The organism is Streptomyces sp. NPDC018029, assembly GCF_044327655.1.
Classification (GTDB): domain Bacteria; phylum Actinomycetota; class Actinomycetes; order Streptomycetales; family Streptomycetaceae; genus Streptomyces.
On the sequence record NZ_JBIRFV010000018.1, the window covers coordinates 1 to 56570 of the forward strand.

The following is a 56570-nucleotide window of genomic DNA, read 5'->3' on the forward strand; positions in this document are numbered from 1 at the left end:
GGCAATACGGAGTGGCCCAAGTGGGAGCAGGTCATGTCGGCCGATCCGGTGGATCCGGCGGAGCTGGCCGAGCTGGCGCGCAATGCGCCGCTGACGCGGCCTCGGCCCGGCCACGCCGACCTCGCGGGGATGCAGAAGTACGGCTTCGATGAGGCGCGGCCCATCCTGGAGCGTGCTTCGGCACGTGAGACGGCGGCCCGGGTCGCCCTCGGCGCGGTGGCGCGTTCGTATTTGAAGGAGACGGCGGGGATCGAGATCGTCTCGCACGTCACGGAGCTGGCGGCGGCGAAGGCGCCCTACGGCGTCTACCCGACGCCGGCTGATGTGGAGAAGCTGGACGCGGATCCGGTGCGGTGTCTGGATGCGGATGCGTCGAAGGCGATGGTCGCGGAGATCGATCAGGCGCACAAGGACGGTGACACCCTGGGGGGTGTGGTTGAGGTGCTTGCGTATGGGGTGCCGGTGGGTCTGGGCTCGCATGTGCACTGGGACCGGCGCCTCGATGCCCGTCTCGCGGCGGCGCTGATGGGTATTCAGGCGATCAAGGGTGTCGAGGTCGGGGACGGGTTCGATCTGGCGCGGGTGCCGGGATCCAAGGCGCACGACGAGATCGTCACCACGGACGAGGGCATCAAGCGCACCTCGGGCCGCTCCGGTGGCACCGAGGGTGGTCTGACCACAGGTGAGCTGCTGCGCGTACGTGCCGCGATGAAGCCCATCGCGACCGTGCCGCGGGCGTTGGCGACGATTGATGTGGCCACGGGTGAGGCGGCGAAGGCGCATCATCAGCGTTCGGATGTGTGTGCGGTGCCGGCTGCCGGGATCGTGGCGGAGGCGATGGTGGCGCTGGTCTTGGCGGACGCGGTGGCGGAGAAGTTCGGTGGCGACAGCGTGCCCGAGACGCGGCGCAATGTGGAGTCGTACCTCGACCACCTCCAGATCCGGTGAGCGGTCCGCAGATCGTCCTCGTCGGTCCGATGGGTGTCGGCAAGACGACGGTCGGTGAGCTGCTGGCCGAGCGGCTGGGTGTCACCTTCCGGGACACCGACGCCGACATCGTCGCCGCCCAGGGGCGGGAGATCTCCGACATCTTCGTCGACGAGGGCGAGCCGTACTTCCGTGGCCTGGAGAAGGCCGCCGTGGCGCGTGCCCTCACGGAACACGACGGCGTCCTCGCCCTCGGCGGCGGCGCGATCCTCGACGAGACGACGCGGGCGCTGCTCGGCGCCCACCCCGTCGTCTATCTCTCGATGGACGTCGAGGAGGCCGTCAAGCGCACCGGCCTCAACCAGGCGCGCCCGCTGCTGGCCGTCAACCCGCGCAAGCAGTGGCGCGAGCTGATGGACGCCCGCCGCCACCTGTACGCCGAAGTCGCCCGCGCGGTCGTCGCCACCGACGGCCGCACCCCCGATGAGGTCGCCCAGGCGGTCCTCGACGCACTGGAGTTGAAGGAAGCATGACGACGGAGCAGACCCCCACCCGTATCCAGGTCGGTGGCACCGCCGGCACGGATCCGTACGAGGTCCTGGTCGGTCGGCAGCTCCTCGGCGAGCTGCCCGGCCTCATCGGTGACCAGGCCAAGCGGGTCGCCGTGATCCACCCCGAAGCCCTCGCCGAGACCGGCGACGCGCTCCGGCAGGACCTCGCCGACCAGGGCTACGAGGCCGTGGCCATCCAGATCCCGAACGCCGAGGAGGCCAAGACGGCTGAGGTCGCGGCGTACTGCTGGAAGGCCCTCGGCCAGTCCGGCTTCACGCGCAGCGACGTCATCGTCGGCGTCGGCGGCGGCGCCTCCACCGACCTCGCCGGGTTCGTGGCCGCGACCTGGCTGCGCGGGGTGCGGTGGATCGCCGTACCGACCACGGTGCTCGGCATGGTGGACGCGGCGGTCGGCGGCAAGACCGGCATCAACACCGCCGAGGGCAAGAACCTGGTGGGCGCCTTCCACCCGCCGGCCGGGGTCCTCTGCGACCTGGCGGCGCTGGACTCGCTCCCCGTGAACGACTACGTCTCCGGGCTCGCGGAGATCATCAAGGCCGGTTTCATCGCCGACCCGGTGATCCTGGAGCTCATCGAGGCGGACCCGCAGGCGGCCCGTACGCCCGCGGGACCGCACACCGCCGAGCTCATCGAGCGCTCCATCAGGGTCAAGGCCGAGGTCGTCTCGGGCGACCTCAAGGAGGCGGGCCTCCGCGAGATCCTCAACTACGGCCACACCCTCGCGCACGCCATCGAGAAGAACGAGCGCTACAAGTGGCGGCACGGCGCCGCGGTCTCCGTCGGCATGCACTTCGCGGCCGAACTCGGCCGTCTGGCGGGCCGTCTGGACGACGCGACGGCTGACCGGCACCGCACGGTCCTCGAATCGGTCGGTCTGCCGCTGACCTACCGTTACGACCAGTGGCCCAAGCTCCTGGAGACCATGAAGGTCGACAAGAAGTCCCGCGGTGACCTGCTGCGCTTCATTGTCCTCGACGGCCTCGGCAAGCCGACCGTCCTGGAGGGCCCCGACCCGGCCGTCCTCCTCGCCGCGTACGGCGAAGTCGGCCAGTAACCGGCTTCCTCCGTGGCCGCCGGAGCTGCCGGATCCGGCCACGGGCACCTCTCGGCCTCCCCGGCCGTTCACACAACGGCGGCCGGGGACGGTACCGTTCGGTAACGGGCGGCCCGGCCGCCGCCCGACCAGCGTCAGTCGCACGAGACGGAGTGGCACCGGATGCAGCACGCAGTGGGATCTCCGCTGCCGCCGCCCCATCAGCCGGGGCACGGACCGGCCACCGGCTGGACGCCGGCCGCACACCACCCGAGCGCTCCGCCCCCCGGAGCGGCGCCGCACAGAGCGGTGCCACCCGCGCCCGGTTTCACGGGCGGCCCCGTCCCGCCGTCCGCCCCGCACTCGCAGGTTGCGCACGCGCCGGGGCAGGCGCCGATGCCGCACGCTCCGGCGGCCCCGCACGCGGCACCCCAGCCCCAGCCCCCGCAGCACGGGCCAGGCCCCGTGCCCCCGCCGCCGGACACCTCGGGGCAGACGGGGCACATACAACTGCCGCCGGGCGGCCCCGTGGCCATGCCGAGCCCTCCGCCGGGCACGGCACAGACCGACACCGGCGGCACGACACTCGCCGTGCTGCTCATCGGGCCCGCGGGCGCGGGTAAGACGAGCGTCGCGAAGTACTGGGCCGAGCACCGCCGTGTGCCCACCGCCCACATCAGCCTCGACGACGTGCGCGAATGGGTGCGCTCGGGCTTCGCCGACCCCCAGTCCGGGTGGAACGACCACTCCGAGGCGCAGTACCGCCTGGCCCGCCGCACCTGCGGCTTCGCCGCGCGGAACTTCCTGGCCAACGGCATCTCCTGCATCCTCGACGACGCGGTCTTCCCCGACCGCCCCGTCGTCGGCCTCGGTGGCTGGAAGCGGCACGTGGGTCCCGGCCTGCTGCCGGTCGTCCTCCTCCCCGGCCTGGAGATCGTCCTGGAGCGGAACGCGGAGCGCAGCGGCAACCGCCGCCTCTCCGACGAGGAAGTGGCCCGCATCCACGGCCGCATGGCGGGTTGGTACGGCTCGGGCCTCCCGATCATCGACAACTCCCAGCTGGACGTCCCCGCCACGGCCCGCGTCCTGGACGACGTCCTGGCCCGCGCGATCACCAGCCCTCCGAAGTGGTAGTCCGGTAGTCCGAACCATCGGTCACAGTTGAGCCACCGAGTCTCCGAACCACCTTCACACGTTCGTCACCGGTACTACGGTCATGCCTCCGCAATGAGCGCGAGGGATATGACATGACCCTTCCGTACGGCACACCGCCCACCCCGCCGCCCGCCTCCCGGCCCGCCCCGAAGTGGGCCCGGAAGCGCTATCTCCTGCCCGCCCTCGCCGTCGCTCTGTTCCTCGGCGTCGGCATAGGCGCGGCCGAGGGTGACACGACCGGTGAGAAGAAGACCGGCGCCGCCTCGGCCGCCACCAGTACGGCGACGGTCACTGCGACCGCGACCGTGACGCCGAAGGCAGCCGCCGAACCCACTCCGACTGTCACCGTCCGGTCCACCAAGACGGTCAGGTCGACCGCGACGGTCACGGCGACCCCGGCAGCCGGCTCGGGAGACGGGCGTTCGGGCGACGGCGGCTCGGGCGACGGCGGCTCCGGGTCCGGTGGAGGCGGCTCCGTGTCCTATGCGAACTGCTCCGAGGCCCGTGCGGCCGGTGCCGCCCCCGTCCGTCGGGGCGAACCCGGCTACGGCAGCCACCTGGACCGGGATGGTGACGGGGTCGGCTGCGACAGCTGAGTGGGCGAGGGGCCCGGGGCGGGGGCGCCGCCCGGTCGGACGCGTCTGCCGGGCCGTGTGGTGGCGGCGCTCATAGGCTCGCCCCATGTCAGAGGTGTACGCGGTCCGCAGGGAGCGGGTTCGGGAGCGGTGTGCCGCCGGTGGCGGCGCGGCGGCGTTGGTCTCGCGGCCCGCCAATGTCCGCTATCTCGCAGGTGCGGCGCCCCACGGCGCCGTCCTCCTCGTCGGCAGGGACGAGGACGTACTGCTGTGCGGGCGTCCGCCCGGTGAGCAGCAGGGCGAGGGGCGGCCCGACGAAGCACTGAAGGTGCAGGTGCTGCCCGCGCCGGGTGCCGACCCGGCTGTCGCCGGAGCCGGTCTCGCGGCCGCCGCGGGCGTCGGGGCGCTGGCCGTCGAGGAGCACCACCTGACCGTCGCCCGGCACCGGGCACTCGGTTCGGTCGCGCCGCGGCTGCGCCTGACGGATCTCGGCACGGCGGTCGAACAGCTGCGCCTGGTCAAGGACGCCGACGAACTCTCCTGCCTGCGGATCGCCGCCGAGATCGCCGACCAGGCGCTGGGGGAGCTCCTTGAGTCCATTCTCGTGGGGCGCACGGAACGCCATCTGGCGCTGGAGCTGGAGCGGCGGCTCGTCGACCACGGCGCTGACGGCCCCGCGTTCCCGACGTCCGTGGCCACCGGCCCGAATTCCGGGAAGGGCGGCCACCGGCCCTCGGACCGGCGGGTGGAGGAGGGCGACTTCCTCTCCGTCTGCCTGGGGGCGAGCTACCGCGGCTACTGCTGCGAGATCGGGCGTACGTTCGTCATCGGTACGTCGCCCGCCGACTGGCAGATCGAGTTGTACGACCTGGTCTTCGCCGCGCAGCGGGCCGGCCGCGAGGCCCTCGTACCCGGTGCCGCCTGCCGTGATGTGGACCGCGCGGCACGCCACGTACTGGACTCCGCGGGCTATGCGGAGGCCCTTGCTCCGCTGACTGGGCATGGTGTGGGGCTCGAAATCGACGAGGACCCTCAATTGGCGCCCGCGGCCATGGGTAAACTGGACGCTTGCGTGCCGGTCACCGTCGAACCGGGGGTTCACCTCCCTGGCCGGGGTGGTGTCCGGATCGATGACACGCTCGTCGTGCGCCCCGAGGCGGACGGCGGACCCGAGCTACTCACCATCACGACCAAGGAACTGCTCGCGCTCTAGCGCGCGTGCCCGACCGGGGTCGTCCACCAGTCAGTCAGTGCAGGAGATTCCGCAACCGTGGCTTCCACGAACGACCTCAAGAACGGCATGGTGCTCAAGCTCGAAGGCGGCCAGCTCTGGTCCGTCGTCGAGTTCCAGCACGTCAAGCCCGGCAAGGGCCCGGCCTTCGTGCGCACCAAGCTCAAGAACGTGCTCTCCGGCAAGGTCGTCGACAAGACGTTCAACGCCGGCGTCAAGGTCGAGACGGCCACTGTCGACAAGCGCGACATGCAGTTCTCCTACATGGACGGCGAGTACTTCGTCTTCATGGACATGGAGACCTACGACCAGCTGCACATCGACAAGAAGGCCGTCGGTGACGCCGCCAACTTCCTGATCGAGGGCTTCACCGCCACGGTCGCGCAGCACGAGGGCGAGGTGCTCTTCGTCGAGCTGCCGGCCGCCGTCGAGCTCGTCATCCAGGAGACCGAGCCGGGCGTCCAGGGCGACCGCTCCACGGGCGGCACCAAGCCCGCGATCCTGGAGACCGGCCACCAGATCAACGTGCCGCTCTTCATCACCACCGGCGAGAAGATCAAGGTCGACACCCGTACCAGCGACTACCTCGGCCGGGTGAACAGCTAACCGTGGCTGCTCGTAACACGGCCCGCAAGCGCGCCTTCCAGATCCTCTTCGAGGCGGACCAGCGCGGTACGGACGTCCTGACGGTCCTCGCGGACTGGGTACGCCACTCGCGGTCCGACACCCGGCAGCCGCCGGTGAGCGAGTACACGATGGAGCTCGTCGAGGGGTACGCGACGCAGCAGCGCCGCATCGACGAACTCATCTCGCAGTACGCCGTCGGATGGACCCTGGACCGCATGCCGGTCGTCGACCGGAACATCGTGCGGCTCGGTGCCTACGAACTCGTATGGGTCGACGGGACGCCGGACGCCGTGGTGATCGACGAGGCGGTCGAGCTCGCCAAGGAGTTCTCCACGGACGAGTCGCCGTCGTTCATCAACGGTCTGCTGGGACGCTTCAAGGACCTGAAGCCGTCCCTGCGCCGCGACGAGTCGTAAGGCGTCGTCGTACGCCAACCGGAGGGCCCGCAGCAATCCGCTGCGGGCCCTCCGGTTTTCTCTGTGAAAACGCTTCGCGAAAACGCGCCAGGAAAACGCTCCGGGGAAAAGCGCTCCGGAGAAAGCGCTCCGGCGGAACAGAAAACCGCCGGGGTGGCCGCGGCCTTTCGGCTGCGGCCACCCCGGCGGCACGTTTCTGCTGATGTGTCGCGCGGCGGTCAGACCTCTTCGTGGGCGACGGCGCGACGCGCGTCCGCGTCCAGGACGCCCCAGCTGATCAGCTGCTCGGTCAGGACCGAGGGCGACTGGTCGTAGATCACGGCGAGGGTGCGCAGGTCGTCCTGGCGGATCGAGAGCACCTTGCCGTTGTAGTCACCGCGCTGGGACTGGATCGTGGCGGCATACCGCTGGAGCGGGCCCGCCTTCTCCTGCGGGACGTGCGCCAGACGCTCCAGGTCGAGGACGAGCTTCGGCGGCGGCTCGGCGGCGCCACCGGGAGCCGTGCCAGGCAGCAGCTCCTGCACCGGGACGCCGTAGAAGTCCGCCAGCTCGGCGAGGCGCTGCACGGTCACGGCACGGTCGCCGCGCTCGTACGACCCCACGACGACCGCCTTCCAGCGTCCCTGGGACTTCTCCTCGACTCCGTGGAGGGAAAGGCCCTGCTGGGTACGGATCGCGCGGAGCTTGGCCCCGAGCTGCTTGGCGTATTCGCTGGACATATAGCTCCCCGGACGCTGCGACATCATGCGGCTCCGCCGCGTGGCTGGTAACTCACTGTGAGGTTACGCAGCGTTACTTGCCTGCGTCAAGCCGAAAGGTCCTTACCGCCCCTTCGGTGGAGGCCGATGACGTGCCGAGTGCCGGGTACTGGTAGCATGACTGGCGCAATTTCGACGTCCTTTAAGGTCCGTCCCGTGAGGCGGAGAAGGAGGTCCGTTTCCATATGGACACGCAGGACACCAAAGACTCCGCTGTCGCCCGGCCCGTGCTCGAAGGGCCCGACATCGCGCGGGTTATGACCCGCATCGCCCACGAGATCGTCGAGCGCGCCAAGGGCGCCGACGACGTGGTCCTCCTCGGCATTCCCACCCGAGGCGTCTTCCTCGGCCGTCGGCTCGCCGAGAAGCTCGAAGAGATCACCGGCCGCACGATCCCGGTCGGCTCCCTCGACATCACCATGTACCGCGACGACCTGCGCATGCATCCGCCGCGCGCGCTGGCCCGCACCGAGATCCCCGGTGAGGGCATCGACGGCCGCCTGGTCGTCCTCGTCGACGACGTGCTCTTCTCCGGCCGCACCATCCGCGCCGCCCTCGACGCGCTGAACGACATCGGCCGCCCCCGCGCGGTGCAGCTCGCCGTCCTCGTCGACCGCGGCCACCGCGAACTGCCCATCCGTGCCGACTACGTGGGCAAGAACCTCCCCACGTCGCTGCGGGAGACGGTCAAGGTGCAGCTCGCCGAGGAGGACGGCCGCGACGCCGTGCTGCTCGGCGCCAAGCCCGCCTCCGCGTAAGACCGGTTTCCTCCCTCACGGGCCACAGGGGCACACCCCTGTGCGCCCGCGCGCCCGCAGACCTCCACACACCGGAGTACACGCAGATGATGCGACACCTCATCTCGGCCGCCGACCTCTCCCGCGACGACGCCGTCCTCATCCTCGACACGGCCGAGGAGATGGCGCGGGTCGCCGACCGGCCGATCAAGAAACTTCCCGCCCTGCGCGGCCGCACCGTGGTCAACCTCTTCTTCGAGGACTCGACCCGGACCCGGATCTCCTTCGAGGCCGCCGAGAAGCGCCTCTCCGCCGACGTCATCAACTTCGCCGCCAAGGGCTCCAGCGTCTCCAAGGGCGAGTCCCTCAAGGACACCGCGCAGACCCTGGAGGCCATGGGCGTCGACGCCGTCGTCATCCGGCACGGCGCGTCCGGCGCGCCCTACCGCCTGGCCACGTCCGGCTGGATCGACGCCGCCGTCATCAACGCCGGCGACGGCACCCACCAGCACCCCACCCAGGCCCTGCTCGACGCCTTCACCATGCGGCGCCGCCTCGTCGGACCCGACGCGGGCCTCGGGCAGGACCTGGCGGGCAAGCACATCACCATCGTCGGCGACGTCCTGCACAGCCGCGTCGCCCGCTCCAACGTCGACCTGCTGCACACCCTCGGCGCCGAGGTCACCCTCGTCGCCCCGCCCACCCTCGTGCCGGTCGGCGTCGAGCAGTGGCCCTGCGACATCAGCTACGACCTGGACAGCGTGCTGCCGAAGTCCGACGCCGTGATGATGCTGCGCGTGCAGCGCGAGCGCATGAACGCCGCGTTCTTCCCCACCGAGCGCGAGTACTCGCGGCGCTACGGCCTGGACGGCGAGCGCATGGCGAAGATGCCCGAGCACGCCATCGTCATGCACCCCGGCCCCATGGTCCGCGGCATGGAGATCACCGCCGAGGTCGCCGACTCCGACCGCTGCACGGTCGTCGAACAGGTCGCCAACGGAGTCTCCATCCGCATGGCCGTCCTCTACCTGCTCCTGGGCGGCAACGAGCCCGCAGTCACCCACACCCGCCCCACCGGTTCCGAGGAGAAGTAAAACCCATGAGCAAGATCCTGATCCGTGGTGCGAAGGTGCTCGGCGGCGAGGCGCAGGACGTCCTGATCGACGGCGAGACCATCGAGGCCGTGGGCACCGGCCTCTCCGCCGAGGACGCGACCGTCGTCGAGGCCGAGGGCAAGGTGCTGCTCCCCGGCCTCGTCGACCTCCACACCCACCTGCGCGAGCCCGGCCGCGAGGACTCCGAGACCGTCCTGACCGGCACCCGCGCCGCCGCCTCGGGCGGCTACACCGCCGTGTTCGCCATGGCCAACACCTTCCCCGTCGCCGACACCGCCGGCGTCGTCGAGCAGGTCTACCGGCTCGGCAAGGAGTCCGGCTACTGCGACGTGCAGCCCATCGGCGCCGTCACCGTCGGCCTCGAGGGCAAGAAGCTCGCCGAGCTCGGCGCCATGCACGAGTCCGCCGCCGGGGTCACCGTCTTCTCCGACGACGGCAAGTGCGTCGACGACGCCGTGATGATGCGCCGCGCCCTGGAGTACGTGAAGGCCTTCGGCGGCGTCGTCGCGCAGCACGCGCAGGAGCCCCGGCTCACCGAGGGCGCCCAGATGAACGAGGGCGTCGTCTCCGCCGAGCTGGGCCTCGGCGGCTGGCCCGCGGTGGCCGAGGAGTCGATCATCGCCCGGGACGTCCTGCTCGCCGAGCACGTCGGATCCCGCGTCCACATCTGCCACCTGTCGACCGCGGGATCCGTCGAGATCGTGCGCTGGGCCAAGTCGCGCGGCATCGACGTCACCGCCGAGGTCACCCCGCACCACCTCCTCCTCACGGATGAGCTGGTGCGCTCCTACAACCCCGTCTACAAGGTCAACCCGCCGCTGCGCACCGAGCGCGACGTCATGGCGCTCCGCGAGGCCCTCGCCGACGGCACCATCGACATCGTCGCCACCGACCACGCCCCGCACCCGCACGAGGACAAGGACTGCGAGTGGGCCGCGGCCGCCATGGGCATGGTCGGCCTGGAGACCGCGCTCTCCGTCGTCCAGCAGACGATGGTCGAGACCGGCCTGCTGACCTGGGAAGCCGTCGCCGACCGGATGTCCTTCAAGCCCGCGCGGATCGGCCGGGCGACCGGCCACGGACGCCCCGTCTCGGCAGGTGAGCCCGCGAACCTCGTCCTGGTCGACGCGGATTACCGTGGGGCAGTGGACCCCGCGGGCTTCGCCTCGCGCAGCCGCAACACTCCCTACGAGGGCCGTGAGCTGCCGGGCCGCGTCACGCACACGTGGCTCCGGGGTCGGGCCACGCTCGACGACGGGAAGCTCACGTGACATCTCTGGGAACACCTCTTCTGGACCTGGCCGCCGAGAAGGAATCGGCGGAGGTGACCGACTGGGCCGCGCGCCTCGGCTGGGTCGTCGGACTCCTGCTCTTCATCGCGCTCGTCTACTGGCTGATGCGCGAGGGCTGGAAGTGGCGCGGCACGCTCCAGGGCGACCTGCCGGAGCTGCCCGACGCGCCGAGCGACCTGGGTCCGGCCAGACTTGAGCTGAGCGGCCGCTACCACGGCTCGACCACGGCAGGGCAGTGGCTCGACCGCATCGTGGCGCACGGCCTGGGCACCCGCAGCCGCGTCGAGCTGACGCTCACCGACGCGGGCCTGGACGTCGTACGCCCCGGCGCGACCGACTTCTTCATCCCGGTCGCACAGCTGCGCGAGGCCCGTCTCGACAAGGGCATCGCGGGCAAGGTCCTCACGGAGGGCGGTCTCCTGATCGTCACCTGGGAACACGGCGGGAAGCTGCTCGACTCCGGCTTCCGCTCGGACCACGCGGCCGAGCACACCGAGTGGGTCGAGGCCATCAGCAACATGATCAACACCAGCACTACGGAAGGCACCGCACGATGACGACCTCCACAAGGGAAACCGGCAAGGTTTCCGCCGTACTCGTCCTGGAGGACGGCCGCGTCTTCCGCGGCCGTGCCTACGGCGCCGTGGGGGAGACCTTCGGCGAAGCGGTGTTCTCCACCGGCATGACCGGCTACCAGGAGACCCTGACCGACCCGTCGTACGACCGCCAGATCGTCGTCGCCACCGCCCCCCAGATCGGCAACACGGGCTGGAACGACGAGGACGACGAGTCGGACCGCATCTGGGTCTCCGGGTACGTGGTCCGCGACCCCGCCCGCATCCCCTCCAACTGGCGCTCCGCGCGCCCCCTCGACGAGGAGCTGGCGCGCCAGGGCGTCGTCGGCATCTCCGGGATCGACACCCGCGCCCTCACCCGCCACCTGCGCGAGCGCGGCTCCATGCGCTCCGGCATCTTCTCCGGCGAGGCGCTGGCACCGGACGCCGAGCTGGCCGCCCGGGTCCAGGCACAGCCCCAGATGAAGGGTGCGAGCCTGTACGAGGAGGTCGCCACCAAGGAGGCCTACGTCGTCCCGGCCGTCGGTGAGAAGAAGTTCACCGTCGCCGCCATCGACCTCGGCATCAAGGGCATGACCCCGCACCGGATGGCCGAGCGTGGCATCGAGGTGCACGTGCTGCCCGCGACCGCCACCGAGGAGGACGTCTACGCCGTCAGCCCCGACGGAGTCTTCTTCTCCAACGGCCCCGGCGACCCCGCCACCGCCGAAGGCCCGGTCGCGCTGATGACCGCCGTCCTCGAGCGCAAGACGCCGCTCTTCGGCATCTGCTTCGGCAACCAGATCCTCGGCCGCGCCCTCGGCTTCGGCACGTACAAGCTGAAGTACGGCCACCGGGGCATCAACCAGCCGGTGCAGGACCGCACCACCGGCAAGGTCGAGGTCACCGCGCACAACCACGGCTTCGCCGTGGACGCGCCGCTCGACAAGGCCAGCGAGACCCCCTTCGGCCGCGCCGAGGTCTCCCACGTCTGCCTCAACGACAACGTCGTGGAAGGCCTCCAGCTGCTCGACCAGCCGGCCTTCTCCGTCCAGTACCACCCCGAAGCGGCTGCCGGCCCGCACGACGCCGCGTACCTCTTCGACCGCTTCGTTTCCCTGATGGAGGGCCAGCGTGCCTAAGCGCACCGATATCCAGTCCGTCCTGGTCATCGGCTCCGGCCCGATCGTCATCGGCCAGGCCGCGGAGTTCGACTACTCCGGAACCCAGGCGTGCCGCGTCCTCAAGGCCGAGGGCCTGCGCGTCATCCTCGTCAACTCCAACCCGGCGACGATCATGACCGACCCGGAGATCGCCGACGCCACGTACGTCGAGCCGATCACCCCCGAGTTCGTCGAGAAGATCATCGCCAAGGAGCGCCCCGACGCCCTCCTGCCGACGCTGGGCGGCCAGACGGCCCTCAACACGGCCATCTCCATGCACGAGCAGGGTGTCCTGGAGAAGTACGGCGTCGAACTCATCGGCGCCAACGTCGAGGCCATCAACAAGGGCGAGGACCGCGACCTCTTCAAGGGCGTCGTCGAAGAGGTCAAGAAGAAGATCGGGCACGGCGAGTCCGCCCGCTCGTACATCTGCCACTCCATGGACGACGTCCTCAAGGGCGTCGACGAGCTCGGCGGCTACCCCGTCGTCGTCCGCCCCTCCTTCACCATGGGCGGCGCCGGTTCCGGCTTCGCGCACGACGAGGAGGAGCTGCGCCGCATCGCCGGGCAGGGCCTCACCCTCTCGCCGACCACCGAGGTGCTCCTGGAGGAGTCCATCCTCGGCTGGAAGGAGTACGAGCTGGAGCTGATGCGCGACAAGAACGACAACGTCGTGGTCGTCTGCTCCATCGAGAACTTCGACCCGATGGGCGTGCACACCGGCGACTCGATCACCGTCGCCCCGTCGATGACGCTCACCGACCGCGAGTACCAGATCCTGCGCGACGTCGGCATCGCGATCATCCGCGAGGTCGGCGTCGACACCGGCGGCTGCAACATCCAGTTCGCGGTGAACCCCGAGGACGGCCGGGTCATCGTCATCGAGATGAACCCCCGCGTCTCGCGGTCCTCCGCGCTCGCGTCCAAGGCCACCGGCTTCCCGATCGCGAAGATCGCCGCCAAGCTGGCCGTCGGCTACACGCTGGACGAGATCCCGAACGACATCACCGAGAAGACGCCGGCGTCCTTCGAGCCGACCCTCGACTACGTCGTCGTCAAGGCCCCGCGTTTCGCCTTCGAGAAGTTCCCGTCGGCGGACTCCACCCTGACGACCACCATGAAGTCGGTCGGCGAGGCCATGGCCATCGGCCGCAACTTCACCGAGGCCCTGCAGAAGGCGCTCCGCTCGCTGGAGAAGAAGGGCTCGCAGTTCACCTTCGTGGGCGAGCCCGGCGACAAGAAGCAGCTCCTCGAAGAGGCCGTGCGCCCCACCGACGGCCGCATCAACTTCGTCATGCAGGCCATCCGCGCGGGCGCCACCCCCGAGGAGGTCTTCGACGCCACGAAGATCGACCCGTGGTTCGTCGACCAGCTCTTCCTCATCAAGGAGCTCGCCGACGAGCTGGCCGCCGCCGAGCGCCTGGACGCCGACCTGCTGGCCGAGGCCAAGCGGCACGGCTTCTCCGACGCCCAGATCGCCGAGATCCGCGGCCTGCGCGAGGACGTCGTCCGCGAGGTGCGCCAGGCACTCGGCGTGCGCCCGGTCTACAAGACGGTCGACACCTGCGCCGCAGAGTTCGCCGCGAAGACGCCGTACTTCTACTCCTCGTACGACGAGGAGAGCGAGGTCGCCCCGCGCGAGAAGCCCGCCGTGATCATCCTCGGCTCGGGCCCGAACCGCATCGGCCAGGGCATCGAGTTCGACTACTCCTGCGTCCACGCCTCCTTCGCGCTCAGCGACGCGGGCTACGAGACCGTGATGGTCAACTGCAACCCCGAGACCGTCTCCACGGACTACGACACCTCCGACCGGCTCTACTTCGAGCCGCTCACCCTGGAGGACGTCCTGGAGATCGTCCACGCCGAGGCGGCGGCCGGGCCGATCGCGGGCGTCATCGTCCAGCTCGGCGGCCAGACCCCGCTGGGCCTTGCCCAGGCACTCAAGGACAACGGCGTGCCGATCGTCGGCACCCCGCCGGAGGCCATCCACGCCGCCGAGGACCGCGGCGCCTTCGGCCGCGTGCTCGCCGAGGCCGGGCTCCCCGCGCCGAAGCACGGCACCGCGACGACGTTCGCGGAGGCGAAGGCCATCGCCGACGAGATCGGCTACCCCGTCCTCGTCCGTCCTTCGTACGTGCTCGGCGGGCGCGGCATGGAGATCGTGTACGACGAGACCCGCCTCTCCGCGTACATCGAGGAGTCGACCGAGATCAGCCCCACGCGGCCGGTGCTCGTCGACCGCTTCCTGGACGACGCCATCGAGATCGACGTGGACGCGCTCTACGACGGCGAGGAGCTCTACCTCGGCGGCGTCATGGAGCACATCGAGGAAGCCGGCATCCACTCCGGCGACTCGGCGTGCGCGCTGCCCCCGATCACGCTCGGCGGCTTCGACATCAAGCGCCTGCGCGCCTCCACGGAGGGCATCGCCAAGGGCGTCGGCGTACGCGGTCTGATCAACATCCAGTTCGCGATGGCCGGGGACATCCTCTACGTCCTGGAGGCCAACCCGCGCGCGTCGCGCACCGTCCCCTTCACCTCGAAGGCGACCGCGGTGCCGCTGGCCAAGGCCGCCGCGCGCATCTCGCTCGGCGCGACCGTCGCCGAGCTGCGCGCCGAGGGCATGCTGCCGGCCGTCGGTGACGGCGGCACGCTCCCCATGGACGCGCCGATCTCCGTCAAGGAGGCCGTCATGCCGTGGTCGCGCTTCCGCGACATCCACGGCCGCGGCGTCGACACCGTCCTCGGCCCGGAGATGCGCTCCACGGGCGAAGTCATGGGCATCGACTCGGTGTTCGGCACCGCGTACGCCAAGTCGCAGGCGGGCGCGTACGGCCCGCTGCCGACCAAGGGCCGCGCGTTCATCTCGGTGGCCAACCGCGACAAGCGCTCGATGATCTTCCCGGCGCGTGAACTGGTCGCGCACGGCTTCGAGTTGCTCGCCACGTCCGGCACGGCCGAGGTGCTCAAGCGCAACGGCCTCAACGCCACGGTGGTGCGCAAGCAGTCCGAGGGCGAGGGCCCGAACGGCGAGAAGACCATCGTCCAGCTCATCCACGACGGCGGCGTCGACCTCATCGTCAACACCCCGTACGGCACCGGCGGCCGCCTCGACGGCTACGAGATCCGCACCGCCGCCGTGGCACGCTCCGTGCCGTGCCTGACCACGGTCCAGGCGCTCGCCGCGGCCGTCCAGGGCATCGACGCGCTGGGCCGCGGGGACGTGGGCGTCCGGTCACTCCAGGAACACGCGGAACACCTGACCGCGACCCGCGACTAGCAGCCCACGAGGGGGACACCGGAGACGGTGTCCCCCTTCTGGTGAGGACCCCCGAGGACTCTCATGTACAAGCTCTTCTTCAACCTCGTCTTCAAGCGCATGGACCCGGAGCGGGCCCACCACCTGGCCTTCCGCTGGATCCGCCTCGCGGCCCGCGTCCCCGTGCTGCGCACCTTCGTCGCGGCCGTCCTCTCGCCGCGCCACAAGGAGCTGCGCACCGAGGCCCTCGGGCTGCGGATGCACGGCCCCTTCGGGCTCGCCGCGGGCTTCGACAAGAACGCCGTCGCGATCGACGGCATGTCGATGCTCGGCTTCGACCACATCGAGATCGGCACGGTCACGGGCGAGCCGCAGCCCGGCAACCCCAAGAAGCGGCTGTTCCGCCTCGTGCAGGACCGCGCGCTGATCAACCGCATGGGCTTCAACAACGAGGGCTCGGCAGCCGTGGCGGCCCGTCTGGCGGCCCGCACGGCGGTCTTCAAGACCGTCGTGGGCGTGAACATCGGCAAGACCAAGGTCGTCCCCGAGGAGGAGGCCGCCGCCGACTACGTGAAGTCGACCGAGCGGCTCGCCCGCCACGCCGACTACCTCGTGGTGAATGTCTCCTCGCCCAACACCCCGGGCCTGCGCAACCTCCAGGCCACCGAGTCGCTGCGGCCCCTCCTGACCGCCGTCCGCGAGGCCGCGGACCGCAGTGTCGAGGGCCGCCGCGTCCCCCTGCTCGTCAAGATCGCGCCGGATCTGGCCGACGAGGACATCGACGCGGTCGCCGACCTCGCCGTCGAGCTCGGCCTGGACGGCATCATCGCCACGAACACCACCATCGCGCGCGAGAGCCTCGGTCTGAAATCCGAACCCGCCCTCTACGGAGAGACCGGCGGCCTCTCGGGCGCGCCGCTGAAGGAGCGCTCCCTGGAGGTCCTGCGCCGCCTCTACGCGCGCGTGGGCGACCGGATCACGCTCGTCGGCGTCGGCGGCATCGAGAACGCCGAGGACGCCTGGCAGCGCATCCTCGCGGGCGCCACCCTGGTCCAGGGCTACAGCGCCTTCATCTACGAAGGGCCCTTCTGGGGCCGCGCGATCCACAAGGGCCTCGCCGCACGCCTGCGGACGAGCCCGTACGCCACCCTCGCCGACGCCGTCGGCGCCGATGTGAGGAAGCCCGAGGTCACCGCATGAGCCCCCTGGAGCCCTTCGGCACGCGCCTGCGCCACGCCATGGACGAGCGCGGCCCCCTGTGCGTCGGCATCGACCCGCACGCCTCCCTGCTGACGGCGTGGGGCCTGAACGACGACATCGCGGGCCTGGAGCGGTTCACGCGGACCGTCGTGGAGGCGCTGGCCGGAACCGTCGCCGTCTTCAAGCCGCAGAGCGCGTTCTTCGAGCGCTTCGGCTCGCGCGGCATCGCCGTCCTGGAGAAGGCGGTCGAGGAGCTGCGGGCGGCCGGTGCCCTGGTCGTCATGGACGCCAAGCGCGGCGACATCGGCTCGACCATGGCCGCGTACGCCGAGACCTTCCTGCGCAAGGACTCGCCGCTCTTCAGCGACGCGCTCACGGTCTCGCCCTACCTCGGGTACGGCTCCCTGAAGCCGGCCGTCGACCTCGCCCGCGAGAACGGCGCCGGGCTCTTCGTGCTCGCCCTCACCTCCAACCCGGAGGGCGCCGAGGTGCAGCACGCGGTGCGCGAGGACGGCCGGACCGTCGCGGCCACCGTCCTCGGGCACCTCGCCGCGGAGAACGCGGGACAGGAGCCCCTGGGGTCCTTCGGGGCGGTCGTCGGGGCGACGCTGGGCGACCTGTCGTCGTACGACCTCGGGATCAACGGTCCGCTGCTCGCCCCCGGCATCGGGGCGCAGGGCGCGACCCCGGCCGATCTTCCCGGCGTCTTCGGCGCCGCCGTGCGCAACGTCGTGCCGAACGTCAGCAGGGGTGTGCTGCGGCACGGACCCGATGTCACGGCCCTGCGCGACTCCGCGGAGCGCTTCGCGGACGAGATCAGGGCGGCGGTCGGAGCGGCCTGAGAGCGACCGCCGGCTCAAAACCGGGGAGAAATGCCCGATATGTACGGCTCGGCGCAGGCTGACCAGGACTTTTCGTCTGTTCTCGCTGACTCCAGCGGCCATGGCCGCTAGTCTCCGACGAGAGCGAACGGGCAAGCGCGTTGCACGTTGCTCACCAGGTGTGGGGCGACTAGGTTCCTCACCGGTCCGTATCCGACAGTTCGACATCCGAGGTGACGTAGGCGTGGCTCTTCCGCCCCTTACCCCTGAACAGCGCGCAGCCGCGCTCGAAAAGGCCGCCGCGGCTCGCCGGGAGCGGGCCGAGGTCAAGAATCGACTCAAGCACTCCGGTGCTTCTCTCCACGAGGTCATCAAGCAGGGCCAGGAGAACGATGTCATCGGCAAGATGAAGGTCTCCGCCCTCCTGGAGTCCCTGCCTGGCGTGGGCAAGGTCCGCGCCAAGCAGATCATGGAGCGTCTTGGCATCTCCGAGAGCCGCCGTGTGCGCGGTCTCGGCTCCAACCAGATCGCGTCGCTCGAGCGAGAGTTCGGTGGCGGTGCCGCGGGCTGATGTTCTCAGGCACTCCTGAGAACCTGGATAATCGCTGCATGGCTGCAACATCCCGGGGGACGACCCCCGCGCCCCCGGACGTACGTCCGCGGCTGACCGTGCTCTCCGGCCCCTCCGGGGTCGGCAAGAGCACGGTCGTCGCTCATATGCGCAAAGAACACCCCGAGGTCTGGCTCTCGGTCTCCGCCACCACCCGCAAGCCGCGGCCCGGTGAGAAGCACGGTGTCCAGTACTTCTTCGTCTCCGACGACGAGATGGACAAGCTCATCGCCAACGGCGAGCTCCTGGAGTGGGCCGAATTCGCGGGCAACCGCTACGGCACGCCCCGGCACGCCGTGCTCGAACGCCTGGAGGCGGGCGAGCCCGTCCTCCTGGAGATCGACCTGCAGGGCGCGCGCCTGGTGCGCGAATCGATGCCCGAGGCACAGCTGGTCTTCCTCGCCCCGCCGAGCTGGGACGAGCTGGTCCGCCGGCTCACCGGCCGGGGGACCGAGGCGCCCGAGGTGATCGAGCGCAGGCTCGCCGCCGCCAAGGTGGAGCTGGCCGCGGAGGCCGAGTTCGATACGACCCTGGTCAACACCTCAGTCGAGGACGTGGCTCGTGAGCTGCTAGCCTTGATGAAGGTTCTTTGATCTTTACCCCTGTCTTGACCCTTCTGGTCTTGACCCCATCGGAAGGCGAAGAGTGTCCTCTTCCATCACCGCGCCCGAGGGCATCATCAACCCGCCGATTGATGAGCTGCTCGAAGCCACCGACTCGAAGTACAGCCTCGTGATCTACGCCGCCAAGCGCGCGCGCCAGATCAACGCGTACTACTCGCAGCTCGGTGAGGGCCTCCTGGAGTACGTCGGCCCCCTCGTGGACACGCACGTCCACGAGAAGCCGCTCTCGATCGCGCTCCGCGAGATCAACGCGGGTCTGCTGACGTCCGAGGCCATCGAGGGCCCGGCTCAGTAAGCGGTCCCACCTTCAGGTTCGTTCTTTCACCACAGGCCCGGCAGCACGGCTGCCGGGCCTGTGGTGTGTCATGGAGTCGTACGCATCCGAACGTCGTACGCACCGAGCGCGGGGAGACAGAGGCCGTGGCCGAGAAGCCGAAGGTAGTCCTGGGGGTCAGCGGTGGCATCGCCGCCTACAAGGCGTGCGAGCTGCTGCGGCGGCTGACCGAGTCGGGCCATGACGTGCGCGTCGTGCCGACCGCGTCGGCGCTGCACTTCGTCGGCGCCGCGACCTGGTCCGCGCTGTCCGGCAACCCCGTCTCGACCGAGGTCTGGTCCGACGTCCACGAGGTGCCGCACGTCCGCATCGGGCAGCACGCCGACCTCGTGATCGTCGCGCCCGCCACCGCCGACATGCTCGCCAAGGCGGCCCACGGCCTCGCCGACGACCTGCTCACCAACACGCTCCTCACCGCCCGCTGTCCGGTGATCTTCGCCCCGGCCATGCACACGGAGATGTGGGAGCACCCGGCCACCCAGGAGAACGTGGCCACGCTGCGCCGCCGCGGCGCGCTGGTCGTCGAGCCCGCCGTCGGGCGTCTCACCGGCGTCGACACCGGCAAGGGCCGCTTCCCCGACCCCGTCGAGCTCTTCGAAGTCGTACGCCGCGTCCTCGCCAGGGGCGACCTGGCCCAAGACCTCGCGGGCCGCCACGTCGTCGTGAGCGCCGGCGGCACCCGCGAACCCCTCGACCCGGTCCGCTTCCTCGGCAACCGCTCCTCGGGCAAGCAGGGCTACGCGCTCGCCCGCAGCGCGGCGGCGCGCGGCGCCCGCGTCACCCTCGTCGCGGCCAACGCGGCGCTGCCCGACCCGGCCGGCGTGGACGTCGTGCCGGTCGGCACCGCCGTGCAGCTGCGCGAGGCCGTCCTGAAGGCCGCGCCCGACGCCGATGCCGTCGTGATGGCGGCCGCCGTGGCCGACTTCCGCCCCGAGACGTACGCGACCGGGAAGATCAAGAAGAAGGACGGCCAGGAACCGGCGCCGATCGCCCTGGTCCGCAACCCCGACGTCCTCGCGGAGATCGCGGGGGACAGGCCCCGCCCCGGCCAGGTGATCGTCGGCTTCGCCGCGGAGACGGACGACGTCCTGGCCAACGGCCGCGCCAAGCTCGCACGCAAGGGCTGCGACCTGCTGGTCGTCAACGAGGTCGGCGAGCGCAAGACCTTCGGCGCCGAGGAGAACGAAGCCGTCGTGCTCGGCGCCGACGGCAGCGAGACGCCGGTGCCCCACGGCCCCAAGGAAGCCCTCGCGGACACGGTCTGGGACCTGGTCGCGGAGCGGCTGCGGTGACAGCCGTGGCCATTCCCGTTTCGCCTCTTGGCGGAACTTGGCCACATTCTGGCGCCTCTCTTGACGAGGTCTGCGCAGGCAGGGCTCAATGTCACCTTCGCCCCATCGGGCGCCTCAAACCCGGGGAAAACGGGCGCGAGACCGCCCGAAGGAGGACGATCGTCGTACCGCGCAAGACAGTGCCGCAGGTCACAGGCCTCCCAAGTGGGGAGACATGTGGACCGGCGGCCGAGTGTGACCGATAAACTGGTCTCGGACGACGCCGGGCGCAGCCCCCGGCCGTCCACCCATGATCAGCCAGCAGCCGCTGCAACCACAGGGAGCGATGTGTCCCGGCGCCTCTTCACCTCGGAGTCTGTGACCGAGGGTCACCCCGACAAGATCGCTGACCAGATCAGCGACACCATTCTCGACGCGCTTCTGCGGGAGGACCCCACCTCCCGCGTCGCCGTGGAGACGCTGATCACCACCGGCCTCGTCCACGTGGCCGGCGAGGTCACGACGAAGGCCTACGCGCCGATCGCGCAGCTCGTGCGCGACAAGATCCTCGAGATCGGCTACGACTCCTCGAAGAAGGGCTTCGACGGCGCCTCCTGTGGCGTCTCGGTGTCCATCGGCTCACAGTCCCCCGACATCGCGCAGGGCGTCGACACGGCGTACGAGAAGCGTGTCGAGGGCGATGAGGACGAGCTCGACAAGCAGGGCGCGGGCGACCAGGGCCTGATGTTCGGGTACGCCTGCGACGAGACCCCGGAGCTCATGCCGCTCCCGATCCACCTCGCGCACCGTCTCTCGCGCCGCCTCTCCGAGGTGCGCAAGAACGGGACGATTCCCTACCTGCGCCCCGACGGCAAGACCCAGGTCACCATCGAGTACGACGGCGACAAGGCCGTCCGCCTCGACACGGTCGTGGTCTCCTCGCAGCACGCGAGCGACATCGACCTGGACTCGCTTCTCGCTCCCGACATCCGGGAGTTCGTGGTCGAGCCTGAGCTGAAGGCCCTCCTTGAGGACGGCATCAAGCTGGAGACCGAGGGCTACCGCCTGCTGGTCAACCCCACCGGACGCTTCGAGATCGGCGGCCCGATGGGTGACGCCGGCCTGACCGGCCGCAAGATCATCATCGACACGTACGGCGGCATGGCCCGCCACGGCGGCGGTGCCTTCTCCGGCAAGGACCCGTCCAAGGTGGACCGCTCCGCGGCGTACGCGATGCGCTGGGTCGCCAAGAACGTCGTCGCGGCCGGCCTCGCGGCCCGCTGCGAGGTCCAGGTCGCGTACGCCATCGGCAAGGCCGAGCCGGTCGGTCTCTTCGTCGAGACCTTCGGCACGGCCACGGTCGACACGGACAAGATCGAGACGGCCATCGGCGAGGTCTTCGACCTGCGTCCGGCCGCGATCATCCGCGACCTCGACCTGCTCCGCCCGATCTACTCGCAGACCGCCGCGTACGGCCACTTCGGCCGGGCGATCCCCGACTTCACGTGGGAGCGCACGGACCGCGTGGACGCGCTGCGGAAGGCGGCGGGGCTCTAGTCCCGGCTCTTCAAGGCTCGGCGAGGCCCGGTATCCCTGCGGGGGTGCCGGGCCTCGGCGTTTTCCGGGCGTGTCAGTGGGGTCTGGTAGGAATGCAGCTGTGAGCAGGGAGAACGAAGGGTCCGGGGTGGGGGGAGACGAGGAGCCGGAGCAGCTTGCGCTCATTCGGGAGTCGGTGCGCAAGGCCAAGGTGCCGCGGGCCAAGCCGCGGACGTGGCGGGGGGCCGCGCTGGCCAAGGAGCTGCCGGTGGCGCGGGTGCTCGTCGACAAGGGTGTGCTGCACCTCGACCGGTACTTCGACTACGCCGTGCCCGAGGAGCTCGACGCCGAGGCGCAGCCCGGGGTCCGGGTCCGGGTCCGGTTCGGCGCCGGGTCGCGGAACGTGCGGGACGGGCGGCGCGAGGGCGGCGGGCTGATCGACGGGTTCATCGTCGAGCGGTGCGCCGAGACCGATTACACGGGACCGCTGGCCGCCCTGGCGCAGGTCGTGTCGCCCGAGCCCGTGCTCTCGCCCGAGCTGCTCGAGCTGGCCCGGGCCGTCGCCGACCGGTATGCGGGCAGCCTCGCCGACGTGCTGCAGCTGGCGGTCCCGCCGCGGCACGCGCGGGCCGAGTCACGGGTGTCGCCCGAGCCCCCGGCTCCGCCGGCCGCGCCCGAAGCGGGGAGCTGGCGGAGGTACGGGCACGGGCCCGAATTCCTGCGCGCGCTGGCCACGGGCGGCGCCCCGCGTGCCGTGTGGACCGCTCTGCCGGGGCCGCAGTGGGCCGAGGAGATCGCCCGCGCCGTGCAGGCCACGCTCGCCTCGGGGCGCGGCGCGCTCGTCGTCATGCCGACCGGGCGGCCCGCCGCGCGCGTGGACGCCGCGCTCACCGAACTGCTCGGTGCGGGGCAGCACGCGCTGCTGACCGCCGACGCCGGGCAGGAGCGGCGGTATCAGGAGTGGCTCTCCGTGCGGCGCGGGGCCGTGCGTGCCGTCGTCGGCACCCGGGCCGCCATGTTCGCGCCGGTCCGGGACCTGGGCCTGGTCGTCGTCTGGGACGACGGGGACTCCAGCCACAGCGACGACCGCGCGCCCTTCCCGCATGTGCGGGAAGTCCTGGAGCTCCGGGCCACGCGGGACAAGTGCGGCTTCCTGCTCGGGAGTTGGAGCTGCACGGTGGAGGCGGCGCAGCTCGTCGAGAGCGGGTGGGCCGCGCCGCTCGTCGCCGACCGCGAGCAGGTGCGGGGGGCCGCCCCGCTCGTGCGGACCGTGGGCGACGGTGACCTGGCGCGGGACGAGGCGGCGCGGGCCGCGCGGCTGCCGTCGCTGGCGTGGCAGGTCGCGCGGGAGGGGCTGAAGCACGGCCCCGTGCTTGTGCAGGTGCCGCGCCGCGGCTATGTGCCGAGGCTCGCCTGCGAGCGGTGCCGCGAACCCGCGCGCTGCCGCCGGTGTGCCGGGCCGCTGGAGGCGCAGGAGAGCGGGGCCGCCCTGCGGTGCGGCTGGTGCGGGGTGGAGGAGGCCGCCTGGCACTGCGAGGCCTGCGGCGCCTTCCGGCTGCGGGCGCAGGTCGTCGGGGCGCGCCGGACCGCCGAGGAGCTGGGGCGGGCGTTCCCCGCGGTGCCGGTGCGGACGTCGGGCCGGGAGCAGGTTCTCGACACGGTGCCGGACACGCCGGCGCTCGTGGTCAGTACGCCGGGGGCGGAGCCCGTCGCCGAGGGCGGTTACGCGGCCGCGCTGCTGCTCGATGGGTGGGCGATGCTGGGGCGGCCCGACCTGCGGGCGGGCGAGGACGCGTTGCGCCGGTGGATCGGGGCCTCCTCGCTCGTCCGGCCGCAGGGCGCGGGCGGCACGGTGGTGGTGGTCGCCGAGCCGACGCTGCGGCCCGTGCAGGCGCTGGTGCGGTGGGATCCCGTGGGGCACGCGGTGCGGGAGCTCGCCGAGCGGGCCGAGCTCGGGTTTCCGCCGGTGTCGCGGATGGCGGCGGTGTCGGGACCGCCCGAGGCGCTCGCGGAGTTCCTGTCCGCCGCGGAACTGCCGCGGGACGCGGTGGTGTTGGGGCCTGTTCCGATGTGGGACGGGGGGCCCGCCGCCGGTGCCGGGGGTTCGCGGCGGGGGGCGGGTGCGGGTGTGCCCGCCGGAGAGGCGTGGGAGCGGGTGCTGATCCGGGTGCCGCCGGGCAGCGGTGCCGCTCTCGCCGCCTCCTTGAAGGTGGCGCAGGCCGCGCGGATGGCCCGGGGCGCCAAGGGTGCTCGGGAGGCGGGGGGCGAGGCGGTTCGGGTCCGGGTGGATCCGCTGGACATCGGCTGAGTACGTCGTACGGATGACGCACAGAGCTGCCCCCTCGCCCTTGGCGGAGGAACGAGGGGGCAGCGGTCGGGGGAGGGGCGGCCAGTGTGCGTCAGCCGTCGCGCCTCGGCTGTTGCGTGTCAGCCGTTGCGTGTCACCCGTCGTGTGTCAGCCGTTGCGCGGGCCGGGGAAGGCGGTCGGCCTGGGCTCGTCGCGGAGTGTGGGGCTGCCCGCGGTGGGCTGGGTCGGCATCGCGCGGGCGGCGGGGACGGACGGCAGCGGGACGCCGACGGGGAGCGGGCGCGTGGCCGTGACGGTGGATGTCGACGTCACCGTGGACGTCACGGCCTGCGCCGGGGCCTCCGCGGCGCGCTCCGCCTCGGCCGCCGCCTGCGTGGTGGCCCGGCGCGCGCCGTACCGGCGGTGGACCGCCTGCTTGGTGACGCCGAGGGCCGAGCCCACCGCGTCCCACGAGAAGCCGAGCGAACGGTCGAAGTCCACCGCCGCGGTGACCAGCGTCTCGACACTGTCCCGCAATTCCTGGGCGAGGCGGACGGTCGGGGCGGGGGCCCGCCCGTACACGACGAAGCCCGCGGAGGGGCTGGAGCGGCGCGGGCGGTAGACGTTGCCGAGCTGGGCGGTCAGGGTGCGCAGTGCATCCACCTGCCGGCGGACCCGCTCGATGTCCCGCACCAGAAGGTGCAGGCTGGCCCGTGCCTGGGCGTCGTGGGTTGCGTGGTCGGCCATGAACAAGCCTCTCGAACCGGCGTTGAAAAGGATCGGGCCGTATCAGTGGCCCGTTTTGGTCAACTCTTTCTTGACCAACGCGCTAGCTCGTGAGGGGTCACGGTGCAGGGGCGTATGCGCATATGCACGGGGCGCGCGTCGCTTCGTACGCCCCCAAGGGCGTCAACCGCGGTCCTCCGGAAGACCGCCCGGGGCGGGTTCCCGGAGCGGCCCATAGACTGGTGCGCTGCCGTCGCCCCACCCTTGACCAGAGATCCGAGGTACCCACCAGTGAAGCTCGTCTTCGCAGGCACTCCCGAGGTCGCCGTCCCCGCCCTGGACGCCCTGATCGCCTCCGACCGGCACGAGGTGGCCGCCGTCGTGACCCGCCCGGACGCGCCCGCGGGGCGGGGCCGCAGGCTGGTGGCGAGCCCGGTCGCGGAGCGCGCGGCGGAGGCCGGCATCGAGGTGCTCAAGCCCGCGAAGCCGCGCGACGAGGACTTCCTGGCGCGGCTGCGGGAGATCGGCCCCGACTGCTGCCCCGTCGTCGCCTATGGCGCGCTGCTGCCCAAGGTCGCCCTGGACGTCCCGGCCCACGGCTGGGTCAATCTGCACTTCTCGCTGCTGCCCGCCTGGCGCGGTGCCGCGCCGGTGCAGCACGCGGTGCTGGCGGGCGACGAGATCACCGGCGCCTCCACCTTCCTGATCGAGCAGGGCCTCGACTCCGGCCCGGTGTACGGGACGGTCACCGAGGAGGTGCGGCCCACCGACACCAGCGGCGACCTGCTCACCCGGCTCGCCTTCGCGGGCTCGGGACTGCTCGTGGCGACCATGGACGGCATCGAGGACGGCAGCCTGAAGGCGGTGCCGCAGCCCGCCGACGGCGTCACCCTCGCCCCCAAGCTGACGGTCGAGGACGCGCAGGTGGACTGGGCGGCGCCCGCGCTGCGGGTGGACCGGGTCGTCCGGGGCTGCACCCCCGCGCCCGGCGCGTGGACCCTGTTCCGCGGCGAGCGGCTGAAGATCATTCAGGCCGCGCTGGTCCCGGACCGCACGGATCTAGCGCCCGGTGAGCTCTCGGCCGCCAAGAACAACGTGTACGTGGGCTCCGGATCGCACGCCGTCGAGCTGCTCTGGGTCCAGCCGCAGGGCAAGAGGCCGATGCGCGGCGCGGACTGGGCGCGCGGGGTGCGGATCGCCTCCGGCGAGCGGGTGGGCGCGGGCGACGTAGGCTAGGTGGGTTCGACCCACACCAGCAGCGGAGCACCTTGTGAACGACCAGCCGAACCGGCGACCCCGTAACGCGGCCGGCAAGCCGGGCAAGTCCGGCAAGCCGGGAAAGACGGGGAAGCCCTACCGCCGCCCGCAGAAGGACCCGGTCCGCATCCTCGCCTTCGAGGCGCTGCGGGCCGTGGACGAGCGCGACGCCTACGCGAACCTCGTCCTGCCGCCCCTGCTGCGCAAGGCCAGGGAGAAGGACGAGAACTTCGACGCGCGGGACGCGGCGCTCGCCACCGAGCTGGTCTACGGCACGCTGCGCAGGCAGGGGACGTACGACGCGATCGTGGCGGCCTGCATCGACCGGCCGCTGCGCGAGGTCGACCCGCCGGTCCTCGACGTGCTCAACCTCGGCGTGCACCAGCTGCTCGGCACGCGCATCCCGACGCACGCCGCCGTCTCCGCCTCCGTGGAGCTGGCGCGCGTCGTGCTCGGCGACGGGCGGGCCAAGTTCGTCAACGCCGTGCTGCGCAAGGTCGCGCAGCACGACCTCGACGCCTGGGTGGAGAAGGTCGCGCCGCCCTACGACGAGGACGCCGAGGAGCATCTCGCCGTCGTCCACTCGCATCCCCGCTGGGTCGTCTCGGCGCTGTGGGACGCGCTCGGCGGCGGCCGCGCCGGCATCGAGGACCTGCTGGAGGCGGACAACGAACGGCCCGAGGTGACGCTCGTGGCGCGGCCGGGGCGTACCACCGCGGACGACCTCCTCGACTCCGTCGGTGAGGACTCCGCGCTGCCGGGGCGCTGGTCGCCGTATGCCGTGCGGCTCAGCGAAGGCGGCGAGCCGGGGTCGCTGGAGGCGGTGCGCGAGGGGCGCGCGGGCGTGCAGGACGAGGGCAGCCAGCTGGTCGCGCTCGCGCTGGCGAACGCGCCGCTCGACGGCCCCGACGAGAAGTGGCTCGACGGCTGCGCGGGCCCCGGCGGCAAGGCGGCCATGCTTGCCGGGCTCGCCGCCGGGCGCGGTGCCGCGCTGCTCGCCTCCGAGAAGCAGCCGCACCGGGCCGGTCTCGTCGCGCAGGCGCTCGCCGGCAACCCCGGTCCCTACCAGGTCATCGCGGCCGACGGGACCCGTCCGCCGTGGCGGCCCGGCACCTTCGACCGCGTCCTGATGGACGTGCCGTGCACGGGGCTCGGCGCGCTGCGCCGCCGCCCCGAGGCCCGCTGGCGCCGCCGCCCGCAGGACCTGGAGGGCTTCGCCCCGCTCCAACGCGGCCTGCTGCGCAGGGCGTTGGAGTCCGTCCGCGTCGGCGGTGTCGTCGGATACGCCACGTGTTCGCCGCACCTCGCCGAGACGCGGGCCGTCGTGGACGACGTGCTCAAGCAGACCGGCGGCGCCGAACTCATCGACGCGCGCCCGCTGTTGCCGGGTGTGCCGGCGCTGGGGGACGGGCCCGACGTGCAGTTGTGGCCGCATCTGCACGGGACGGACGCCATGTATCTGGCGCTGATCCGACGGACCGCCTGATTCTGTTCCTGTGCCGCCGAGTGTGACGACCGCGACGGATCACTCGGCGGTGTCGTGTGTGGGTGTCTCCGAGGGCGGGCGTCGGCGCGGTGGCCGCAGCCTGGAGATGGCCACCAGTTGCGCGCGCCATGCGATCAGCTCGTCCGACCGGTGGTCGGGAGGGGCGCACTCCTCGCCGTACTCGTCCCAGGAGAGCAGGGTGCGTACGAGCCACATCACCTTGTCCCGACCCACGTACCGGGCGTTGAAGGCGGCGCTCTGCGTCGCGGCCGACAGCACCGCCTTCCCCCCGAACAGTTGTTTGGCCCGGGCTTCGACCGTGCGCATCGAGGGGTCGCCGCGCTCGGCCTTCAGTCGTTTCAGGCTGTCCGCGAGGCGTCGCAGATTCTCCTCGTAGGCGTGGAGGGCATGGTCGGCGCGGACGTCCTCGGTGGGCGGCTCGCCGGCCGGGCGGGTGGCTTCTGCTGCCGCGGCCGGCGGGACGCTCACGGAGTGCGGGGTCTCGTGCGGTGTGCCGCCCGGCCGGGGCACGTACACGCGGCTCGGCGCCGGTCCGCTCGCCCCGGGCGCTTCTGCCTTGGACGCATGCGCACCTGAGTTGCCGTTCCTGCTAGTCGGCGGGGCCTCGAACGACTCCAACGCCTCGAGCACGTCCTGGACGCGGGAGATCTCGGCGTTGATGTCCTCACGGCGACGCATCAGGATGCCGAGCTCGCGCCTTCCCTCCTCGACTGTGCGCTCGGCCTCGAGGACTGCCTCGGCCTTGATGTTCTTGGCCTCCCGCAGCAGATGCTTGACCTGCTCGGCGGCGGCGCTGCGCATTCTGCCCGCCTCGTCCTTGGCCTCGGCGATGATCCGCGCGGCGCCGCCGCGTGCGTGGGCCAAGTACCGCTCCACGGCCGCGGCTTCCGCCGACGGGTCCGTCGGATCGCCCGGGTGCCACGTCCAGTACCCCTTCTGGTCCATCGGCCCAGCCTGGCAGAGGGCCGGCCGGGCCGGTCCGATGCACGGAACATCACCGAACTGGAAGGAACGACGCCGAACTTGGCCGAACGTTCCCGAACAACGGTGAACGCGGGGGCGACTCAACGGTGTTGTACGCCGGTGATCGGGTCTCTGCGGATTCGTTCGCTCCAGACGCACCCTCGTGGAAGGCGCTTCCACAATCGAGCCATGACACCCTTCCTCTCCCTGCACAGCGCTGTCGTCCTGCTCGCCGCGCTCGTCATCGGTCTCGTCATCGGCGGACTCACCGTGCTCACCGGTGTCCATGTCGCCGCCGCCGTCATCGCCGGCCTCGCCAGTGCGGGCAGCAGCATCCCTGTGCTGCACGCCCTCATCCGGTGACTCACGGACGCCTCGCCAAGGGGTGGGGCCACCACACCTTCGGCCCCAGGTCCAGGAACAGTGACGTGACCAGGATCGACCGTACGACGAAGGTGTCGAGCAGGACGCCGAGTGCCACCGCGAAGCCGATTTCGGCGAAGGCCACCATCGGGAGCGTGCCGAGTGCGGCGAACGTGCCCGCGAGGACCAGGCCCGCCGAGGTGATCACCGCGCCGGTCGCGGCGAGGCCCGTCAGGACGCCGGCGCGGGTGCCCTGGTGGCCCGCCTCCTCGCGGATGCGGGTCGACAGGAAGATGTTGTAGTCGATGCCGAGCGCGACCAGGAACACGAAGACGAAGAGCGGGAAGTCGGTCGGCTCGCCCGCGTAGTCGAAGAGGTGGCGGAAGGCGAGCGCGCTCAGGCCGAGCGCGGTGGCGAAGGACAGGACCACGGTGGCGATCAGGAGGAGCGGGGCCACCACCGCGCGCAGCAGCACGGCGAGGATCAGCAGGACCACGACCAGGACCAGCGGGATGATCAGTTTGTTGTCGTGGGCCGTGGCGCGGTCCATGTCGAGCAGGGCCGCCGTGCCGCCGCCCACCCGCGCGTCCGCGTCCGGGACGGCGTGGACGGCGTCGCGAACCCGCTCCACGGTCTCCTTGGCGGCCGCGCTGTCGGGCGGGTCGGTCGCCGTCGCCTCGAACAGCACCTTGCCGTCGTGCTCGGACTTCGTCCCCGGCGGGCGGGCGACGCTGTCGGGCACGATGCCCCGGGTCTTCCGGACGGCCTCGGCGACCTCGTCGCCGCGCGCCGCGTCCGCCACGATGACCAGCGGGTCGCCGGAGCCCGCGGGGAAGTACCTCGCCTGCACCTCCTGGCCGGTGATCGAGTCCGGCTTGTCGGTGAACGCGTCGGCGTTGCTGAGCCCCTCGGCCCGCAGTTGCAGCAGCCCGAGCGAGAGCAGGGCGAGGGCCGCCGCCGTGACGCCCCAGATCAGCCGCGGGCGGCGGTCGATGCGCCGGCCCGTGCGGGCCCACACGCCGCGCTCGGTCGGCTCGGGGGAGCCGACGTGCGGGACGAGCGGCCAGAAGAACCACCGGCCGAAGATCACCAGGAGGGCCGGGAAGAGCGACAGCATCGCGAGGAGCCCCACGGCGACGCCGATCGCGGCGACCGGACCGAGGCCGCTCGTCGAGTTCATCTCGGCGGCGAGCAGCACCAGCATGCTCAGGACGACGGTTGCGCCGGACGCGAGGACCGCGGGCCCGGCCCGGTGCAGGGCGAGCGCCATCGCCTCGTGACGGTCCTCGTGGCGGCGCAGTTCTTCGCGATAGCGAGCGACGAGAAGCAGCGCGTAGTCGGTCCCCGCGCCGAACACGAGCACGGTCAGGATGCCCGCGCTCTGGCCGTTGACCGTGAGGTCCGCGTGCTCGGCGAGCAGATAGATGAAGGCCTGGGCCGTGAAGAGGGCGGTGATCACGGCGAGCAGCGGCGCCAGGAGGAGCGTCGGACTGCGGTAGGTGAACAGCAGGATCACGACGACGATGCCCGCCGCCGCGAGCAGCAGCGTCGAGTCGATGCCCTCGAAGGCCTCGGCGGAGTCCGCGGCCGTGCCACCAGGGCCGGTGACGTGCACGGCCAGTCCGTCGCCGCCGTCGCTGACCCGCTCCCGGACGGCGTCGACGGCCGGACCGATGCGCTCCCAGCCCTCGGCGTCCATGGTGACGGGGACGAACACCTGGGCCGCCTCGGCGCCCGACTTCTTGTCGAAGACGGGGCCGCGGGTCTCGGCGCCCCGGGTCCCGTGGTCGCGCAGCGCCTTCGCCTGCCGTACGTCCTCGGCGATCTGCGCGCGGTCCGCCGCAGTGAGGCCGCCTTCGCGGGCGTACACGACGATGACGGGGATCACCTCGGGCCTGAAGTCGGCGGAGACGTCCAGGACTTGGGTCGATTCCGCGGAGCCGGGCAGCCAGGACTCCGCGTCGTTCTCCTGGGCGTCGGTGAGTTTCTGGGCGAGTGGCGCGGCGACGATCAGCACCACCAGCCAGAACAGCACCACCAGCCACTTGGTGCGCCGCCCGCATACCAGCCACGCGACCCCGCGTCGCTCGCGCCGCCGTTCGTCCGCCATGGCTTCCCCCCGCTCGCCGTGTGCGGTGCCGCTTGACCGTCCAGCATGACACTCGGGGGGTGCGTGCGGGAGCCGCTGTGCCCAGGCGGTGGACTGCGGTCGGCGACGCGCGCCGGGCATGGCAGGCTTGGGGCATGGCCGTGCAGATCAACCCCAGCATCCTGTCCGCGGACTTCGCCCGTCTTGCCGAGGAGGCAAAGGCTGTCGAAGGCGCCGACTGGCTTCATGTCGACGTGATGGACAACCACTTCGTCCCGAACCTGACGCTCGGTGTGCCGATCGTAGAGTCGCTGGCCCGTGCGACGGACACGCCCCTGGACTGCCATCTGATGATCGAGGACCCCGATCGCTGGGCTCCGCAGTACGTCGAGGCGGGTGCCGGGTCGGTCACCTTCCACGCCGAGGCCGCCGCCGCGCCGGTCCGTCTCGCCCGCGAGATCCGCGCCAAGGGCGCCCGTGCCTCCATGGCGCTGAAGCCTGCGACGCCCATCGAGCCGTTCGAGGACCTCCTCCCCGAGCTCGACATGCTGCTGATCATGACGGTCGAGCCAGGCTTCGGCGGCCAGGCGTTCCTGGACATCATGCTGCCCAAGATCCGCCGCACCCGTGAGCTCATCGCCAAGCACGGTCTCGAGATGTGGCTCCAGGTCGACGGCGGTGTCTCGGCCGAGACGATCGAGCGCTGCGCCGAGGCCGGCGCCGATGTCTTCGTCGCCGGCTCGGCGGTCTACGGCGCCAAGGATCCGGCGGAAGCGGTACGTTCATTGCGCACCCAAGCGCAGGCAAAGACCGCGTCAAGCGGCTGGGCGTGCGACCACTGAGCCAAGGGAACGTGAACGCAGTCCCTCAGGGCTGATCGACTAGGCCGGATCTGCAAGGATGAACGGCGAACCCAGTTTGTGAACAGCAGTGAGGAGAGCGCCGTGTCGGCCATGTCGGCGGGTCGGTCAGCCATGCGGATGGGACCCGCGGAGCTGGTGCAGGCGGCGGCCATGGCCCGCCGCTTCTACCTCGAGGGCAAGTCCAAGATCCAGATCGCCGAGGAGTTCGGCGTCAGCCGCTTCAAGGTGGCCCGGGTCCTGGAGACCGCCCTCGAGCGGGATCTCGTGCGCATCGAGATCCGGGTCCCAGCGGAACTGGACGCCGAGCGCTCGGACGCGCTGCGCGCCCGCTACGGACTGCGGCACGCGGTCGTCGTGGAGTCCCCGGCGCCGACCGACGAGATCGAGGACTCGCCCGACCCCGAGAACCTCGGCGAGGTCGCGGCGGATCTGCTCGGTGAGCTGGTCAACGAGGGCGACGTCCTCGGCCTCGCCTGGGGCCGCTCCACGATCCACATGGCGGCCGCGCTCGACCAGCTGCCGCCGTGCACGGTCGTGCAGCTGACGGGGGTGTACGACGCAGGGACCGCCGAGCGCGGCTCCGTCGAGGCCGTCCGCCGCGCCGCGCAGGTCTCCGGCGGCGAGGCCCACCCCATCTACGCGCCGATGCTGCTGCCGGACCCCGCGACCGCGGCGGCGCTGCGCAACCAGACCGGCATCGCCCGCGCCTTCGAGTACTTCGACAAGGTCACGGTCGCCTGCGTCTCCATCGGCTCCTGGGAGCCGGGCATCTCCACCGTCCACGACATGCTCAGCGACGAGGAGCGCGCGCACTACGCCTCGCTGGGCGTGGCCGCCGAGATGTCCGCGCACCTGTTCGACGCCGAGGGGCGTCGGGTCGGGCGGGACCTCGGGGAGCGGTGCATCACCGTCGAAGCGGACCGGCTGCGACGGATTCCTGAGGTCGTCGCCATCGCGGGCGGGCAGCGGAAGGCTGCCGCCATTGACGCGGTGCTGCGGTCCGGGCTCGTCACCAGTCTGGTGACGGACACGGCGGCGGCCGATCAGCTGCTCGTCGCCGGGGCTGCGCCCCGGCCCGCGTTGAACCGGGCGGACCCGGACGGTAGCTGAGTTCCTGCGGGAGGGTGGGGGCTGGTCGCGCAGTTCCCCGCGCCCCTAAAGGGGCGCCGTGGCAGGGTCTGACGCATGGTGCACCGATTTGTTCCTCGCGTCATGGCGGTTCTGTTCGTCTGCTTCGCGGTCTTCGTCGCCGGGTGTTCGTCCGGGGGTAATGACCGGGACGCCCCTGCCTGGGCGCGCGGCATGGACACCGTCACGGTCAGTGCGTTGCCTGCCGAGGCGCGGAAGACGCTGCGGCGCATCGATGACGGGGGGCCCTTCCCGTACGAGAAGGACGGTGCCGTCTTCGGGAACTTCGAGCGGGAGCTGCCGCGCCAGAAGCGGGGTTACTACCGCGAGTACACCGTCCGCACGCCCGGCGAGCGCGACCGCGGGGCCCGGCGGATCGTCACCGGCGGCGGGGGCGAGATCTACTACACCGACGACCACTACGCGTCCTTCAAGGCGGTGCTGAGGTAATGCCCGGCGGTACTGACAGCAGCAGCTCACCCCACCCCAACCCTCTCGCGCCCGTCCTCGACGCGGCGCGCGGCGCGGGCTGGACCACCGCGACACTTTCCCTGGCGGGGGTGACGGACAAGGCCGCGTTCATGGAGCGCTGCGCCCGCGGTCTCGGCCTGCCCGACTGGTTCGGGCACAACTGGGACGCCCTCGCCGACTGCCTCACCGACCTGTCGTGGGCGCCCGCCGCGCGGGGGCGGCTGCTCGTCGTCTCCGGGTGGCAGGAGTACGCGCGAGGAGCGCCGGGGGAGTGGCGGATCGCGCAGGAGGTGTTCTCCGCGGCGGTCGAGCACTGGCGGGACGCGGAGACCGGTCTGGAGATCGTCCTCGCGCTCGGACCGGCTCCCGGTGCCGCCCCCGGCCCCGCCGCCACGGAGCGTGCCGAGTCCTGAACGGGCTGTTCCGCTTCGGGGCGGGTCTTGGATGATCCGACCACCGCCCGTACGGCCCCCCTGGGTGATCGTCCCAGGCGGCACAACCCGGTCGGCATGGGAGAATGAAGTACGTGCTTTTCCCTCGGCCTAACTGTCCGGGGGCCACCTCTGATCGACTGGGATGAGCAGCACGTGCGCTTCCTCAATGACATCCAGCCTGCGTACGACCTGACGTACGACGACGTCTTCATGGTCCCGAGGCGCTCCGCCGTCGGATCCCGCCAGGGCGTGGACCTCACCTCCCCCGACGGCACCGGCACCACGATCCCGCTGGTCGTCGCCAACATGACCGCGATCGCCGGCCGGCGCATGGCCGAGACCGTCGCCCGCCGCGGCGGCCTCGTCGTCATCCCGCAGGACATCCCGATGGAGGTCGTCACCGACGTCATCTCCTGGGTCAAGACGCGCCACCACGTCCTGGACACCCCGATCGTCCTGGCCCCGTCGCAGACCGTCGCGGACGCGCTGGCCCTCCTGCCCAAGCGCGCGCACAACGCGGGCGTCGTCGTCGACGCCGACCAGAAGCCCATCGGCGTCGTCACGGACACCGACCTGAGCGGCGTCGACCGCTTCACGCAGCTCTCCGAGGTCATGTCCAGGGACCTGCTGCTCCTGGACGCCGACATCGACCCGCGCGACGCCTTCAACAAGCTGGACCACGCCAACCGCCGGTACGCCCCGGCCGTGGACAAGGACGGCCGCCTCGCGGGCATCCTCACCCGCACGGGCGCCCTCCGCGCGACGCTCTACACCCCCGCCGTCGACGCCGACGGCGGCCTGCGCATCGCCGCCGCCGTCGGCATCAACGGCGACGTGGCGGGCAAGGCCAAGCAGCTCCTCGACGCGGGCGTCGACACGCTCGTGGTGGACACCGCGCACGGCCACCAGGAGTCGATGATCTCCGCGGTCAGGGCCGTGCGCGCGCTCGACCCGCAGGTGCCGATCGTCGCGGGCAACATCGTCGCCGCCGAGGGCGTGCGCGACCTCATCGAGGCCGGCGCCGACATCATCAAGGTGGGTGTCGGTCCCGGCGCCATGTGCACCACGCGCATGATGACCGGCGTGGGCCGCCCGCAGTTCTCCGCGGTGCTCGAATGCGCCGCCGAGGCCAAGAAGTTCGGCAAGCACGTCTGGGCCGACGGCGGTGTCCGCCACCCGCGCGACGTCGCCATGGCGCTCGCCGCCGGCGCCTCGAACGTCATGATCGGCTCCTGGTTCGCGGGGACGTACGAGTCCCCGGGCGACCTCCAGCACGACGCCCAGGGCCGCGCGTACAAGGAGTCCTTCGGCATGGCCTCCGCCCGTGCGGTGCGCAACCGCACGTCCGAGGAGTCCGCGTACGACCGTGCCCGCAAGGCGCTCTTCGAGGAGGGCATCTCCACCTCCCGCATGTTCCTCGACCCGACCCGTCCGGGCGTCGAGGACCTGATCGACTCGATCATCGCGGGCGTCCGCTCCTCCTGCACGTACGCGGGCGCGGCCTCCTTGGAGGAGTTCGCCGAGCGGGCCACCGTGGGTGTGCAGAGCGCCGCGGGCTACGCGGAGGGCAAGCCGCTGCACGCCAGCTGGAGCTAGGCGCTTCGCGGGGAGCTGCGCCCTCCGGCCGCGGGCCGACCGCGGCCGGCCGCGCAGTTCCCTGCGTCCCTGGCGGGGTGCCTCGGGTCAGCCCCGTACCGCTGCCGTGTACGCCTCGATGGCCGGGCGGGGCGCTCGGCCCAGCAGGGTGCGGAGCGCGCCCCGGTCCTCGACCCCTGTGCCGTCCAGGAAGCCGCCCGCTATCGCCGAGTACGTGCTCATCAGCATCGGCACCTGGAAGGGCAGCGCCTGACCGGCGGCGGTCAGCGCCTCGCGGGTCGCGGCGAGCGTGCCCGGCTCGTACGATCCGCCGACCGCGGCGGCAAGATCGGCGCCGCCCAGGGCGTGCTCGCCGACCAGTTCGTAGGTGCGGCCCCGGTGGGCGGCCGGGTCCGTCGCCACCCGCACCGCCACCTCGGCCAGGTCCTCGCGCACCACGGCGGCGAGGCGGCCCGCCCCCAGCGGCGCGGCGATGGTCCCGTCGGGCCCCGGCGCCGCGACGGCGGCGAGGAACTCCGCGTACAGGCCGTTGCGGAGCACCGTCCAGTGCAGCGAGGAGCCGCGCAGTCTGCGCTCGGTCCAGCGGTGGGCGAGCGCGTACGTCAGATGGTCGCCGTCGCCGCTGAGGCTGGTGTAGACGAGGTGGCCGACGCCCGCCTTCTCGGCGGCGGAGATCACGGCTTCGTGGCGGGCGACGACCACGTCGTCCTCGGCGGCGCCCGCGGAGATGACGAGGAGGGTGTCGACGCCGGTGAAGTCCAGCGACGCAGGGTCGTCGAAGTCGACGCGGCGCCCGCCGGGCGCGGGGTTGCGGCTGCCGATGACGACGTCGTCGCGGTCCGCGACGCGGGCGGTGATGAGCGAGCCGAGTGCGCCCGTGGCGCCGGTGATCATGAGCATGGGAAGGTTCCCCCGTGGTGAGTGGTTGTGCCCGCCATCCGGGCGGGGCCCGCAGTGCGGGCCGGGCCCGGTGACCGGGCCTGTGACCATGGTGACCCGCGTGACGCAGGCGCATAAGGAGGCACTTTCATGTCAGCAGGGCACACGGCGGTAACCACCCCGCAGGCCGGCTCGGCCCCCGCCGAGCCCGTCATCAGCTGTGAGACCCCGCAGGACGAGTGCGGGGTGCGAGACGTCCTCGACCGGCTCGGCGACAAGTGGTCCGTGTACGTGGTGGTCGAACTGGCCTCGGGCGTCCTGAGGTTCAAGGAGCTGCAGCGCCGGATCCACGGCGGCATATCGCAGCGCATGCTCACCCTCACCGTGCGCCGCCTGGAGCGCGACGGCCTGGTCAAGCGGACCGTGTACCCGACGATCCCGCCGCAGGTCGAGTACGAACTGACCGCGATGGGCCACAGCTTCACCCACCTCGTCAAGGCGCTCGCCGACTGGTCCATCGACCACCGGCCCGCCATAGCCGCCGCCCGCGAGGCCTACGACGAAGCGGCCCGCGGCTGACAGCCCGTGCCGTAACCCTTCCGCACCGCGGACGCCACCGCCTCCGCGAGGACACGGTGGCCCGCGTCGCCCGGATGCACCCCGTCCACCAGGTGCCCGGCGTCCAGCAGTTCACCGCCCGGCAGCAGCTCGGTCCGCGCGTCCAGGGCTGCCCGCTCCACGGCGGTCCGCAGGTCCCGGAGCGTGGCGCCGAGTACGTTCGGCACCGCCTCGGCGTCCGGGCGGACCACGGGGGAGACGACCAGGAGGGGGGTGCTCGGGTGGCCCCGGCGCACCAGATCCAGGAACGCCCGCACCGTCTCGTACAGCAGCCTCGCCGAATGCGGCACCCGCGACCAGCAGTTGGTGCCGAAGGCGAGGGTGATCAAGTCGGCGTCCAGTGAGGCGAGTTGCTCGGCCGACGCCAGTTCCCCGCGTGCCGCGCCCGCGTAGCCGAGGTTCACCGTCTCCACGCCGAGGGCCCGCCCCGCGAGCGCCGGCCAGGCGAGATGGGGCCGTGAGGCCGACCAGCCCTCCGCGACCGAGTCGCCGTGGACGAGCCAGCGCGGCCGGCGGACGGCGGGCGTCAGGGTGCCGTCCACCGGGCGCACCCCGTGCAGGGCGGGCCGCAGGGTCTCCGGCAGGTGCAGGGTGAACTCGGCGTCGGGGGAGGGGAGTTGGATCAGCGCCCGGTGCTCGCCGGGGGAGGCCGGTGTGTCGGTGGCGTCCTCGCCGGCGAGGAGTGTGAACATCGCGGGCGCGTCGCGGTGGGCGTCCGCTCCCTTGGGCGGTGACGCGGTGTACGCGACCTCGACGGCGCTCACTCCGTGCGCCGTGAACTCCAGGCGCACCCCGGCGGGCAGGCCCGCCCGGTCCCACGTGTCCCGGGGCAGCCGCTCCCGGTCGGCCGGGTCGGCGCGCACCACCCGGCCGTCCCCGGTCCACCAGGGCGCGCCCCGCACGAACTCCCTCACCGCGCGCCGCCGATCGTCGGGTACGGGAACTTCACGCCGACCCCGCCGTCCACGACGAGCGTCTGCCCGGTGACGTAAGACGAGAGCGGCGAGGCGAAGAACAGCAGGGCCGACGCGATGTCGGAGGTCTCGGCGACGCGGCCGAGCGGCGCGTTGCGGGTGTTGCGCTCGCGTCCCTCGTCGCCGACCAGGGCGGCCACGCGCGGGGTCCACACGACGCCGGGCGCCACCGCGTTCACCCGCACGCCGCGCGGGCCGTACTCCACCGCCGCCGAGCGCACCAGGGAGACCAGGCCCGCCTTGGCCGCGCCGTACGCGGCGTGCAGGGGCGCCGCCGTCAGCCCCGACACCGACGCGACGAAGACCATCGCGCCGCCGCCCCCGTCGGCGAGGGCCTCGCCGCCGTACCGCACGGCCAGCCAGGCGTGCCGCAGGACCATCGAGAAGTGCCAGTCCCACGCCTCGTCGTCCAGCTCGGCCAGGGGCGCGTAGCGGGCCATGCCGACGATGTCGACGAGGCCGCCGACCGACCCCCACTCCCGCCGCGCGGACGCGAAGAGGTCACGCACCTCCTCGCGCCGGGTCACGTCGGCGACGTACGGGACCCCGCCCGTCTCGGCGGCCACCGCCTCCGCCCGCGCCTTGTCGATGTCGACGCACAGCACCCGCGCGCCCGCCGCCGTCAGCGCGTGCGCCGTCTGGCGGCCGATGCCGTTCCCCGCGCCGAGCAGGACGAAGGCGCGGCCGTCCAGGCGGTGCAGGGCGGCGTAGTCGGGGACGGGGGAGGTGTCCAGGGGCTCCGTCATGCGGGGGTTCCCCTCGGCACGTACGCCGCCAGCTCCGGGATGACTTCCTTGCCGAGGATCTCGATCGTCCGCAGGATCTCGCGGTGCTCCAGATAGCCCCACTGGACGTAACAGATGAGCTGGTCGATGCCGAGATCGGCGTAGCGCTTGGCCTTGCGGACGATGGTCTCCGCGTCGCCGATGAGGATCATGTCCCCGGCGTCGAACTCCTCGACGGGCACGCTGCCCTCGATGATCGGCGTGAGGAACGGGAAGGTCCGCTCGCGCTCCTCGGGGCTCAGGTGCGGCAGCTCCCAGTCGAGCGTGAACTGGGCGAGGTTGCGGTACCACCACGCGACCGAGTCCCAGACGCGCTTCGACGGCCGGTCCGCCGCGTGCACGAGGGTGTACGCGCTGACGCGGTCCGTGGTGACGTCCGTGATCGGGGACGGGGTGCGCGCCGCCCTGCGGTACGCCGCGACCTGGCGCGCCATCGCCTCCAGCGGCTGCATGATCGAGAAGGAGAGCAGCCCGAGGCCCGCCGCGCCCGCGACCTCCGCAGAGCCGGGTGACGTGGCGGCCATCCAGCACGGCGGGTGCGGGTCCTGGACCGGCTTCGGGGTGACCATCCGCCGGGGGAAGCTGAAGCGCTCCGACTCGTACGCGAAGTACTCCTCGCGCCACATGCCCGTGACGATCTCGATCGCCTCGCGCCAGTCGGAGCGCGACCGCTCCCTGTCGACGCCGAAGGCCGTCTGCTCCATGGGGGTCGAGCGGCCCGTGCCCCACTCCACACGGCCGTCGGACAGCACGTCCACCGCCGCGACCTTCTCAGCGATCCGCTGCGGCGGCGTGAAGCCGAAGGGGGTGAGCGTGACGCCGAAGCCGAGGCGGATGCGCTCCGTCAGCGCCGCGAGGTGGCCGAGCAGGACCTCCGGCGCGGGGCAGTGCGAGCGGCCCTCGCGGAAGTGGTGCTCGACCGCCCACACGGTACGGAAGCCCATCCGGTCGGCGAGCCGGATCTGCTCGACGGCCTCGCGGTAGGCGCGCTGCTCGGCGGCGCGCTGACCGTGCGGGTGGGGCGCGCCCCAGGGTTTCGGTACGTCGATCTCGTACAGGACGTCGAGGTCCATGCCGTGCCTCCGTCTCGGGCGAGAGGCGTGCACGATGCGGCAGATCTGACGAAGTGTCAACAGCGCTCGGCGAGGTGCGGAACGCAACGGACGAAACGGACGGCGCAACGATGAGACGTATATGACGGAAGTGCGCAATGATCATCCGCCGGTACGCAAGGTTGCTGCATTACGGTCGGGAACCATGGACTCTAGAGTCAGGCCCTGAACGTGGTGTGGCGGGGACTGCCTGCTCGGTGGTTCCCGTCGCCCGGCGCGACTCCCCCGAGGTCCTCGCCGCCCTGACCGGCAGCGATGAAGGAGCCAGCGCGTGCTCGACCAAGGCGCACCCCCGCAGAACCGCCCACGCCCCAAGGGCACCCCCGGCCTCGGCAGCCGGCTCATGCGCCGCAAGCCGGTCGAAGCCCTGGTCGAGGAGGGTGGCCAGGGTGAGGGAGGCTCGCTCAGGCGCTCCCTCGGCATGTGGCAGCTGACCATGATCAGCATCGGTGCCACGCTCGGCACCGGCATCTTCGTCGTCCTCGGCGAGAGCGTGCCCAAGGCCGGGCCCGCCGTCACCATCTCCTTCGTGATCGCCGGACTCACCGCCCTCTTCTCGGCCCTCTCGTACGCCGAACTGGCGGGCTCCATCCCGGTCGCCGGCTCCTCCTACTCGTACGCGTACGCAACGATGGGCGAACTCATCGCCTGGGTGTGCGGCTGGTGCCTGGTCCTGGAGTACGGCGTGTCCGTGGCCGCCGTCGCGGTCGGCTGGGGCGAGTACCTCAACGAACTCCTCGACGGCACGATCGGCGTCACCATCCCCGACGCGCTCTCCGCGGCGCCCGGCGAGGTCGACGGCGCCATCATCAACCTGCCCGGCCTGATCGTCGTGCTGCTCGCCATGGTCTTCCTGCTCGGCGGGGCCAAGGAGTCGGCGACGGCCAACACGATCATGGTCATCGTGAAGATCGCCGCGCTCGTGCTCTTCTGCACCATCGGCTTCATGGGCTTCAAGTCCGGCAACTACTCGGACTTCATGCCGCTCGGCACGGCCGGCGTCAGCGCCGCCGCCGCGAGCCTCTTCTTCTCGTACATCGGCTTCGACGCCGCCTCCACCGCAGGTGAGGAGGCCAAGAACCCGCAGCGCGACCTGCCCCGCGCGATCATGCTGTCCCTGGTCATCGTCACGGCGCTCTACGTCCTCGTCGCCGCCGTCGCCGTCGGCGCCTGGAACTGGAAGGACTTCGAGGGCTCCGAGGCCACGCTCGCCGCGATCATGAACGACGTCAGCGGCCAGAGCTTCTGGGGCACGCTGCTCGCCGCCGGCGCGGTCATCTCCATCGCGTCCGTCGTCCTCACCGTGCTGTACGGCCAGACGCGCGTGCTCTTCGCCATGTCCCGCGACGGTCTGGTCCCCAAGGCCTTCGGCAAGGTCAGCAAGAAGACCGGCACGCCCCGCGTCAACACGGTCATCGTCTCGTTGTTCTGCGGCGCCCTCGCCTCCGTCATCCCGCTCGGCAAGCTCGTCGACGCCACCAGCATCGGCACGCTCTTCGCCTTCGGCCTGGTCAACATCGCCGTGATCGTGCTGCGCCGGACCCGCCCGGACATGCCGCGCACCTTCCGGGTGCCGCTCGGCTGGCTCTTCCCGGTCCTCGGCTTCGGCTTCTGCGCGTACAACATGTTCAGCCTCGACTCCACCACCTGGACGGTCTTCGGTGTCTGGATGGCCGTCGGCCTCGTGTTCTACTTCCTGTACGGCATGAGCCGCTCCCGATTGGCCACAGCAGAGAAGTGATCCACCCCCCGTGCGACTGAACGATCTCGACGAACGCATCGTGCACGCCCTCGCCGAGGACGCCCGCCGTTCCTACGCCGACATCGGCCAGCTGGTCGGACTCTCCGCGCCCGCCGTGAAGCGGCGCGTGGACCGGCTGCGGGCCACGGGTGCCATCACCGGGTTCACCGTGCGGGTGGACCCGGCGGCGCTCGGCTGGGAGACCGAGGGGTTCATCGAGATCTACTGTCGCCGGAATACGTCGCCGGAGGCGATTCAGCGGGGGCTCGAGAGGTATCCGGAGATTTCGTCCGCGTCCACCGTTACCGGGGACGCGGACGCGATCGTCCAGGTCTTCGCTGCTGACATGCGGCACTTTGAGCGGGTGCTCGAGCGGATTGCGGGGGAGCCGTTCGTGGAGCGGACCAAGTCTGTGCTTGTGCTTTCGCCGCTTATGCGGAGGTTTTCTTCGGGGTCCCCCGCGTAAGTCTTCGGCTGCGGGTTGAGTGTGGGTTTTGCGCAGTTCCCCGCGCCCCTGGGGCGACCCCGGCCGGTTCCTTGGGTGCGGGTTCGTCGTGGCTGGTCGCGCAGTTCCCCGCGCCCCCGGGGCCGTCCCCGGTCGGTTTGCTGGGTGCGGGTGTGGGGGCGCAATGAATCGCTGGTTCGGGGCGTGTATGCGCAACGGATCGTGCGGCTGGGCGCAACGGTCTGAGCTTGTCCGGGGGTGGTTGACGACCGTACCGTCTTATCGATCCCGCCTTCCCCTTCGTACCCTTTGAGGTTCCGCCATGCCTGCGCTGCGCACCGCCCTGCTCCAGAGCTCCGGGCAGCTAGGATCCGTCGCCGAGAACCTCGCGGCCCTGGACGAGGCGGCGGGCCGCGCCGCCGCGGCGGGTGCCGGGCTGCTCATCGCGCCCGAGCTCTTCCTCACCGGGTACGCGATCGGTGACGACATCGCCCGGCTGGCCGAACCCGTCGACGGGGAGTCCGCGAAGGCCGTCGCCGGGATCGCGGCGCGCCACGAGGTCGGCGTCGCCTACGGGTATCCGGAGCGCGACGGCGATGTCGTCTACAACTCCGTCCAGCTGGTCGGCCCGGACGGGGCCCGCCTCGCGAACTACCGCAAGACCCACCTCTTCGGCGGCTTCGAGCGCGACGCCTTCACCCCCGGTGAACAGACCGTCGTGCAGGCCGAGTTGGGCGGCGTACGGATCGGCCTGATGATCTGCTACGACGTGGAGTTCCCGGAGAACGTCCGCGCGCACGCGCTGGCCGGCACCGACCTCCTCGTCGTCCCCACCGCGCAGATGCACCCCTTCCAGTTCGTCGCCGAGTCCGTCGTGCCGGTGCGCGCCTTCGAGAACCAGATGTACGTCGCGTACGTCAACCGGGTCGGGCCCGAGGGAGAGTTCGAGTTCGTCGGGCTCTCCACGCTGGCGGGGCCGGACGGCGTGGCACGCGCGCGTGCGGGCCACGGCGAGGAACTCGTCTTCGGTGACGTCGACCCGGAGTTCCTGAGCGCCTCCCGCGCGACCAATCCCTACCTGCGCGACCGGCGGCCCGGCCTGTACGCGTCCCTCGTCTGACCGCGCCCGAGCCCCAGTCCCGGCCCGCACCCCCCTCACCTGTCTTTCAGTTCCGTGCAAGGAGTCCGTACCCCATGACGTCCACGGTGCCCACCGCCATCCAGCACACCGACGCGCAGCCGCCGATCACCATGTTCGGTCCGGACTTCCCCTACGCCTACGACGACTTCCTCGCCCACCCGGCGGGCCTCGGCCAGATACCCGCGACCGAGCACGGCACCGAGGTCGCCGTCATCGGCGGCGGTCTCTCCGGCATCGTCGCCGCGTACGAGCTGATGAAGATGGGCCTCAAGCCCGTCGTCTACGAGGCCGACCAGATCGGCGGCCGGCTGCGGACGGTGGGTTTCGAGGGCTGTGACGGCGACCTCACCGCCGAGATGGGCGCGATGCGCTTCCCGCCGTCGTCGACGGCCCTGCAGCACTACATCGACCTGGTCGGCCTGAAGACCAGGGCGTTCCCCAACCCGCTCGCCGAGGCGACGCCCTCCACGGTCGTGGACCTCAAGGGCGAGTCGCACTACGCCGAGACCGTGGAGGACCTGCCGCAGGTCTACCGCGACGTGGCGAAGGCGTGGGCCGACTGCCTGGAGGAGGGCGCGGACTTCTCCGACATGAACCGCGCCCTGCGCGAGCGCGACGTGCCGAAGATCCGCGAGATCTGGTCGAAGCTCGTCGAGAAGCTCGACAACCAGACCTTCTACGGCTTCCTCTGCGACTCCGAGGCCTTCAAGTCCTTCCGGCACCGCGAGATCTTCGGCCAGGTCGGCTTCGGCACGGGCGGCTGGGACACCGACTTCCCGAACTCCATCCTGGAGATCCTGCGCGTCGTCTACACCGAGGCCGACGACCACCACCGCGGCATCGTCGGCGGCAGCCAGCAGCTGCCGCTGCGCCTGTGGGAGCGCGAGCCGCAGAAGATCGTGCACTGGGCGCCGGGTACGTCGCTGAAGTCGCTGCACGAGGGCGAGCCGAAGCCCGCCGTGACCCGCCTGAACCGCACCGCCGGCAACCGGATCACCGTCACGGACGCCTCCGGTGACATCCGCACCTACCAGGCGGCGATCTTCACCGCCCAGTCCTGGATGCTGCTCTCGAAGATCGAGTGCGACGACTCGCTCTTCCCCATCGACCACTGGACGGCGATGGAGCGCACCCACTACATGGAGTCCTCGAAGCTCTTCGTGCCGGTCGACCGGCCGTTCTGGCTGGACAAGGACGAGGAGACCGGCCGTGACGTCATGTCGATGACGCTCACCGACCGGATGACGCGCGGCACCTATCTGCTCGACGACGGGCCGGACAAGCCCGCCGTCATCTGCCTCTCGTACACCTGGTGCGACGACAGCCTGAAGTGGCTGCCGCTGTCGGCGAACGAGCGCATGGAGGTCATGCTCAAGTCGCTCGGCGAGATCTACCCCAAGGTCGACATCCGGAAGCACATCATCGGCAACCCGGTGACCGTGTCCTGGGAGAACGAGCCCTACTTCATGGGCGCCTTCAAGGCGAACCTGCCGGGCCACTACCGCTACCAGCGGCGCCTGTTCACCCACTTCATGCAGGAGTCGCTGCCCGAGGACAAGCGGGGCATCTTCCTCGCCGGGGACGACATCTCGTGGACGGCCGGCTGGGCCGAGGGGGCGATTCAGACCGCGCTCAACGCGGTGTGGGGTGTGATGCACCACTTCGGCGGGGCGACCGATGCCACGAACCCCGGGCCCGGGGATGTGTACGACGAGATTGCTCCCGTCGAGCTGCCTGAGGACTGACGGCGCCGTTGGGGGTGGGGCGCGTGGGAAGCTGTCGGGCCGTTGTGGCTGGTCGCGCAGTTCCCCGCGCCCCTGCGGGGTGCCTGCTCTAGACCCCGGCCGCCCGTGCCTCCTCGTACACCTGGGCGGCCAGGTCCTTGAGTTCCTGTGCGTCGCGTGCCGAGCCGCCGAGGTCGATCAGGATCTCGTCGACGCCCACCGCCGCGTGCGCCGCGAGGTCCTCGACGATCTGTTCGACGTTGCCGCGGAAGGGGGCGCGGTCCGGGCCGTCGTACGCCTTGCGCGTGTAGCGCGCGTTGGCCCGCAGCACGCTCTGGACCGGCCGCTCGCGGCCCCGCTCGGCGGCCGCTTCGCGCACCGTGGCCCACTGCTCGGCGAGCGCGTCGGCGCCCGTCGCCACCGGCATCCAGCCGTCGGCGCGGTCCACCAGTCTGCGCAGTGCCCGCGGGCTGTTGGCGGGCAGCAGGATCGGGATCGGCCCGGCGGGCTTGGGGCCCACCACGGACGGCGCGATGGTGGTCAGCTCCCCTTCGTACGCCACCGGGTCCGGGCCCCAGACCGCGTGGCAGACGTCGATCAGCTCGTCGAGGACCCGGCCGCGCTGCTTGAACGGGGCGACCGAGGCGGCCGCGTACTCGTCGTGGGACCAGCCCGTGCCGAGTCCCGCGACGACCCGGCCGCCGCTCGCCGCGTCCAACGACGCCAACGAGCGGGCGAGTTGGAACGGAACGTGCAGCGGGGCGACGAGCACGCTGGTGCCGAGGCGGGCGCGCTCCGTGGCCGCGGCGGCGAGCGTCAGGGTGATCAGGGGATCGGCGACCGAGCGGTACGCGTCGGGCCAGGGGCGGCCCGGTATTCCGTAGAGCCCCTGGGTGGCGGGCTCGGGGTAGAGGACGCGCTCGTAGACCCAGAGACTTTCGTAGCCGATGTCCTCGGCGGCCTGGGCGACCGCGGGGACGTCACGCCCGATGGTGTACTGCCGGCCCTGCGGAAGACTCAGTCCGAGTCGCGTCGCCATTCCGGTGCTCCTTCGCGTCGGGGTCAGTGCATTCAACGTACAACGACCTCAGTCCGGAAGGGGCGTCAACAGGATGCGTCCCACCAACCCGACCGCCCCGTCGAGGCGCTCCACGAACTCCTCGGCGACAGCGGGCAGTTCACGCAGCGCCCACAGGGCCCGCGCCGACGCCCACGCGCCGTCCCTGGCGCGCTCCAGGCTCCAGGAACCGGCCAGATGCGTCAGCGGGTCGCCGACCTGGAGCAGGTCGGGGCCGGGCATCAGCTCTTCGCGAATGCGCTCCTCCAGTGCCGCGAGGACATCGCCCACGCGGTCGAACTCGTCCTCCAGATCGGCCGGTTCGCAGCCCAGCGTGCGACAGCTGTCCGCGAGGGCGAGTGCCAGGTCGTGTCCGATGTGCGCGTTGATCCCCGCGAGCGCGAACTGCAGCGGGCTGACGCCCGGATGCCTGCGGTACTGGAACAGCGGGCGCCAGCAGGCGGGCGGGCGGTGCCCGTCGGCCGCCGCGTCGACGGCCGCCAGATAGCGTCCGGCGAAGCGGACGGCCAGCGTCGTCGCGGCACGGGCGTCCGGGAACGCGCCGCCGTCGAGGCGCCGGCCGACCTCCTCGGTCACCGAGAGGTAGACGCGGTTGAAGACGGCGACGCCGTCGCGCGGCGGCCAGTCGGCGCCGAGCGCACGCATCCGTGCCGCCACGGCGGCGACGTCGTCGTCCCCACGGGCCGGTGCCCCGAACTCTGCGAACCGCTCCAACTGCGCCATGGGGGCAGGGTCGCAGCCCCGGGCGCGCCCGGGTGTCAGCGCACCGGCCGCTTCCCCGAAACGAGGGAACGGCCACCGCGCGGGGCCTGACGGCTCACACCGACCGCCACGCCCCCGATGACCAGGGCCGCCGCCACCAGGAGCGCGCTGAGCCAGAGCGGCGAGCGGTAGCCGAGCCCCGCGGAGATCGCGAGGCCGCCGAGCCACGGGCCGAGGGCCGCGCCCACGTTGAACGCGGCCGTGGCGAACCCGCCCGCCAGGTGCGGCGCGTCGGTCGCCGCGTACAGCGCCTGCGAGATGAGCGTGGACCCGACGGCGAACGACAGCGCGCCCTGGACGAGCACCAGCGCGACCGCCGCCACCGGATGCGCGGCCGTCACCGCGAAGAGGGTCCAGCCGGCGAGCAGCGCGAGCGAGCCGCACACCAGGAGCGGCACGGGCCGTGCGTCGGCGACGCGCCCGCCCGCGGTGACACCGATGAAGGAGCCGATGCCGAACAGCGCGAGCATCACGGGCACCCAGCCGGAGCCGACGCCGGTCACGCCGGTGACCAGCGGTGCGAGGTAGGTGAACGTACAGAACGTCGCGCCGTTCACCAGCGCGCCGAGCAGCAGCGTCACGAGCAGCCGAGGGCGGCGCAGCGCGCGCAGCTCACCGAGCGCGCTCGGCCCCGCGGCGTCCGGTGCGCCGGCGGGCACGGCCCGCGCGATGGCGAGGACGGCGGGCAGGGAGATCAGGGCCACGGCCCAGAACGCCGAGCGCCACCCCCACACCTCGCCGAGCAGCGCGCCCGCGGGCACGCCCGCGACACAGGCGAGGGTGACGCCGCCGAGCAGCGCGGAGGTCGCGCGCCCCTTCGCGTTCGGCTCGACCATGTCCGTGGCGGTCACCAGGGCGACCGCGAGGAATCCGGCGTTGGCGAGGGCTCCCACGACGCGCGTCGCGAGCAGCACGGCGAAGCTCGTGGTGAGCGCGCCGACGACATGGACGAGGAGGAAGGTGATCAGGAAGACGAGAAGCGCGCTCCGGCGGGAGAAGCGGCGGCTCAGGACGGCCATCAGCGGCGCGCCGACGATCATTCCCACGGCGAACGCCGAGGTCAGATGGCCCGCGGACGGAATGGAGACATCCAGGTCCGCGGCGATGTCGGCGACAAGCCCCGACAGCATGAACTCGGAGGTGCCTTGCGCGAACACGGCGAGTCCGAGGAGGTAGAGGGCAAAGGGCACAGCAAGACTCCGCAACCACGGTGTGGATCGATCGAGACGATCAGGACACGGGAGCGGTGATCCGGTGGTGGTGCCGCGGGCGCGTCAGCGCGACGGTGCGAGAAGCCACCGGACGACCGGTGGCGGGAGTCTGTCGGACTCGGGGCTGGACATGGTGCGCACCCTAATCAGGCGTCACGCACCACGTCCAACCGATTAGCGTTCTTCTTTGTCGTACGTCGACGTGCCCGAATCGAGCAGCGGTTCCTGCGACTTGAGGTGCTCGGGGGCGAAGGCGCGCAGCACGTGGTAGCCCGTGATGACGACGATCGTGCCGAGCGCGATGCCGCTGAGCTCGAAGTTGTCGCTGATCTTCAGGGAGACGCCACCGACGCCGATGATGATGCCCGCCGCGGCCGGCACCAGGTTCAGCGGATTGCGCAGGTCGACCTTGGCGTTGATCCAGATCTGGGCGCCGAGCAGGCCGATCATGCCGTACAGGATGACGGTGATGCCGCCGAGCACGCCGCCGGGGATCGCGGCCACGACGGCGCCGAACTTGGGGCAGAGTCCGAAGAGCAGGGCGAAGCAGGCGGCGGCCCAGTAGGCGGCCGTGGAGTAGACGCGGGTCGCGGCCATCACGCCGATGTTCTCGGAGTACGTCGTGTTGGGCGGGCCGCCGACCGCGGTGGAGAGCATGGAGGCGGCGCCGTCGGCGGAGATCGCCGTGCCGAGCTTGTCGTCGAGGTTGTCGCCGGTCATCTCGCCGACGGCCTTCACGTGGCCCGCGTTCTCCGCGACGAGCGCGATGACGACGGGCAGCGCCACGAGGATCGCCGACCATTCGAAGCTCGGCGCGTGGAAGGACGGCAGGCCGATCCAGTCGGCCCTGCCCACGGCGGACAGGTCGAGCCGCCAGTGGTCGACGACCTTCCCCGAGGCGTCCGCCGAGTGGATCCTGCCGAAGATCCGGTCGAAGGCCCAGGAGATGCCGTACCCGAAGATCAGGCCGAGGAAGATCGCGACGCGCGACCAGAAGCCGCGCAGGCAGACCACGGCCAATCCGGTGAACAGCATCACCAGGAGCGCCGTCCACTGGTCCTGCGGCCAGTACGTCGACGCCGTGACCGGCGCCAGATTGAAGCCGATCAGCATGACGACCGCGCCGGTCACGATCGGCGGCATCGCGGCGTGGATGATCCGCGCCCCGAACTTCTGCACCGCGAGCCCCACCAGGAACAGCGCGGCGCCGACGACGAAGACCGCGCCGGTCACCGTCGCGCTGGAGCCGCCCTGCGCCCGGATGACGGCGGCGACGCCCACGAAGGAGAGCGAGCACCCCAGATAGCTGGGCACCCGGCCGCGCGTGGCGAGCAGGAAGATGACGGTCGCGACGCCCGACATCATGATGGCCAGATTCGGATCGAGACCCATGAGGACGGGTGCTACGAAAGACGCCCCGAACATGGCCACCACGTGCTGCGCCCCGAGCCCGAACGTGCGGGGCCAGGAGAGGCGCTCGTCGGGCCGGACGACGGCGCCCGGGGCGGGGGTGCGTCCGTCGCCGTGGAGTTTCCAGCGCACGCCGAGATCCATGGTGAGTGTCGCTTTCTGTGCGCCGGGCCGGGCCGTTCCAGTGGTGCGTTCCCCAGTGGTGCGTGGCCCGAAATGATCGACGCCATGTTAATGCGACGTCAGTGCGACTTCTCTCCGGTGGGCTGAGGGCTTCCGGCCCCGGCCGCCTTGCGGCCGTCCGTGCGCAGCACGCCCGCGAAGATCACCAGGCCGAAGGCGAGCAGCGTCACCAGGCCGAAGGAGGTCACGAGGCTCGTCGCGTCCGCGAGACCGCCGATGGCCGAGGGGGCGATCAGACCCGAGGTGTACGTGATGGTGGCGACGCCCGCGATGGCCTGGCTCGGGTTCGGGCCGCTGCGCCCGGCGGCGGCGAAGGCGAGCGGCACCACGACCGCGATGCCGAGACCGAGCAGCGCGAAGCCGCCCATGGCCATGACCGGGTGCGAGGCCAGCACCACGAGCAGCCCGCCGAGCACCGCGAGGACGCCGCCCGCCCGCACCGTGCGCACCGCGCCGAACCGGTCGACCACGGCGTCGCCCGCGAGCCGCGCGATCGCCATGGTGAGCGTGAAGCCGGTGGTCGACGCGGCGGCGACACCGGCCGACGTGTCGAGGACGTCCCGGAGATAGACCGCCGACCAGTCCAGGCTCGCGCCCTCCGCGAAGACCGCGCAGAACCCGACGGCGCCGATGAGCAGCGCCGACTTGGGCGGCAGCGAGAACCGCGGCGGCGCCTCCTCCTCCGGTTCCGCCTGTACGTCGAGCACGCCCTGGCAGGCCACGAGGCCGAGCCCGGTGAGCGCGGCGGCGGCGAGGGCGTGGTGCAGGCGGGCGTCGGAGCCCAGATGGGCGGCGACGGTGCCGGCCGCCGAGCCGATCAGGGCGCCGACGCTCCACATGCCGTGCAGCCCCGACATGATCGACTTCCGCATGCGGGTCTCGGTCTCGACGCCGACGGCGTTCATCACCACGTCCGACATGCCGGAAGTGGCGCCGTACACGAAGAGCGCCACGCAGAGCGTCAGCAGGTTCGGCGCCAGCGAGGGCAGGATCAGGGCGAGCGTCCACAGGGCGAGGAGGCCGCGCAGCGCGGACCTGGTGCCGAAGCGGTGGCTGATCCGGCTTGCGAGGGGCATCGCGACGGAGGCGCCGATCGCGGGGAAGGCGAGCGCGACGCCGAGCATGCCCGCGCTGACGTCGGCGTGCTCCTGGATCCAGGGCACCCGGGTCGCGAAGGATCCCGCGACCGCGCCGTGCGCGCAGAAGACGGCCGCCACGGCGATCCGCGCCCGCTTCAACCGGCGCTTGTCGTAGACCACTTCACTCATGCCGTTCCGCCCCTCCCGAGTGCCGCACCGGTACGGCGACGTAAACTATCAGGAACCCTGCCTGATAAATAGAAGACTTTCTGTGGGAGGATCCCGGACATGCCTGTCTCGCCTGCCTCACCGAGGACCGCCCGGGCCATCAACGACCGGCTCGCCCTGGGGCTCCTGCAGCGCGAAGGGCCCCTGACCGCGAACCAGCTGAAGCAGCTCACCGGCCTGTCGAGGCCCTCGGTGGCCGACCTCGTCGAGCGGCTCCAGGGCTCCGGGCTCATCACCGTCGTCGGGGAGGCGGGTGCCCAGCGACGCGGCCCGAATGCCCGGCTCTACGGCATAGTCGCCGACCGGGCCCACCTCGCCGCCCTCGACGTGCGCACCGAGAGCGTCTCCGTCGTCGTCACCGATCTGCTCGGCGCGGTGCTCGCCGAGGCCTCCGCGCTCGTCGGCGGCGACACGGAGACCGCCCTCGGGGGCGTCCTCGACCTCGTCGGGCGCACGGCGCGCGAGGGCGGCGTCCAGCGGCTGCACACCGTCGGCATCGGCGCCCCCGGCCTCATCGACCCCGCCACCGGCGACCTGCACGACACGACCTCGCTGCCCGCCTGGCACCGCCGTCTCGCCGGGAGCCTCCAGGAGCGGCTCGGCGCCCGCGTCCTCGTGGAGAACGAGACCAACCTCGCGGCCCGCGCCGAGCGCCGCGACGGCGCCGCGCACGACCGGGACACCTTCGTGCTGCTCTGGCTCGGCGACGGGGTCGGCGCCGCCGTCGTGCTCGACGGCGTGCTGCGCAGGGGCGCGTCGGGCGGCACCGGCGAGATCGGCTTCCTGCCGGTGCCGGGCACGGGCTCGCTGCCGTCGGCCTCGGGCTGCGAGGGCGGCTTCCACTCGCTGGCCTGCGCCGCCGCGCTGTGCGAACTCGGCGAGGCGCACGGCCTCCTGGGCCCCGGTATGTCGGCCGCCGACGTGGTGCGGCACGCGGTCGGGGCCGGTGAGGACGCCTTCCTGGACGCTGTCGCCGACCGGGTCGCCGTCGGCGCGGCCGCGATGGCCGCGATCCTCGACCCCGGCTGTGTCGTCCTGGGCGGCGAGGTGGGCCGCGCGGGCGGCGCCCCGCTCGCCGCCCGTGTCGAGGACCGCGTCACCGCCATGTCACCGCTGCGCACCGAGGTCCGCGCGAGCACGCTCGGCGGCGCCGCGGTGCTGCGCGGCGCGCTGCTCGCCGCGCGGGACGCGGCGCAGGACGAGCTGTTCGGACCGCCGACGGGGCACTGAGGCGGGGCCTGGGGCGCTCCTTCGCCGTCAGGCGGCGGCCAGCTGGCGTGCCAAGAACCCCAGCTTGTCCGGATTGACGACCGACCGCACCCCGGTGACGACCCCGTCGCCCCCTTCGAACGCGGCGACGGCCGTCAGGTGTCCCGCCGCGCGCACGACCAGCGCGGGGCCGCCGTTGACCTCGGCGTACGACACCTCGTCGGCCGCGAAGTCCGCCATCACGCCGATCAGGAAGCGCAGTACGTTGTCACGCCCGAGGACGGGGGTGCGGGTGGCGGCCGCCTTGCCGCCGCCGTCGCCCCACCACGTCACGTCCCTGGCCAGTATCTTCTCCAGGCTCGCGACGTCGCCCTCGCGGGCCGCCGCGACGAACGCCTCCACGAACCTCTGCCGCAGCTCGTGCCCCGGCTCGAAACGGGACCGCGCGTCGGCGACCGCCCGTACCGCCCTGCGGTACAGCTGGCGGCAGTTGGCCTCACCGGCGTCCAGGACGCGGGCGATCTCCTGGTGGCTGTACGCGAACGCCTCCCGCAGCACGTACACGGCACGCTCCTTGGGCGTGAGCCGCTCCAGGAGGACGAGCAGCGCCATCGACACGGCCTCCCGCTGCTCGGCCGACTCCAGCGGTCCGAGGGCGCCGCCGGAGGTGATGACCGGCTCGGGCAGCCAGGTCCCCACGTACTGCTCGCGCCGGGCGCGGGCCGAGGTCAGCCTGGTCAGACAGAGGTTCGTGACGGTCTTGGCCAGCCAGGCGGCCGGTTGCGCGATGTCCTCGCGCCGGGCGCCGCTCCAGCGCAGATACGCGTCCTGCACGGTGTCCTCGGCCTCCTGCGCGGAGCCGAGTATGCGGTAGGCCAGGCCGAACATCCGGGGACGGTGGGACTCGAACTCCTCGGCCAGTGCCGCTGCGCTGCTCACGCCCACAGGGTGCCAAATCCCGTGGGCGTGAGCACGCGCGACGGTCAGCAGGCGCCGAGATCCTGCCAGACACCCCACTCGCCGCCGGCGCCGGGCTCATCGCCCTTCGTCCACCACTTCGCCTTCCACGTGTGGGACTTGTGGGACACGCTGGTCCCGCTGCCGTACGCGGCGGACGAGCTCCACGCGGGCGCCGTGCACTTGCCGGGCGTCGGCGGGTCCGTCGGGTCCGGCGGGTCGGTCGGTCCTGTGCCGCCGCCCGGCTCGACGAGCGTGGTGCCGCGCGCCAGGTCACCGGCGAGCGCGTACGTCGTGCCGCTGATGTTCACCGTCCAGTTCCACGGCGTGGACACCGGCAGGTAGTAGTTGAAGGACAGGTCCACGGAGGCGCCGGGCGCGAGGGACTGCCAGGCCGGGAGCTTCAGCGAGACCCGGTGGAAGTCGCCCTTCAGGCCGCCGGCGTTGCTGCCCGTGTGGTCGCTGCTGATCACCTTCGTACCGAAACCGGACTGGTCGGAGGCGTTGCCCGGGGCCGCGGTGGAGTAGTCGAACTGGAACTCCGTGCCGCCCGGCAGCGCCGTCTTCGTGTTGTTGGTGATCTTCACCTTGGGCGTGATCGGGTAGTTGGAGTCGCCCAGCTTGAAGTCCCCGAAGTCCACGCCGATGTCGACGGCCTTGGTGGGCAGCTCCTTGTTCGAGACCTTCGCGCCGTACGGCTTCGCGGCCTTGAACTTGTCGTACATCAGCGAGGTGAGCGTGTCGCCGATCTCGTACTGGCCCTTGGCCGCGTTCCAGTCGTAGTCACCGGCCATCTCCCAGACCATAGTGCCGCCGATGCCCCGGTCGACCACGTAGTCGGCCTTCTTCGCCACCGACTCCTCGTCCTCCGTGGACAGGAAGACCTTCTTGTCCGCGTTCCACAGCCAGGGCGCGACCAGCGAGGAGCTGTACTTGCGGGCGTAGGTGCCGGTGAGCTTGGTGCCGGCGGGGAAGCCGTACTTGGTGACGTAGTCGCCGACGATCCCCTTCTCCAGGTTCTTGGCGTGCCACATCGGGTTGGAGCCCGCCGGGGACTCCTTGCCGTTGTCGTCCTTGTCGTGCCAGAGGTTGTCGATGCCGACCGCGCCGTCACCGCACTTGGTGAGGCCGGAACCTGCCGGACAGGTCGTGGCCGCGGCCTTGCCCCACAGTCCGTCGGTGCCGCCCTGCACGTTCTTGTGGCCGCGCGTGTAGTACGGCAGGCCGATGTTGATGCGCCCCGCGGGCATCGAGCCGCGGAAGTAGTGGTAGGCCCAGTCGGTGTTCAGATAGCCGATGCCGCCGTACTGCTGGCTTCCGTAGACGTTCGCCGCCGCCAGCTCCGCGTCCTTGCCGTCGTCGAAGAGCGCTGCGTTCGGGCCCACGTACTCGTTCCAGGCGCCGTGCAGGTCGTACGACATGATGTTGACGTAGTCCAGGTACTTCTGGACCTGGAAGGTCTCCATGCCGCGCAGCAGATAGCCGGAGGAGGGGGCCGCCACGGTCAGCATGTAGTGCTTGCCGTCGGCCGCGCCCGCCTTGTCGAGCTTCTCGCGCAGGGACTTCATCAGCGCCGCGTAGCCCTTGACGAGGCCGCCGCGCCGGGCGTTGGAGATGGAGTAGTCGAGCGGGTTGCCCGCGTCCTTCATCGTGGTCGGGTACTCGTAGTCGATGTCGACGCCGTTGAAGCCGTACTTCTTTATGAAGGCGACCGCGGAGTCCGCGAACGTGTCGATGCCCGCGTGGTTCACCGAGCCGTCCGCGTTGGTGGCCATCGAGTAGAAGCCGCCGGAGTTGACGCGCTTGCCGTCGTCCCCGAAGTAGCCGCCGGTCTCCGCCCAGCCGCCCACCGATATGAGCGTCTTGACGTTCGGGTGCTTCTTCTTGAACTTGTTCAGCAGGTTGAAGTGGCCCTTGTAGGGCAGCGCCGGGTCCATCTCGGCGCCCGCGACGCCCGGCCAGGTCATGCCGGTGGCGGGGTTCGTGTCGCTGTCGGAGCCGACGGAGAGCTTGTTGCCCTTGTCGACGTGCCCGAAGGCGTAGTTGACGTGGGTGACCTTCTCCCAGGGGATGTCCGAGGCGAGATAGGCGGGCTCACCGTTCTTGCCGGTCCGCCAGCCGGTGAAGTAGCCGATGACGCGCCGTTGGTGGTCGGCGCCCATCTTCTCGCGGCCTTCGCTGTCGTAGACGGAGCAGTAGGGGACGTCGACCCCGGGCGTCTTGTAGAGGCCGTCGGGGCGGCAGGCGGCGTCGTCGGCGGCCGCGGCCTGCGTGGCGCCGCCGGAGACGAGGCTGATCAGCAGACCGGCGACGGCCGCGCCGGACGCGAGCAGCGTGGGTCTCGCGCGGATGAGGGACGGCAAGGGGACCTCCTGGGGACGGTCGGCACACAGGTGCGGGGCAGAGACGGGGCGGAACAACACAACTGGTGGAGATGTGAATCGTTCTGGGGCCCCGGTGTGCGCACACCGTCGGCTCCGGCTCCTCGGAGGTGTCGCAGAGATTAAGAGGACTAGACCAGTGCGTCAATAGGTCTGGACCAAGTTGGTTGAACGTGATGTTGAACGGTGATGTTGTGAGCCAGCCCACAGCGAGTCACCCGTATGGCCCGCAACCAGCCATGGCACACTGGCCTCGTACCAGAAGCAGCGCACTCCGGGGTCGGTGTAATTCCGAACCGGCGGTTACAGTCCGCGACCCGGCCACCTCCAGTGGCCGGTTGACCAGGTGAAATTCCTGGACCGACGGTGAAAGTCCGGATGGGAGGCAGTGCGCGGCGGGCGGGCATCTATGCACGCCGCCGTAATGGCTTGTTCCTGGCTCCGGCCAGGGATGGTTCCTGGGTTTTCCGGGGACAGGTGTCATCCGGCGCAGGCGTTCCCCAGATGTCGCTGTCCGTCCTTTCTGTCGTCATCGACAGGCCCCGGAGTCCGTGCCCGAAGAGGCAGGAGGACCCGGTGGCCACCGCCACAGCCGAAGCAGCCGCCATGCGGCGCGCCATCACGCTGGCCGCCCGCGGTCTCGGCTCCACCAGCCCCAACCCCGTCGTCGGCTGCGTCGTCCTCGATGCCTCCGGCGAGCCCGTCGGCGAGGGCTGGCACCAGCGCGCGGGCGGCCCGCACGCCGAGGTCCACGCCCTGCGCGCGGCGGGCGACAGGGCCCGTGGCGGCACCGCCGTCGTCACCCTCGAACCCTGCAACCACACCGGCCGCACCGGCCCCTGCGCCCAGGCCCTCATCGACGCAGGCATCGCCCGGGTCGTCTACGCGGTCGGCGACCCCGACCCCGCCGCGACCGGCGGCGCGCACACCCTGCGCGCGGCCGGAATCCCGGTGGAGCAGGGCCTGTTGGAGCCCGAGGCCGCCGAGGTCAACGCCGCCTGGCTGACCTCCGTGCGCCTCGGCCGCCCCCACGTCACCTGGAAGTACGCCGCCACGCTCGACGGCCGCATCGCCGCCGCCGACGGCACCAGCCGCTGGATCACCTCCGCCGCCGCCCGAGCCGACGTGCACCGGCTGCGCGCCGAGTGCGACGCCGTCG

The 56570-nt window shown here is 71.6% G+C and carries 52 protein-coding genes and 1 riboswitch (1 of these 53 running past the window's edge); of the genes, 37 read left to right on the forward strand and 15 right to left on the reverse strand.

Annotated elements, in window-relative coordinates; genetic code table 11:
• From aroC to nusB, 8 genes are all read left to right on the forward strand, one after another.
• Positions 1-948, forward strand: a 948-nt coding sequence (gene aroC, locus ACH4D5_RS37245; protein WP_398312139.1) for a chorismate synthase, incomplete at its 5' end; no start/stop codon positions are given.
• A 29-nt stretch (positions 949-977) separates the two neighbouring features.
• Positions 978-1460: a shikimate kinase gene (locus ACH4D5_RS37250; protein WP_398312452.1), complete on the forward strand. Its 483-nt coding sequence runs from the start codon at positions 978-980 to the stop codon at positions 1458-1460.
• Positions 1457-2554, forward strand: coding sequence for a 3-dehydroquinate synthase (gene aroB, locus ACH4D5_RS37255; RefSeq protein WP_398312142.1), 1098 nt, complete (start codon positions 1457-1459; stop codon positions 2552-2554). The genes ACH4D5_RS37250 and aroB overlap by 4 nt, the downstream gene beginning before the upstream one ends.
• Positions 2555-2716: 162 nt before the next feature.
• Positions 2717-3667, forward strand: a complete 951-nt coding sequence (locus ACH4D5_RS37260; protein WP_398312145.1) for a Pro-rich N-terminal domain-containing protein — start codon at positions 2717-2719, stop codon at positions 3665-3667.
• Positions 3668-3780: 113 nt separating this feature from the next.
• Complete coding sequence (locus tag ACH4D5_RS37265) at positions 3781-4284, forward strand: excalibur calcium-binding domain-containing protein (protein WP_398312148.1); 504 nt, start codon at positions 3781-3783, stop codon at positions 4282-4284.
• 85 nt (positions 4285-4369) lie between these two features.
• A complete protein-coding gene (locus ACH4D5_RS37270) occupies positions 4370-5476 on the forward strand; it encodes a M24 family metallopeptidase (protein WP_398312151.1) in 1107 nt (368 codons plus the stop codon).
• 57 nt (positions 5477-5533) lie between these two features.
• Positions 5534-6100, forward strand: a complete 567-nt coding sequence (gene efp, locus ACH4D5_RS37275) for an elongation factor P (protein WP_345647318.1) — start codon at positions 5534-5536, stop codon at positions 6098-6100.
• A gap of 2 nt (positions 6101-6102) precedes the next feature.
• Positions 6103-6537: a transcription antitermination factor NusB gene (gene nusB, locus ACH4D5_RS37280; RefSeq protein WP_398312155.1), complete on the forward strand. Its 435-nt coding sequence runs from the start codon at positions 6103-6105 to the stop codon at positions 6535-6537.
• Positions 6538-6755: 218 nt separating this feature from the next.
• On the opposite strand, the gene bldD is transcribed toward nusB, so the two are convergent.
• Positions 6756-7256 carry a transcriptional regulator BldD gene (bldD, locus tag ACH4D5_RS37285; protein WP_030787240.1) on the reverse strand — a complete coding sequence of 167 codons (501 nt, stop codon included), beginning with the start codon at positions 7254-7256 and terminating at the stop codon, positions 6756-6758.
• Positions 7257-7480: 224 nt separating this feature from the next.
• Here bldD and pyrR point away from each other — a divergent pair, with 224 nt between their 5' ends.
• The 14 genes from pyrR (at position 7481) to ACH4D5_RS37355 (ending at position 24118) form a co-directional block, all read left to right on the forward strand.
• Entirely contained in the window at positions 7481-8053 is a 573-nt protein-coding gene (pyrR, locus tag ACH4D5_RS37290) for a bifunctional pyr operon transcriptional regulator/uracil phosphoribosyltransferase PyrR (RefSeq protein WP_398312159.1), read from the forward strand.
• A gap of 86 nt (positions 8054-8139) precedes the next feature.
• Positions 8140-9126, forward strand: coding sequence for an aspartate carbamoyltransferase catalytic subunit (locus tag ACH4D5_RS37295; protein WP_398312162.1), 987 nt, complete (start codon positions 8140-8142; stop codon positions 9124-9126).
• 5 nt (positions 9127-9131) lie between these two features.
• Positions 9132-10418 (forward strand): dihydroorotase, encoded by a 1287-nt coding sequence (locus ACH4D5_RS37300; protein WP_398312165.1) that lies wholly within the window; start codon positions 9132-9134, stop codon positions 10416-10418.
• Positions 10419-10423: 5 nt separating this feature from the next.
• The gene (locus tag ACH4D5_RS37305; RefSeq protein ID WP_398312455.1) at positions 10424-10996 is read left to right on the forward strand and encodes a hypothetical protein; all 573 of its coding nucleotides are present in this window, start codon (positions 10424-10426) and stop codon (positions 10994-10996) included.
• Positions 10993-12135 carry a glutamine-hydrolyzing carbamoyl-phosphate synthase small subunit gene (gene carA, locus ACH4D5_RS37310; protein ID WP_398312168.1) on the forward strand — a complete coding sequence of 381 codons (1143 nt, stop codon included), beginning with the start codon at positions 10993-10995 and terminating at the stop codon, positions 12133-12135. Before ACH4D5_RS37305 ends, carA begins: the two co-directional genes overlap by 4 nt.
• Positions 12128-15436: a carbamoyl-phosphate synthase large subunit gene (gene carB, locus ACH4D5_RS37315; RefSeq protein WP_398312171.1), complete on the forward strand. Its 3309-nt coding sequence runs from the start codon at positions 12128-12130 to the stop codon at positions 15434-15436. The genes carA and carB overlap by 8 nt, the downstream gene beginning before the upstream one ends.
• A 63-nt stretch (positions 15437-15499) precedes the next feature.
• Positions 15500-16615 carry a quinone-dependent dihydroorotate dehydrogenase gene (locus tag ACH4D5_RS37320; RefSeq protein ID WP_398312174.1) on the forward strand — a complete coding sequence of 372 codons (1116 nt, stop codon included), beginning with the start codon at positions 15500-15502 and terminating at the stop codon, positions 16613-16615.
• Positions 16612-17457 carry an orotidine-5'-phosphate decarboxylase gene (gene pyrF, locus ACH4D5_RS37325; RefSeq protein WP_398312177.1) on the forward strand — a complete coding sequence of 282 codons (846 nt, stop codon included), beginning with the start codon at positions 16612-16614 and terminating at the stop codon, positions 17455-17457. The genes ACH4D5_RS37320 and pyrF overlap by 4 nt, the downstream gene beginning before the upstream one ends.
• Positions 17458-17680: 223 nt before the next feature.
• Complete coding sequence (locus tag ACH4D5_RS37330) at positions 17681-18007, forward strand: integration host factor (protein WP_055564204.1); 327 nt, start codon at positions 17681-17683, stop codon at positions 18005-18007.
• 38 nt (positions 18008-18045) lie between these two features.
• On the forward strand, positions 18046-18639 hold the full coding sequence (gmk, locus tag ACH4D5_RS37335; protein WP_398312181.1) for a guanylate kinase: 594 nt from the start codon (positions 18046-18048) through the stop codon (positions 18637-18639).
• A gap of 52 nt (positions 18640-18691) precedes the next feature.
• Positions 18692-18964: a DNA-directed RNA polymerase subunit omega gene (gene rpoZ / locus ACH4D5_RS37340; protein ID WP_005319902.1), complete on the forward strand. Its 273-nt coding sequence runs from the start codon at positions 18692-18694 to the stop codon at positions 18962-18964.
• Positions 18965-19089: 125 nt separating this feature from the next.
• Positions 19090-20295, forward strand: a complete 1206-nt coding sequence (coaBC, locus tag ACH4D5_RS37345) for a bifunctional phosphopantothenoylcysteine decarboxylase/phosphopantothenate--cysteine ligase CoaBC (RefSeq protein WP_398312184.1) — start codon at positions 19090-19092, stop codon at positions 20293-20295.
• 327 nt (positions 20296-20622) lie between these two features.
• Positions 20623-21831 (forward strand): methionine adenosyltransferase, encoded by a 1209-nt coding sequence (metK, locus tag ACH4D5_RS37350; protein ID WP_223773522.1) that lies wholly within the window; start codon positions 20623-20625, stop codon positions 21829-21831.
• Positions 21832-21931: 100 nt separating this feature from the next.
• On the forward strand, positions 21932-24118 hold the full coding sequence (locus ACH4D5_RS37355) for a primosomal protein N' (RefSeq protein ID WP_398312187.1): 2187 nt from the start codon (positions 21932-21934) through the stop codon (positions 24116-24118).
• A gap of 147 nt (positions 24119-24265) precedes the next feature.
• Here the strand turns inward: ACH4D5_RS37355 and ACH4D5_RS37360 are convergent, their stop codons facing one another.
• Positions 24266-24844, reverse strand: a complete 579-nt coding sequence (locus ACH4D5_RS37360) for a hypothetical protein (protein ID WP_398312190.1) — start codon at positions 24842-24844, stop codon at positions 24266-24268.
• A gap of 270 nt (positions 24845-25114) precedes the next feature.
• Between ACH4D5_RS37360 and fmt the strand changes: the two genes are divergently transcribed.
• Positions 25115-26059, forward strand: a complete 945-nt coding sequence (fmt, locus tag ACH4D5_RS37365) for a methionyl-tRNA formyltransferase (RefSeq protein ID WP_398312193.1) — start codon at positions 25115-25117, stop codon at positions 26057-26059.
• Positions 26060-26093: 34 nt separating this feature from the next.
• Positions 26094-27566: an RsmB/NOP family class I SAM-dependent RNA methyltransferase gene (locus tag ACH4D5_RS37370; RefSeq protein WP_398312196.1), complete on the forward strand. Its 1473-nt coding sequence runs from the start codon at positions 26094-26096 to the stop codon at positions 27564-27566.
• 39 nt (positions 27567-27605) lie between these two features.
• Here ACH4D5_RS37370 and ACH4D5_RS37375 read toward each other — a convergent pair whose 3' ends face one another.
• Positions 27606-28532, reverse strand: coding sequence for a hypothetical protein (locus tag ACH4D5_RS37375; protein ID WP_398312199.1), 927 nt, complete (start codon positions 28530-28532; stop codon positions 27606-27608).
• Positions 28533-28739: 207 nt separating this feature from the next.
• On the opposite strand from ACH4D5_RS37375, the gene ACH4D5_RS37380 reads away from it, so the two are divergent.
• On the forward strand, positions 28740-28913 hold the full coding sequence (locus ACH4D5_RS37380) for a hypothetical protein (protein WP_398312202.1): 174 nt from the start codon (positions 28740-28742) through the stop codon (positions 28911-28913).
• Between the two features lies 1 nt (position 28914).
• Here ACH4D5_RS37380 and ACH4D5_RS37385 read toward each other — a convergent pair whose 3' ends face one another.
• A complete protein-coding gene (locus ACH4D5_RS37385; protein WP_398312205.1) occupies positions 28915-31023 on the reverse strand; it encodes an MMPL family transporter in 2109 nt (702 codons plus the stop codon).
• A gap of 134 nt (positions 31024-31157) precedes the next feature.
• Here ACH4D5_RS37385 and rpe point away from each other — a divergent pair, with 134 nt between their 5' ends.
• The 5 genes from rpe to ACH4D5_RS37410 all read left to right on the forward strand — a co-directional run bounded on the left by rpe (position 31158) and on the right by ACH4D5_RS37410 (position 35494).
• Entirely contained in the window at positions 31158-31844 is a 687-nt protein-coding gene (gene rpe / locus ACH4D5_RS37390) for a ribulose-phosphate 3-epimerase (protein WP_398312208.1), read from the forward strand.
• Positions 31845-31922: 78 nt separating this feature from the next.
• Positions 31923-32975, forward strand: a complete 1053-nt coding sequence (locus ACH4D5_RS37395) for a sugar-binding transcriptional regulator (protein WP_150165561.1) — start codon at positions 31923-31925, stop codon at positions 32973-32975.
• Between the two features lie 75 nt (positions 32976-33050).
• Positions 33051-33443 carry a ribonuclease domain-containing protein gene (locus tag ACH4D5_RS37400; protein ID WP_398312211.1) on the forward strand — a complete coding sequence of 131 codons (393 nt, stop codon included), beginning with the start codon at positions 33051-33053 and terminating at the stop codon, positions 33441-33443.
• Positions 33443-33877, forward strand: coding sequence for a barstar family protein (locus tag ACH4D5_RS37405; protein ID WP_398312214.1), 435 nt, complete (start codon positions 33443-33445; stop codon positions 33875-33877). Before ACH4D5_RS37400 ends, ACH4D5_RS37405 begins: the two co-directional genes overlap by 1 nt.
• A gap of 174 nt (positions 33878-34051) precedes the next feature.
• Positions 34052-35494 (forward strand): GuaB1 family IMP dehydrogenase-related protein, encoded by a 1443-nt coding sequence (locus ACH4D5_RS37410; protein ID WP_398312217.1) that lies wholly within the window; start codon positions 34052-34054, stop codon positions 35492-35494.
• Between the two features lie 87 nt (positions 35495-35581).
• On the opposite strand, the gene ACH4D5_RS37415 is transcribed toward ACH4D5_RS37410, so the two are convergent.
• Positions 35582-36394 carry an NAD(P)H-binding protein gene (locus ACH4D5_RS37415; protein ID WP_398312220.1) on the reverse strand — a complete coding sequence of 271 codons (813 nt, stop codon included), beginning with the start codon at positions 36392-36394 and terminating at the stop codon, positions 35582-35584.
• A gap of 129 nt (positions 36395-36523) precedes the next feature.
• On the opposite strand from ACH4D5_RS37415, the gene ACH4D5_RS37420 reads away from it, so the two are divergent.
• Complete coding sequence (locus ACH4D5_RS37420; protein WP_398312223.1) at positions 36524-36952, forward strand: winged helix-turn-helix transcriptional regulator; 429 nt, start codon at positions 36524-36526, stop codon at positions 36950-36952.
• Here the strand turns inward: ACH4D5_RS37420 and ACH4D5_RS37425 are convergent.
• From ACH4D5_RS37425 to ACH4D5_RS37435, 3 genes are read right to left on the reverse strand one after another with little or no spacing between them, the layout of a single operon-like run.
• Complete coding sequence (locus ACH4D5_RS37425) at positions 36928-37893, reverse strand: GDSL-type esterase/lipase family protein (protein WP_398312226.1); 966 nt, start codon at positions 37891-37893, stop codon at positions 36928-36930. The genes ACH4D5_RS37420 and ACH4D5_RS37425 overlap by 25 nt on opposite strands.
• A gap of 8 nt (positions 37894-37901) precedes the next feature.
• Positions 37902-38711 (reverse strand): SDR family NAD(P)-dependent oxidoreductase, encoded by an 810-nt coding sequence (locus ACH4D5_RS37430; protein ID WP_398312228.1) that lies wholly within the window; start codon positions 38709-38711, stop codon positions 37902-37904.
• Entirely contained in the window at positions 38708-39823 is a 1116-nt protein-coding gene (locus ACH4D5_RS37435; RefSeq protein ID WP_398312231.1) for an LLM class flavin-dependent oxidoreductase, read from the reverse strand. The genes ACH4D5_RS37430 and ACH4D5_RS37435 overlap by 4 nt, the downstream gene beginning before the upstream one ends.
• 310 nt (positions 39824-40133) lie before the next feature.
• Here ACH4D5_RS37435 and ACH4D5_RS37440 point away from each other — a divergent pair, with 310 nt between their 5' ends.
• The 4 genes from ACH4D5_RS37440 (at position 40134) to ACH4D5_RS37455 (ending at position 44934) form a co-directional block, all read left to right on the forward strand.
• Positions 40134-41603 carry an amino acid permease gene (locus ACH4D5_RS37440; protein ID WP_398312234.1) on the forward strand — a complete coding sequence of 490 codons (1470 nt, stop codon included), beginning with the start codon at positions 40134-40136 and terminating at the stop codon, positions 41601-41603.
• Between the two features lie 10 nt (positions 41604-41613).
• Positions 41614-42069: an Lrp/AsnC family transcriptional regulator gene (locus ACH4D5_RS37445; RefSeq protein WP_268770070.1), complete on the forward strand. Its 456-nt coding sequence runs from the start codon at positions 41614-41616 to the stop codon at positions 42067-42069.
• Positions 42070-42370: 301 nt separating this feature from the next.
• The gene (locus ACH4D5_RS37450; protein ID WP_398312237.1) at positions 42371-43168 is read left to right on the forward strand and encodes a carbon-nitrogen hydrolase family protein; all 798 of its coding nucleotides are present in this window, start codon (positions 42371-42373) and stop codon (positions 43166-43168) included.
• 74 nt (positions 43169-43242) lie between these two features.
• Entirely contained in the window at positions 43243-44934 is a 1692-nt protein-coding gene (locus tag ACH4D5_RS37455) for a flavin monoamine oxidase family protein (protein ID WP_398312240.1), read from the forward strand.
• 88 nt (positions 44935-45022) lie between these two features.
• On the opposite strand, the gene ACH4D5_RS37460 is transcribed toward ACH4D5_RS37455, so the two are convergent.
• The 5 genes from ACH4D5_RS37460 to ACH4D5_RS37480 all read right to left on the reverse strand — a co-directional run bounded on the left by ACH4D5_RS37460 (position 45023) and on the right by ACH4D5_RS37480 (position 50825).
• Complete coding sequence (locus ACH4D5_RS37460) at positions 45023-45952, reverse strand: LLM class F420-dependent oxidoreductase (protein WP_398312243.1); 930 nt, start codon at positions 45950-45952, stop codon at positions 45023-45025.
• Positions 45953-46000: 48 nt separating this feature from the next.
• Positions 46001-46714: a DUF5995 family protein gene (locus tag ACH4D5_RS37465; RefSeq protein ID WP_398312246.1), complete on the reverse strand. Its 714-nt coding sequence runs from the start codon at positions 46712-46714 to the stop codon at positions 46001-46003.
• A gap of 35 nt (positions 46715-46749) precedes the next feature.
• On the reverse strand, positions 46750-47943 hold the full coding sequence (locus ACH4D5_RS37470) for a Cmx/CmrA family chloramphenicol efflux MFS transporter (RefSeq protein ID WP_398312249.1): 1194 nt from the start codon (positions 47941-47943) through the stop codon (positions 46750-46752).
• A 195-nt stretch (positions 47944-48138) separates the two neighbouring features.
• Positions 48139-49518 carry a uracil-xanthine permease family protein gene (locus tag ACH4D5_RS37475; protein ID WP_398312252.1) on the reverse strand — a complete coding sequence of 460 codons (1380 nt, stop codon included), beginning with the start codon at positions 49516-49518 and terminating at the stop codon, positions 48139-48141.
• A gap of 98 nt (positions 49519-49616) precedes the next feature.
• On the reverse strand, positions 49617-50825 hold the full coding sequence (locus tag ACH4D5_RS37480) for an MFS transporter (RefSeq protein WP_398312255.1): 1209 nt from the start codon (positions 50823-50825) through the stop codon (positions 49617-49619).
• A 99-nt stretch (positions 50826-50924) separates the two neighbouring features.
• Between ACH4D5_RS37480 and ACH4D5_RS37485 the strand changes: the two genes are divergently transcribed.
• Complete coding sequence (locus tag ACH4D5_RS37485) at positions 50925-52094, forward strand: ROK family transcriptional regulator (RefSeq protein ID WP_398312258.1); 1170 nt, start codon at positions 50925-50927, stop codon at positions 52092-52094.
• A gap of 27 nt (positions 52095-52121) precedes the next feature.
• On the opposite strand, the gene ACH4D5_RS37490 is transcribed toward ACH4D5_RS37485, so the two are convergent.
• Together ACH4D5_RS37490 and ACH4D5_RS37495 are read right to left on the reverse strand one after the other, a co-directional pair.
• A complete protein-coding gene (locus tag ACH4D5_RS37490; RefSeq protein WP_398312261.1) occupies positions 52122-53012 on the reverse strand; it encodes an RNA polymerase sigma-70 factor in 891 nt (296 codons plus the stop codon).
• Positions 53013-53056: 44 nt separating this feature from the next.
• Positions 53057-55393, reverse strand: coding sequence for a chitinase C-terminal domain-containing protein (locus tag ACH4D5_RS37495; RefSeq protein WP_398312264.1), 2337 nt, complete (start codon positions 55391-55393; stop codon positions 53057-53059).
• A gap of 283 nt (positions 55394-55676) precedes the next feature.
• Positions 55677-55807: riboswitch (FMN riboswitch) on the forward strand.
• Positions 55808-56017: 210 nt separating this feature from the next.
• On the opposite strand from ACH4D5_RS37495, the gene ribD reads away from it, so the two are divergent.
• Positions 56018-56570, forward strand: the 5' portion of a protein-coding gene (gene ribD, locus ACH4D5_RS37500) for a bifunctional diaminohydroxyphosphoribosylaminopyrimidine deaminase/5-amino-6-(5-phosphoribosylamino)uracil reductase RibD (protein ID WP_398312458.1). It continues 503 nt past the right edge of the window; only the first 553 of its 1056 coding nucleotides appear in the window; it begins with the start codon at positions 56018-56020; its stop codon lies off the right edge, out of view.

Excerpts from the sequence above, each read along its gene's own strand:
- ACH4D5_RS37250 (WP_398312452.1), top strand. The coding sequence starts at position 978 with ATGGGTGTCGGCAAGACGACGGTCGGTGAGCTGCTGGCCGAGCGGCTG.
- aroB (WP_398312142.1), top strand. The coding sequence starts at position 1,457 with ATGACGACGGAGCAGACCCCCACCCGTATCCAGGTCGGTGGCACCGCC.
- ACH4D5_RS37260 (WP_398312145.1), top strand. The coding sequence starts at position 2,717 with ATGCAGCACGCAGTGGGATCTCCGCTGCCGCCGCCCCATCAGCCGGGG.
- ACH4D5_RS37265 (WP_398312148.1), top strand. The coding sequence starts at position 3,781 with ATGACCCTTCCGTACGGCACACCGCCCACCCCGCCGCCCGCCTCCCGG.
- ACH4D5_RS37270 (WP_398312151.1), top strand. The coding sequence starts at position 4,370 with ATGTCAGAGGTGTACGCGGTCCGCAGGGAGCGGGTTCGGGAGCGGTGT.
- bldD (WP_030787240.1), bottom strand. The coding sequence starts at position 7,256 with ATGTCCAGCGAATACGCCAAGCAGCTCGGGGCCAAGCTCCGCGCGATC.
- pyrR (WP_398312159.1), top strand. The coding sequence starts at position 7,481 with ATGGACACGCAGGACACCAAAGACTCCGCTGTCGCCCGGCCCGTGCTC.
- ACH4D5_RS37295 (WP_398312162.1), top strand. The coding sequence starts at position 8,140 with ATGATGCGACACCTCATCTCGGCCGCCGACCTCTCCCGCGACGACGCC.
- ACH4D5_RS37300 (WP_398312165.1), top strand. The coding sequence starts at position 9,132 with ATGAGCAAGATCCTGATCCGTGGTGCGAAGGTGCTCGGCGGCGAGGCG.
- carA (WP_398312168.1), top strand. The coding sequence starts at position 10,993 with ATGACGACCTCCACAAGGGAAACCGGCAAGGTTTCCGCCGTACTCGTC.
- ACH4D5_RS37320 (WP_398312174.1), top strand. The coding sequence starts at position 15,500 with ATGTACAAGCTCTTCTTCAACCTCGTCTTCAAGCGCATGGACCCGGAG.
- pyrF (WP_398312177.1), top strand. The coding sequence starts at position 16,612 with ATGAGCCCCCTGGAGCCCTTCGGCACGCGCCTGCGCCACGCCATGGAC.
- gmk (WP_398312181.1), top strand. The coding sequence starts at position 18,046 with ATGGCTGCAACATCCCGGGGGACGACCCCCGCGCCCCCGGACGTACGT.
- ACH4D5_RS37360 (WP_398312190.1), bottom strand. The coding sequence starts at position 24,844 with ATGGCCGACCACGCAACCCACGACGCCCAGGCACGGGCCAGCCTGCAC.
- ACH4D5_RS37375 (WP_398312199.1), bottom strand. The coding sequence starts at position 28,532 with ATGGACCAGAAGGGGTACTGGACGTGGCACCCGGGCGATCCGACGGAC.
- ACH4D5_RS37380 (WP_398312202.1), top strand. The coding sequence starts at position 28,740 with ATGACACCCTTCCTCTCCCTGCACAGCGCTGTCGTCCTGCTCGCCGCG.
- ACH4D5_RS37385 (WP_398312205.1), bottom strand. The coding sequence starts at position 31,023 with ATGGCGGACGAACGGCGGCGCGAGCGACGCGGGGTCGCGTGGCTGGTA.
- rpe (WP_398312208.1), top strand. The coding sequence starts at position 31,158 with ATGGCCGTGCAGATCAACCCCAGCATCCTGTCCGCGGACTTCGCCCGT.
- ACH4D5_RS37400 (WP_398312211.1), top strand. The coding sequence starts at position 33,051 with ATGGTGCACCGATTTGTTCCTCGCGTCATGGCGGTTCTGTTCGTCTGC.
- ACH4D5_RS37405 (WP_398312214.1), top strand. The coding sequence starts at position 33,443 with ATGCCCGGCGGTACTGACAGCAGCAGCTCACCCCACCCCAACCCTCTC.
- ACH4D5_RS37415 (WP_398312220.1), bottom strand. The coding sequence starts at position 36,394 with ATGCTCATGATCACCGGCGCCACGGGCGCACTCGGCTCGCTCATCACC.
- ACH4D5_RS37420 (WP_398312223.1), top strand. The coding sequence starts at position 36,524 with ATGTCAGCAGGGCACACGGCGGTAACCACCCCGCAGGCCGGCTCGGCC.
- ACH4D5_RS37430 (WP_398312228.1), bottom strand. The coding sequence starts at position 38,711 with ATGACGGAGCCCCTGGACACCTCCCCCGTCCCCGACTACGCCGCCCTG.
- ACH4D5_RS37435 (WP_398312231.1), bottom strand. The coding sequence starts at position 39,823 with ATGGACCTCGACGTCCTGTACGAGATCGACGTACCGAAACCCTGGGGC.
- ACH4D5_RS37450 (WP_398312237.1), top strand. The coding sequence starts at position 42,371 with ATGCCTGCGCTGCGCACCGCCCTGCTCCAGAGCTCCGGGCAGCTAGGA.
- ACH4D5_RS37455 (WP_398312240.1), top strand. The coding sequence starts at position 43,243 with ATGACGTCCACGGTGCCCACCGCCATCCAGCACACCGACGCGCAGCCG.
- ACH4D5_RS37460 (WP_398312243.1), bottom strand. The coding sequence starts at position 45,952 with ATGGCGACGCGACTCGGACTGAGTCTTCCGCAGGGCCGGCAGTACACC.
- ACH4D5_RS37465 (WP_398312246.1), bottom strand. The coding sequence starts at position 46,714 with ATGGCGCAGTTGGAGCGGTTCGCAGAGTTCGGGGCACCGGCCCGTGGG.
- ACH4D5_RS37475 (WP_398312252.1), bottom strand. The coding sequence starts at position 49,518 with ATGGATCTCGGCGTGCGCTGGAAACTCCACGGCGACGGACGCACCCCC.
- ACH4D5_RS37480 (WP_398312255.1), bottom strand. The coding sequence starts at position 50,825 with ATGAGTGAAGTGGTCTACGACAAGCGCCGGTTGAAGCGGGCGCGGATC.
- ACH4D5_RS37485 (WP_398312258.1), top strand. The coding sequence starts at position 50,925 with ATGCCTGTCTCGCCTGCCTCACCGAGGACCGCCCGGGCCATCAACGAC.